The organism is Campylobacter sp. CNRCH_2014_2452, assembly GCF_025772865.1.
Classification (GTDB): domain Bacteria; phylum Campylobacterota; class Campylobacteria; order Campylobacterales; family Campylobacteraceae; genus Campylobacter_D; species Campylobacter_D lari_D.
In genome coordinates, this window is record NZ_JAKMSX010000006.1 from 1 (window position 1) to 57,671 (window position 57,671).

Annotated in this window: 54 protein-coding genes; 13 read left to right on the forward strand and 41 right to left on the reverse strand. The window is 30.0% G+C overall.

The features are described from left to right. On the reverse strand, positions 1–585 hold a 585-nt coding region (locus L8X38_RS05060; RefSeq protein WP_263661465.1), incomplete at its 3' end, for a cache domain-containing protein. 245 nt (positions 586–830) lie between these two features. Further along, a complete protein-coding gene (locus L8X38_RS05065) occupies positions 831–1,427 on the reverse strand; it encodes a peroxiredoxin (RefSeq protein WP_133319569.1) in 597 nt (198 codons plus the stop codon). Positions 1,428–1,613: 186 nt separating this feature from the next. Here L8X38_RS05065 and L8X38_RS05070 point away from each other — a divergent pair, with 186 nt between their 5' ends. The 6 genes from L8X38_RS05070 (at position 1,614) to L8X38_RS05095 (ending at position 4,947) form a co-directional block, all read left to right on the forward strand. Further along, positions 1,614–1,898 (forward strand): ferredoxin, 4Fe-4S, encoded by a 285-nt coding sequence (locus L8X38_RS05070; protein ID WP_039619165.1) that lies wholly within the window; start codon positions 1,614–1,616, stop codon positions 1,896–1,898. A 156-nt stretch (positions 1,899–2,054) separates the two neighbouring features. Next, positions 2,055–2,468: a nucleoside-diphosphate kinase gene (ndk, locus tag L8X38_RS05075; RefSeq protein WP_039642239.1), complete on the forward strand. Its 414-nt coding sequence runs from the start codon at positions 2,055–2,057 to the stop codon at positions 2,466–2,468. Further along, complete coding sequence (locus tag L8X38_RS05080; RefSeq protein ID WP_087699608.1) at positions 2,468–2,821, forward strand: hypothetical protein; 354 nt, start codon at positions 2,468–2,470, stop codon at positions 2,819–2,821. Before ndk ends, L8X38_RS05080 begins: the two co-directional genes overlap by 1 nt. A 14-nt stretch (positions 2,822–2,835) precedes the next feature. Then, positions 2,836–2,982 (forward strand): 50S ribosomal protein L32, encoded by a 147-nt coding sequence (gene rpmF / locus L8X38_RS05085; protein ID WP_012662034.1) that lies wholly within the window; start codon positions 2,836–2,838, stop codon positions 2,980–2,982. A 5-nt stretch (positions 2,983–2,987) separates the two neighbouring features. Next, on the forward strand, positions 2,988–3,977 hold the full coding sequence (gene plsX / locus L8X38_RS05090; RefSeq protein ID WP_220566604.1) for a phosphate acyltransferase PlsX: 990 nt from the start codon (positions 2,988–2,990) through the stop codon (positions 3,975–3,977). Beyond that, positions 3,964–4,947, forward strand: a complete 984-nt coding sequence (locus L8X38_RS05095; RefSeq protein WP_263661466.1) for a beta-ketoacyl-ACP synthase III — start codon at positions 3,964–3,966, stop codon at positions 4,945–4,947. The genes plsX and L8X38_RS05095 overlap by 14 nt, the downstream gene beginning before the upstream one ends. Before the next feature lie 18 nt (positions 4,948–4,965). On the opposite strand, the gene motB is transcribed toward L8X38_RS05095, so the two are convergent. The 3 genes from motB to polA are packed head-to-tail and all read right to left on the reverse strand — an operon-like array spanning position 4,966 to position 9,135. Next, positions 4,966–5,700: a flagellar motor protein MotB gene (gene motB / locus L8X38_RS05100; RefSeq protein WP_220566602.1), complete on the reverse strand. Its 735-nt coding sequence runs from the start codon at positions 5,698–5,700 to the stop codon at positions 4,966–4,968. Between the two features lie 9 nt (positions 5,701–5,709). Then, positions 5,710–6,483, reverse strand: coding sequence for a flagellar motor stator protein MotA (motA, locus tag L8X38_RS05105; protein WP_133319563.1), 774 nt, complete (start codon positions 6,481–6,483; stop codon positions 5,710–5,712). Between the two features lie 12 nt (positions 6,484–6,495). After that, on the reverse strand, positions 6,496–9,135 hold the full coding sequence (gene polA / locus L8X38_RS05110) for a DNA polymerase I (RefSeq protein WP_263661467.1): 2,640 nt from the start codon (positions 9,133–9,135) through the stop codon (positions 6,496–6,498). Positions 9,136–9,262: 127 nt separating this feature from the next. On the opposite strand from polA, the gene L8X38_RS05115 reads away from it, so the two are divergent. Beyond that, positions 9,263–10,618 (forward strand): MFS transporter, encoded by a 1,356-nt coding sequence (locus L8X38_RS05115; protein WP_263661527.1) that lies wholly within the window; start codon positions 9,263–9,265, stop codon positions 10,616–10,618. Further along, positions 10,618–11,622, forward strand: coding sequence for a nucleoside hydrolase (locus tag L8X38_RS05120; protein WP_263660492.1), 1,005 nt, complete (start codon positions 10,618–10,620; stop codon positions 11,620–11,622). The genes L8X38_RS05115 and L8X38_RS05120 overlap by 1 nt, the downstream gene beginning before the upstream one ends. On the opposite strand, the gene L8X38_RS05125 is transcribed toward L8X38_RS05120, so the two are convergent. Then, complete coding sequence (locus tag L8X38_RS05125; RefSeq protein WP_263661468.1) at positions 11,578–12,021, reverse strand: YqaA family protein; 444 nt, start codon at positions 12,019–12,021, stop codon at positions 11,578–11,580. The two genes, L8X38_RS05120 and L8X38_RS05125, sit on opposite strands and share 45 nt — an antisense overlap. 275 nt (positions 12,022–12,296) lie before the next feature. On the opposite strand from L8X38_RS05125, the gene trpB reads away from it, so the two are divergent. Continuing rightward, entirely contained in the window at positions 12,297–13,472 is a 1,176-nt protein-coding gene (gene trpB / locus L8X38_RS05130) for a tryptophan synthase subunit beta (protein ID WP_263661469.1), read from the forward strand. Between the two features lie 18 nt (positions 13,473–13,490). Here the strand turns inward: trpB and uvrA are convergent, their stop codons facing one another. Then, positions 13,491–16,313 carry an excinuclease ABC subunit UvrA gene (gene uvrA / locus L8X38_RS05135; protein ID WP_220566598.1) on the reverse strand — a complete coding sequence of 941 codons (2,823 nt, stop codon included), beginning with the start codon at positions 16,311–16,313 and terminating at the stop codon, positions 13,491–13,493. Positions 16,314–16,471: 158 nt separating this feature from the next. Between uvrA and L8X38_RS05140 the strand changes: the two genes are divergently transcribed. The 3 genes from L8X38_RS05140 (at position 16,472) to kcuS (ending at position 19,627) form a co-directional block, all read left to right on the forward strand. Beyond that, entirely contained in the window at positions 16,472–17,185 is a 714-nt protein-coding gene (locus L8X38_RS05140) for a DUF4198 domain-containing protein (protein ID WP_263661470.1), read from the forward strand. 148 nt (positions 17,186–17,333) lie between these two features. Then, positions 17,334–19,439, forward strand: coding sequence for a carbon starvation CstA family protein (locus L8X38_RS05145; RefSeq protein WP_263661471.1), 2,106 nt, complete (start codon positions 17,334–17,336; stop codon positions 19,437–19,439). Continuing rightward, entirely contained in the window at positions 19,436–19,627 is a 192-nt protein-coding gene (gene kcuS / locus L8X38_RS05150; protein WP_263661472.1) for a KCU-star family selenoprotein, read from the forward strand. Before L8X38_RS05145 ends, kcuS begins: the two co-directional genes overlap by 4 nt. A 60-nt stretch (positions 19,628–19,687) precedes the next feature. Here kcuS and serC read toward each other — a convergent pair whose 3' ends face one another. The 32 genes from serC to L8X38_RS05310 all read right to left on the reverse strand — a co-directional run bounded on the left by serC (position 19,688) and on the right by L8X38_RS05310 (position 54,184). Then, on the reverse strand, positions 19,688–20,764 hold the full coding sequence (gene serC / locus L8X38_RS05155) for a phosphoserine transaminase (protein ID WP_263661473.1): 1,077 nt from the start codon (positions 20,762–20,764) through the stop codon (positions 19,688–19,690). Between the two features lie 12 nt (positions 20,765–20,776). After that, positions 20,777–21,940 (reverse strand): exodeoxyribonuclease VII large subunit, encoded by a 1,164-nt coding sequence (xseA, locus tag L8X38_RS05160; protein WP_263661474.1) that lies wholly within the window; start codon positions 21,938–21,940, stop codon positions 20,777–20,779. Then, the gene (gene ubiE / locus L8X38_RS05165) at positions 21,937–22,638 is read right to left on the reverse strand and encodes a bifunctional demethylmenaquinone methyltransferase/2-methoxy-6-polyprenyl-1,4-benzoquinol methylase UbiE (protein ID WP_133319552.1); all 702 of its coding nucleotides are present in this window, start codon (positions 22,636–22,638) and stop codon (positions 21,937–21,939) included. The genes xseA and ubiE overlap by 4 nt, the downstream gene beginning before the upstream one ends. A gap of 7 nt (positions 22,639–22,645) precedes the next feature. After that, positions 22,646–23,830 carry a hypothetical protein gene (locus L8X38_RS05170; RefSeq protein WP_263661475.1) on the reverse strand — a complete coding sequence of 395 codons (1,185 nt, stop codon included), beginning with the start codon at positions 23,828–23,830 and terminating at the stop codon, positions 22,646–22,648. 1 nt (position 23,831) lies between these two features. Next, positions 23,832–24,245 carry a peroxide-responsive transcriptional repressor PerR gene (perR, locus tag L8X38_RS05175; protein WP_133319550.1) on the reverse strand — a complete coding sequence of 138 codons (414 nt, stop codon included), beginning with the start codon at positions 24,243–24,245 and terminating at the stop codon, positions 23,832–23,834. Between the two features lie 81 nt (positions 24,246–24,326). Continuing rightward, positions 24,327–26,156 (reverse strand): 1-deoxy-D-xylulose-5-phosphate synthase, encoded by a 1,830-nt coding sequence (dxs, locus tag L8X38_RS05180; protein WP_133319549.1) that lies wholly within the window; start codon positions 26,154–26,156, stop codon positions 24,327–24,329. Further along, a complete protein-coding gene (gene fliH, locus L8X38_RS05185; protein ID WP_263661476.1) occupies positions 26,153–26,965 on the reverse strand; it encodes a flagellar assembly protein FliH in 813 nt (270 codons plus the stop codon). Before fliH ends, dxs begins: the two co-directional genes overlap by 4 nt. Before the next feature lie 4 nt (positions 26,966–26,969). Then, positions 26,970–27,998, reverse strand: a complete 1,029-nt coding sequence (fliG, locus tag L8X38_RS05190) for a flagellar motor switch protein FliG (protein WP_039619192.1) — start codon at positions 27,996–27,998, stop codon at positions 26,970–26,972. Further along, a complete protein-coding gene (fliF, locus tag L8X38_RS05195; protein WP_263661477.1) occupies positions 27,998–29,683 on the reverse strand; it encodes a flagellar basal-body MS-ring/collar protein FliF in 1,686 nt (561 codons plus the stop codon). Before fliF ends, fliG begins: the two co-directional genes overlap by 1 nt. A gap of 14 nt (positions 29,684–29,697) precedes the next feature. Further along, complete coding sequence (gene hisC / locus L8X38_RS05200; protein WP_263661478.1) at positions 29,698–30,789, reverse strand: histidinol-phosphate transaminase; 1,092 nt, start codon at positions 30,787–30,789, stop codon at positions 29,698–29,700. After that, positions 30,779–31,852, reverse strand: coding sequence for a prephenate dehydratase (pheA, locus tag L8X38_RS05205; protein WP_263661479.1), 1,074 nt, complete (start codon positions 31,850–31,852; stop codon positions 30,779–30,781). The genes hisC and pheA overlap by 11 nt, the downstream gene beginning before the upstream one ends. Beyond that, a complete protein-coding gene (locus L8X38_RS05210) occupies positions 31,849–32,610 on the reverse strand; it encodes an HAD-IIA family hydrolase (RefSeq protein WP_263661480.1) in 762 nt (253 codons plus the stop codon). The genes pheA and L8X38_RS05210 overlap by 4 nt, the downstream gene beginning before the upstream one ends. Before the next feature lies 1 nt (position 32,611). After that, entirely contained in the window at positions 32,612–33,817 is a 1,206-nt protein-coding gene (gene lysA / locus L8X38_RS05215; RefSeq protein ID WP_263661481.1) for a diaminopimelate decarboxylase, read from the reverse strand. Between the two features lie 17 nt (positions 33,818–33,834). Continuing rightward, positions 33,835–34,896: an LptF/LptG family permease gene (locus tag L8X38_RS05220; RefSeq protein WP_220566586.1), complete on the reverse strand. Its 1,062-nt coding sequence runs from the start codon at positions 34,894–34,896 to the stop codon at positions 33,835–33,837. 3 nt (positions 34,897–34,899) lie between these two features. After that, positions 34,900–35,439, reverse strand: coding sequence for an aminoacyl-tRNA hydrolase (gene pth / locus L8X38_RS05225; protein ID WP_263659767.1), 540 nt, complete (start codon positions 35,437–35,439; stop codon positions 34,900–34,902). A gap of 1 nt (position 35,440) precedes the next feature. Continuing rightward, positions 35,441–35,977, reverse strand: a complete 537-nt coding sequence (locus tag L8X38_RS05230; RefSeq protein WP_133319540.1) for a 50S ribosomal protein L25/general stress protein Ctc — start codon at positions 35,975–35,977, stop codon at positions 35,441–35,443. A gap of 46 nt (positions 35,978–36,023) precedes the next feature. Beyond that, positions 36,024–36,995 (reverse strand): transaldolase, encoded by a 972-nt coding sequence (locus tag L8X38_RS05235; RefSeq protein WP_263659766.1) that lies wholly within the window; start codon positions 36,993–36,995, stop codon positions 36,024–36,026. Next, entirely contained in the window at positions 36,992–37,618 is a 627-nt protein-coding gene (gene serB / locus L8X38_RS05240; protein WP_133319538.1) for a phosphoserine phosphatase SerB, read from the reverse strand. Before serB ends, L8X38_RS05235 begins: the two co-directional genes overlap by 4 nt. After that, positions 37,618–38,136: a chemotaxis protein CheW gene (locus L8X38_RS05245; protein ID WP_133319537.1), complete on the reverse strand. Its 519-nt coding sequence runs from the start codon at positions 38,134–38,136 to the stop codon at positions 37,618–37,620. The genes serB and L8X38_RS05245 overlap by 1 nt, the downstream gene beginning before the upstream one ends. A 4-nt stretch (positions 38,137–38,140) precedes the next feature. Then, positions 38,141–40,447 carry a chemotaxis protein CheW gene (locus L8X38_RS05250; protein ID WP_220566582.1) on the reverse strand — a complete coding sequence of 769 codons (2,307 nt, stop codon included), beginning with the start codon at positions 40,445–40,447 and terminating at the stop codon, positions 38,141–38,143. 2 nt (positions 40,448–40,449) lie between these two features. Next, a complete protein-coding gene (locus L8X38_RS05255) occupies positions 40,450–41,403 on the reverse strand; it encodes a chemotaxis protein (protein ID WP_133319535.1) in 954 nt (317 codons plus the stop codon). After that, positions 41,403–42,131 carry a UDP-2,3-diacylglucosamine diphosphatase gene (locus L8X38_RS05260; protein ID WP_263661482.1) on the reverse strand — a complete coding sequence of 243 codons (729 nt, stop codon included), beginning with the start codon at positions 42,129–42,131 and terminating at the stop codon, positions 41,403–41,405. The genes L8X38_RS05255 and L8X38_RS05260 overlap by 1 nt, the downstream gene beginning before the upstream one ends. Before the next feature lie 3 nt (positions 42,132–42,134). Continuing rightward, positions 42,135–42,620 carry a transcription elongation factor GreA gene (gene greA, locus L8X38_RS05265; protein WP_039619215.1) on the reverse strand — a complete coding sequence of 162 codons (486 nt, stop codon included), beginning with the start codon at positions 42,618–42,620 and terminating at the stop codon, positions 42,135–42,137. A gap of 9 nt (positions 42,621–42,629) precedes the next feature. After that, positions 42,630–43,727, reverse strand: coding sequence for a lipid-A-disaccharide synthase (gene lpxB / locus L8X38_RS05270; protein WP_263661483.1), 1,098 nt, complete (start codon positions 43,725–43,727; stop codon positions 42,630–42,632). Beyond that, entirely contained in the window at positions 43,724–46,567 is a 2,844-nt protein-coding gene (locus L8X38_RS05275; protein ID WP_263661484.1) for a DEAD/DEAH box helicase family protein, read from the reverse strand. Before L8X38_RS05275 ends, lpxB begins: the two co-directional genes overlap by 4 nt. A gap of 123 nt (positions 46,568–46,690) precedes the next feature. Further along, positions 46,691–48,361, reverse strand: coding sequence for a DUF2326 domain-containing protein (locus L8X38_RS05280; protein WP_052797874.1), 1,671 nt, complete (start codon positions 48,359–48,361; stop codon positions 46,691–46,693). Next, positions 48,358–48,594, reverse strand: a complete 237-nt coding sequence (locus L8X38_RS05285) for an ABC-three component system middle component 6 (protein WP_052797873.1) — start codon at positions 48,592–48,594, stop codon at positions 48,358–48,360. The genes L8X38_RS05280 and L8X38_RS05285 overlap by 4 nt, the downstream gene beginning before the upstream one ends. Then, entirely contained in the window at positions 48,575–49,501 is a 927-nt protein-coding gene (locus L8X38_RS05290; RefSeq protein WP_263661485.1) for a hypothetical protein, read from the reverse strand. The genes L8X38_RS05285 and L8X38_RS05290 overlap by 20 nt, the downstream gene beginning before the upstream one ends. Before the next feature lie 4 nt (positions 49,502–49,505). Continuing rightward, on the reverse strand, positions 49,506–51,881 hold the full coding sequence (locus L8X38_RS05295) for a site-specific DNA-methyltransferase (RefSeq protein WP_263661486.1): 2,376 nt from the start codon (positions 51,879–51,881) through the stop codon (positions 49,506–49,508). Positions 51,882–51,989: 108 nt separating this feature from the next. Next, positions 51,990–52,562, reverse strand: coding sequence for a cytolethal distending toxin subunit A (locus L8X38_RS05300; protein ID WP_263661487.1), 573 nt, complete (start codon positions 52,560–52,562; stop codon positions 51,990–51,992). Positions 52,563–52,571: 9 nt separating this feature from the next. After that, the gene (locus tag L8X38_RS05305; RefSeq protein ID WP_133319572.1) at positions 52,572–53,375 is read right to left on the reverse strand and encodes a cytolethal distending toxin subunit B family protein; all 804 of its coding nucleotides are present in this window, start codon (positions 53,373–53,375) and stop codon (positions 52,572–52,574) included. 2 nt (positions 53,376–53,377) lie between these two features. After that, positions 53,378–54,184: a cytolethal distending toxin subunit A/C gene (locus L8X38_RS05310; protein WP_133319529.1), complete on the reverse strand. Its 807-nt coding sequence runs from the start codon at positions 54,182–54,184 to the stop codon at positions 53,378–53,380. A gap of 156 nt (positions 54,185–54,340) precedes the next feature. On the opposite strand from L8X38_RS05310, the gene pepT reads away from it, so the two are divergent. Then, complete coding sequence (gene pepT / locus L8X38_RS05315) at positions 54,341–55,567, forward strand: peptidase T (RefSeq protein ID WP_133319528.1); 1,227 nt, start codon at positions 54,341–54,343, stop codon at positions 55,565–55,567. 24 nt (positions 55,568–55,591) lie between these two features. On the opposite strand, the gene dcuC is transcribed toward pepT, so the two are convergent. Together dcuC and pepE are read right to left on the reverse strand one after the other, a co-directional pair. Continuing rightward, positions 55,592–56,884: a C4-dicarboxylate transporter DcuC gene (dcuC, locus tag L8X38_RS05320; protein ID WP_263661488.1), complete on the reverse strand. Its 1,293-nt coding sequence runs from the start codon at positions 56,882–56,884 to the stop codon at positions 55,592–55,594. Between the two features lie 9 nt (positions 56,885–56,893). Then, positions 56,894–57,598: a dipeptidase PepE gene (gene pepE / locus L8X38_RS05325; protein ID WP_263661489.1), complete on the reverse strand. Its 705-nt coding sequence runs from the start codon at positions 57,596–57,598 to the stop codon at positions 56,894–56,896. Positions 57,599–57,671: the final 73 nt, after the last annotated feature.

Sequence of the window (57,671 nt, forward strand, 5' to 3'; positions counted from 1 at the left end):
ATGCCCTATAGCTAAAACATCTTTAGAAAAAGTATGTAAATTATAGTCACCTCCAACTACCGCTAAGAGTTTTCCATTAGCATAAACAGGAATGGCATAAGTAATTCCTATTTCTCCTGTTGTTACAGATTTATATGGATCAGTTGTTATAAATTTTCTAGCTGCTTTAGCTTCTTTATACCAACCTCTATTTTTAGTATCATAACCCTTTGATAAATCAAGTACTTGACCATCTGATTGATAATTTTTGCCACTATCTTCAAAACCAACATAAACTAGCTCAAAACCAGAAGTTTTTGCGGCTAGTTTGAGATTTTGCATAATTTGTTCTGAAGGCATATTTAAATTACTAGAAAATTGTTCTGCTAAAGATTCTATAGCTAATCTTTTAGTTGTTCCATAAAAATCATACAGAGCATTTGTATCCATCATATTGTTTATTTGCATTTCTGTTAGTAAATCAAAAGTACTATTTTTTGAATTAAAATAACTGACTAAGTTAATCAGTATTACAATAGAAACTACACCTACACACATTATCCATATAAGCTTTGAAGATAAGCTCTTAGAAAATGAAAAAACCATAACAGCTCCTTAAAATTTTGTAGTAAATTTTTATACAACGATTATCATGCTATTAATACAATAAAATAACAACAAAATAATAAATATATAAAATAAAAAGTAAATTATTTATTACAATGATGTCCTAGTTATAATATTTTAAAAGCATTTATCAAAAATGTATATTAATCAGTATATTTTGAGAGTATTGTAACTTTATAACACAATTTATACTAAGCTGAAAGAAAAACTTTCAGCTTAAAAAATTATAATTTATTTTCGTTTTTACTTAGATAATCAGCAACACCTTTAGGGTCAGCCTTCATACCTTCATCGCCTTTATTCCAACCAGCTGGGCAAACTTCACCATGTTCATTAGTAAATAGCATAGTATCAACCATTCTAATCATTTCATCAATGTTTCTTCCAAGTGGTAAGTCATTTATAACTGCATGGCGGATTGTTCCATCAGCATCAAGCAAGAAAGAACCTCTTAAAGCAACTGCTTCTTCAAATAAAACATCAAAATTTCTAGCAATTTGTTTTGTTAAGTCAGCTACTAAAGGAAATTTAACTTGACCTATACCACCTTGATTTACAGGCATATTTTTCCAAGCAAAGTGAGAGAATTCGTTATCGCAAGATACACCAATTACTTCAATACCTCTATCTTTAAAATCTTGATATCTTTTATCAAAAGCAATAATTTCAGAAGGGCAAACAAAAGTAAAATCTTTTGGATAGAAAAATACTACTGCACCTTTTGGTCCTATATTTTTATAAAGATTAAAATCTCCAACTATTTCATTATTACCTAATACAGCAGGTGCTGTAAAATCAATAGCTTTTTTAGTTACTATCATCGTTTATCTCCTAATTAATAAATTTTATTTGTAACAAAATAATATCATTTGTAAATTTAAAAATTTATTAATTGTGTAAATTTGTATGTAAATTAATTTTATTATCAAAATTAAAAGATTTTAAGAATAAAATTAAGACAATTTTGATAATCTTATATTAAACTTTTAATATTTAAGGAGTAAAAAATGGCAGTTAAAATTACTGATATTTGTATAGCATGTGGTTCTTGTATAGATGAATGCCCAGTAAGTGCAATCGTAGATGATGCAAATAACCCTGAGGGCGAAGATAGATATTATGTTTACGCTGATAAATGTGTTGAATGTGTAGGACATAATGATCAGCCAGCATGTGCAAGTGCATGTCCAACCGATGGCTGTATTGTATGGAGCGATGTAGTTAGTGGTCAACCAAGTCGTGATAATATCGGAAGCGATTTAAGAGATGGCTCAACTCCGGTATTTGCTTAATTAATACCCAATACAAGCATCTTTCTAGTATTTAAGATGCTTGTAGCTTCTTCATTTTATAACTCAAAATTACAATTTTTATATAATTTTAAAGCATTTTTTGATATAATTAGCTCTTTTATAAATATAAAACTTATCTAAATTAAGGGGACGATTTTGGAAAAAACACTTTCTATTATTAAACCTGATGCAGTAAAAAAAGGCGTTATTGGTCAAATTTTAACACGCTTTGAAAGCAATGGTCTAAGAATAGCGGCTACAAAAAAAATACAGCTTTCAGAAAAAGAAGCACAAGAATTTTATGCTGTACACAAAGATAGACCATTTTTTAAAGACTTAGTTGAATTTATGATCAGTGGTCCGGTTGTGGTTTCTGTTTTAGAAGGCGAAAATGCTGTGTTAAAAAACAGAGAATTAATGGGTGCTACAAATCCAAAAGAAGCGGCTCCTGGTACTATCAGAGCAGATTTTGCAGATAGTATTGATGCAAACGCGGTTCATGGAAGCGATAGCTTGGAAAATGCAAAAATTGAAATAGAATTTTTCTTTTCAAAAACTGAAATTTTATAATGAAAATTGCCTTTGCAAAACTTAGCTCTGTAGCTTATCCTTTTAAACTAGATCTTGATAATATAGTTTTTGAAGGAACTATTACAAAAGTTAATCCAAAATTAGCTAAAATAACAGCTAATTTTAAAGGATTTACTTATAGAAATTGCGATCGATGTGGTGATGAAATGGAACTTGAAATCGATCAAAATATAGAGCTTTTTGCAAGCGATGGAATTTTTAAAGATGAAAATAATACTTTAAGTGATACTATGGAGTTTTTTGACTCTCATATTGACTTAATAGAGCTTGCTACAAGTGAATTACAATCTTACTTAAGTGATTATTTTTATTGTAATAAATGTTTAAATTAATAAAGGAGTAAAAAATGGCAGTACCTAAGAGAAGAGTGAGCAAAACTCGCGCAGCAAAACGCAGAACTCATTACAAAGTTACCCTACCTATGCCTATTAAGGATAAAGATGGTAGCTACAAAATGCCTCATCGTGTAAATCCTGTAACTAAGGAATATTAAGAACAATGACGAGCATTGCTATTGATGCAATGGGTGGTGATTTTGGGGAAAAGCCTATTATAGAAGGTGTAATTCAAGCTCTAAAAGAGCGAAAATTTAAAGCCATCTTAGTAGGAGATCCTCAAAAGCTTAAAACCTTAATCCCTCAAGAATTAAACTCATATATAGAATATGAAGAGGCTTTTGATGTATTTGCTATGGAAGAAAATTCTACAGATGCATTAAAACGAAAAGATAGTACAATCTACAAAGCCATAGATTTAGTAAGAAATCAAAAAGCAAAAGCTGTTGTGTCAGCTGGACATAGTGGAGCTACTATGAGTTTGGCTACTTTAAGACTTGGAAGATTAGCCAATATCGCTAGACCTGCAATAGCCACTTTAATGCCAAATATCCATTCAAGAACATTAGTGCTAGATGTTGGTGCAAATGTTGATTGCAAAAGTGAACATTTGTTTCAATTTGCCATTATGGGTGAAGCCTATGCTAAAGAAATTTTAAAAATTGCTAAGCCTAGAGTTGCTTTGCTTTCAAATGGTGAAGAAGAATGCAAAGGAAATGAGCTTACTAAAGAAACCCATCAACTTTTAAAGCAACTTCCAAATTTTGTCGGAAATGCTGAAGGAAGAGATATATTTAATGGCACGATAGATGTATTAGTATGCGATGGTTTTAATGGAAATATCTTACTTAAAACCGGCGAAGGCGTAGCAAGTGTTATTACAAAACTTTTAAAACAAGAAATTCAAAAATCTTTTTTATCAAAACTTGGCTATCTTTTAGCAAAACCTGCTTTTAATGAATTAAAAACCCACATTGATTATGAAGAATATGGAGGGGCTCCACTTCTAGGTGTGAAAGAATGTGTCATTATAAGTCATGGTAAAAGCGGTCCAAAAGCTATTAAAAATGCTATTTTTCAAGCATTAAATTTTACACAATCAAATATAAATCAAACTATAGAAAAAGAACTTGCCAATTATGAAATCAACTAAAGCTTCATTAAAAAGTATAGCTTCTTACATTCCCGAAAAAATACTTAGCAATAAAGAATTAGAATCTATGGTGCAAACTAGTGATGAGTGGATATTAAGAAGAACAGGAATAGAACAAAGACGCATAGCAAATGATGATGAAAACACAAGTGATCTTGGTACTAAAGCAGCTATCAAAGCTATACAAAGAGCGAATTTAAAACCTCAAGACATAGATGCTATTATTGTTGCTACTTTAAGTCCTGATTGCTTTACTATGCCATCAACTGCATGTAAAATTGCTCATAATCTTGGATTAAAAAACATCACTGCTTTTGACATTTCTGCAGCATGTTCAGGGTTTATTTATCTTTTAGAACTTGCTAAATCTATGGTTGAAAGCAAAACAAAGAAAAATGTTTTAATTATTGGAGCTGAAAAAATTAGCTCTATTATAGACTATACAGATAGAAGTATTTGTGTTTTATTTGGCGATGGAGCTGGTGCTGGAATTGTATCTTTAGATGATAATTATCCGATTATAGATACTCATACAGCAAGTGATGGGGAGTTTGGAGATTTATTAATAACTCAAAGATCTCAAAAAAGTAGCATTTGCTCTCCTCTTTCTATGCAAATGAAAGGAAATGAAGTATTTAAAATTGCAGTAAATACTCTAAGTAATGATGTTGTTGATATTCTTGCAAAAAATAATATAAAAAGTGAAGAAATTGATCTTTTTATACCTCATCAGGCTAATTTAAGAATTATTAAAGCCGTGCAAGAAAAATTAAATTTTGCAGATGAACAATGCGTGGTTACAGTGCAAAAATACGGCAATACTTCAGCAGCCTCAATACCTATGGCAATGAATGATGCTTATGAACAAGGTCGTTTAAAACAAGGCTCACTAATATTGCTTGATGCTTTTGGTGGTGGATTTACTTGGGGTTCAGCATTGCTTCGTTTTGGCGGAGAAAATAACAAATAAGTTTATAAAGCTTATTTGTTATTTAAAAGTTTCTATTTGATCTAATACTGACTTTCTAACTTGATTGTCTGAAGAATCTACACGAATATAAAACTCTACCCTATTATTTATTTCATCTTCTTTATTTGCACTTAAAGGATAATTATCACCAAAACTTACAACTATAAGTTGAGTTGGATCGATTCCTTTAGCTATTAAATAATCAGCTACAACTTGAGATCTTTTACTAGCTAAATCAAAATTTCTCTTAGGATCCCGATCGCTTGCATCAGTATAACCTCTAAGTTCTATTTGAGCTTGTTTTGGCATTTTCTTAAGCACTTCACTAATACGCTTTAAAAAATCTTGTACATCAGCAGAATCAATCTGAATACTACCCCTAGCAAATTCAACTCTAGCTGGTAAATTTAAAACTATATTATTTTCTCTTTGATCTAATGCTGCTTTTAATTTTTCTATATTTTCTTGTTGAGTAATACTTAATTTCTTAAGTTTTTCAAGCTCTTCTACATTTGCATTTGAAGGTGCGCTATATTTATTATGCACTTCACTTTCTTTTTCTAAAGGACTAGAAGCAGTGAATTCAAAAATTTTAACAAATTCAGTTTTCAAGGCTTCAGTTTTTGCAGGATTACTTTCAGAAATCGCCCAAAGAGCAATAAAAAGTGCCAAAAGCAAACTTAAAAAGTCTGCATAAGGCACTGCCCATTTTTCACCTGCTGGACATTCTGGACATTTATGTTTTTTTCCCATTTTTAACTCTTATTTATCAAATTGAGAAATTCTAGGCTCATCATGACTTAAATAGTTAAATAACTTTGCCTCCAAATCTCTTGGATTAGCTCCTTCTGCAATGCTTACAATAGCGTGAGAAATAACTATTCTTTCCTTAATTAAATCATGTGAATTAGCTTTCATTTTATTACCCCAAGGCCCAAATAAAGCATAAGCACCAAAAATTCCCGTAACAGTTGCTGTAAAAGCTCCTGAAATACCCGCTGCCATAGCCTGTGGATCATCAAGTAGTTTAAGTGCCAAAATCAATCCAAAAACAGCGCCAACAAGCCCCATAGTAGGACAAGTTTCACCAAAGCGTATCCAATATTCTGCACATTCTTTATAATATTCTTCCATTTCTTCTACTTGAATTTCCATACTTTCTTTAATTTCTTCTACGCTCTTACCATCTACCATCATCATCATAGCTTCTTTTAAGAACTCATTGTCAATTTCATTAGTTTTTGACTCTAAAGCCAAAAGTCCATCTCTTCTTGCTATAACAGAGTATTCTACAAGCTCAGCTATTCTTTGACTTAAATTTACCCCCGAACCTTTAAAAACTACCTTTAATTCCTTATATGCACCTTTAACAATTTTTTTATGTGTAGAAGTCATTGCGCAAAAAGCTGCTGTAGGCACCACGATAATAAAAGACGCTAAGTGTAAAACATGCAAAGGGTTACCACCCTCTAAAATATCCCCTACAGAAATACTAACAACAGCTAATACCATCCCAAGTATGGTTGAAAGATCCATTAAACATTCTCCTTATTTTAATATACCCCAATTTTTGGCAATACTTGATGAAGTTTTTAATTTAACTTTTAATTTTACAATATTTTCCATAATATCACTAGCTTTTTTTGCAAAATCCTCACAAAGTTCATCTTTTACTTCAAAAATAAGCTCATCATGAATTTGTAAAATTAAGCGTTTATTTTCATCCAAATTTCTACTTATTTCTATCATTGCCAATTTTATTATATCGGCAGCTGAACCTTGAAGTATAGAGTTAATACTCTCTCTTTCATGCATTGCAATTTGCATAGGCTTTGCATTTTCAAAATCAAAATAACGCTTACGACCTAGCAAAGTACTTATAAAGCCATTTTGCTTAGCTTCATTTTTTACCTTTTCAAAATAAGTTTTAATACTAGTAAAATTCTCAAAATATTTTTCAATATATTCTTTAGCCAACTTTGCTTCTATTTTTAAATTTTGACTCAAAGTCTTATAACCCATACCATAAATAAGACCAAAATTTATACTTTTAGCAATACTTCTTGTCTCATAATCACTATGGCCAAAAATCATAATAGCAGTTTTTGCATGAATATCCTCATCGTTTGAAAACGCTTCTAATAATTTCTCATCTTCACTAAAATGTGCTAGCATTCTAAGCTCAATTTGTGAATAATCAAGTGAGATAAAACTAAATCCTTCTTTTGCAATAAAGCAAGATTTATAATCTTTAGCATATTGACCATGTGCAGGGATATTTTGCAAATTTGGATCTTTTGATGAAAGGCGTCCAGTAGCTGTTCCTGTTTGCAAAAAACTTGAATAAATTCTTGAATTTTCATCTTTTTTAGCTAATTTTAACAAAGGTTCACAATAAGTAGAAACTAATTTTGCAAGCTCTCTATAAGCTAAAATTTCTTTTACAATCAAATGTTCATCTAAAATAGTATTTAAAACCTTTTCATCAGTAGAATAACCTGTCTTACCTTTTTTACCACTTGGTAGTTTTAATTTTTCAAATAAAATATCCCCTACTTGTTTAGGAGAGTTAATATTAAATTTTTCACCCGCTAAATCATATATTTTTTCACTTAGTATTTTAATATCTTGATTAAAACTTTGCATTAAGTTTTCAAGCTTTTGAGTGTCGAGTTTAATGCCATTATTTTCCATCATAATAAGCACTTTGATAAATTCAAACTCACTTTTTTGTGCAAGTTCAAATAAAGGCTTTTCTAAATTTTTTAAAAAATACAAATAAAATCTTAAAGTAATATAAGCATCTTCAGCAGCATATTTACAAGCTTTTTCTACATCCACTCCTGTAAAGTTTTCTCCTTTTTTTACCAAGTCTTCAAAATGTAAAGTCTCATAAGCAAACAATCTTTTTGCCAAATCATCCATATTTACACGCAAACTTGGCTCTTTAAGCCATGCAAGTATCATAGTATCAGCATAGTTTTTTGGAGGAAGTAAATTAAAATTATTTTTTATAATTTCAAAGTCATATTTAAGATTATGGCCTATAACCGTGCTTTGATATATTTTTTCTATACCCTTTTTAGCTACTTGCATAGAAATTTGCTTACAAACTCCTAAATAATCATGTGCAAGTGGCACATAAAAGGCTTCACTTTCATGAAAACAAAAACTAAACCCTACTATCTTAGCTTCTTTAGTATCTAAGCCCGTAGTTTCGGTGTCAAAAGCAACAATACTTTGATCATCAATTTTTTCTAAAATTTCAAATAATTCTTTCTCATCTAAAATTAATCTTGCATTAAATCCTAAATTTTTATCTTTATTAGTAGGATTAGTGCGTAGTTTTTTTAACAAAGCATTTAATTCATAATGCTCTAAAATATCCATAATCTTAAGCAAAGGCTCATCTTTTGGATACTCACAATTTAAAAGCATATCTTTTACATCTAAATCCTCATACAAAGAAGCAAGTTTTTTGCTTAAAAAGGCATTTTCTTTGCCTTCAAGCAACAAATTACGACTTCTCTCATTACGCACTAGTGTTAAGTTTTCATAAATTCCCTCAATACTTTCAAACTCATCAAGTAAATTCTTAGCACCCTTAGCACCAATTCCTTTTACCCCTGGGATATTATCTGAACTATCTCCGCATAGAGCTAAAAAATCTCTTATTTGGCTAGGTTTTACCCCATATTTTTCCAAACACCCTGCTTCATTATAATCATTTTTTGAAATAGGACTATAAATACTAACTTTATCATCTTTTATAAGTTGATATAAATCTTTATCTTGAGTGATAATTCTTATAAAAATATCCTTACTTTCACACTCTTTAACTAAAGATGCGATGATATCATCAGCCTCATATCCTTCGCAAGAAAAACTTGAAAAACCCATTTTTTCTATCATTTGAATGCAAATTGGAATTTGAGCTAATAAATCAGGTGGAGGTGGAGTGCGGTTGATTTTATAATTTGGATCAATTTCACTTCTAAAAGTTTTTCCTTTACTATCAAGAGCAAAAATAATCATATCACTAGGATGTTCATTTTTCAAACTATAAATAAAATTAGCAAAACCACTAATCATATTACTAGGCTCACCTTTTGAATTTTTCAAACCCTTTAAAGCATAAAAAAGTCTAAAGAAAAAGCCAAAAGTATCAATTATTGTTAAAGTTTTCATTTTTTTCCTATATTAAAAAATAATAATAATTATCGCCCAAAATTATTTAAAAGTCGGTAAAAAGTATTAAATTTCCATTTTAAGCATTTTAGTTACAATTATATTTTAAATTTAAAACAAAGGTTTAATCTTGCAAACAAAATCAATCGCGGATGAAAATTTTCAAACTCCACAAGGAAAAAAGGTATTTAAAAAGGCTGTGTTTTCATGCTGGCTAGGAACTGCCATGGAATATGCAGATTTTGCACTTTATGGCTTAGCTGTAGCTACTGTTTTTTCAGAAGTTTTCTTTCCTGAACAAACTCCTGTTATAGCATTATTGCTTAGTTTTGTTACTTATGGTATAGGTTTTATTGCTAGACCTATTGGAGCTTTATTTTTTGGATATTTAGGAGATAAATACGGAAGAAAAAATGTATTAATGAGCACCATTGCATTAATGGGTATTTCAACTACTTTAATTGGTTTTATACCAAGTTATGCAGTAATTGGAATTTGGGCTCCTATATGTTTGGTTATCTTGCGTTTTATGCAAGGCTTTGGAGCAGGTGCTGAGCTTTCAGGTGGGACTGTCATGCTTGGAGAATATGCTCCTAGCAAACATAGAGGTTTAATCTCTTCTGTTATAGCACTTGGATCAAACAGCGGAACCTTACTTGCAGCTTTCGTGTGGCTTTTAGTTACAAGTATGGATGATGCTAGTTTTAAAGAATGGGGATGGAGAATTCCTTTTATAGGAAGTATTTTTATAGCACTTTTTGCTGTTTATATGCGTTTAAATGTAAAAGAAACTCCTGTTTTTGAAAAACAAAAAGAATTAATGCTAAAAATTCGTCATGAAAATGAAGCACATATGAAAAAAGATGAAAGAACTTTTTGGCAGAAAAGTCGTGCATTTTGGACTATGGTGGGCATAAGAATAGGGGAAAATGGACCATCTTATCTTGCACAAGGCTTTATAGTAGGTTATGTAACTAAAATTTTACTTCTTGATAAATCAGTAGCCACAACTGCTGTCGTTATCGCTTCTTTGGTGGGATTTTTGGTTATACCTTTAGCAGGATATTTAAGCGATAAATTTGGAAGGCGTATTACTTATAGAACCTTTTGCTTGCTTTTAATGCTTTATGCTTTCCCTGCTTTTATGCTACTTGATAGTAAAAATGAAATTATTGTAATTTTAACTATCATCGTAGGTATGTCTTTGGCATCTTTAGGAATTTTTGGCGTACAAGCTGCGTGGGGTGTGGAGCTTTTTGGAGCAAAAAATCGCTATACCAAAATGGCACTAGCAAAAGAATTTGGCTCTATACTTTCAGGAGGAACCGCTCCTATGATAGCTTCAGCTTTGCTTGCTTATTATGACACTTGGTGGCCAATAGCCTTGTATTTTGTTATCACTGCAGGAATTGGTTTTATCACAACTTTCTTTGCACCAGAAACTAGAGGCAGGGATTTAAATTTAATAGAAGATGCGATATGATACGCCTTATTTTAGATACTGATATAGGCAATGGAATAGCAGGGGCTAATACTGATGATGGTTTAGCCCTTGGACTTATTTTAGCCTCCAAAGAAATCAAACTTGAAATGATTAGCACTTTAAGTGGTAATGTGCAAGCTTTAACCGCTTATAGTGTTGCTAAAGATTTATTAAATAAGCTTAATCTAGATATACCTTTGTATTTAGGTGCTCATGAAGCTTTATGTGAAGATAGTCATTTTTGGAGACAAAGACTAGATAAAGGCGTAGAAGAGTTTAAGCTTACTCATCTTTGGGATCATATAAAACCTATAAAAATCCTAGAAAACATAAACCCAAATGCTTGTATGAAAATGGGTGAGCTTATTATGCAAAACCCAGGTGAAATTTCAATTTGCGCTATAGGGCCTTTAACAAATATAGCCATAGCGATGAAACTTTTTAAAGATTTTGATAAAAATGTAAAAGAAATTTTTATCATGGGTGGAAGTTTTGATATGCCTTATCATATCAAAGATACAAATTTTGGCTTTGATCCTGAAGCTGCTAGTATAGTTTTAAACTCAAGAGCTAAAATCACACTTGTTCCTTATAATGCAACAATGCAAACTATGCTCACGCATGAAGATTTAAATACTTTAGAAAATCAAAATCCACTTTGTGATTTTTTAGTGCAGACTTTAAGAGTTTGGATTGATTATGCAAGCAAAACAAGAGGCACAAATGGCACATGGATACACGATGCATTAACTATTGCTTATATGCTTGATCCAAATTTAGCAAATTTTGATGAGTATTTAGTAGATGTCATTTGTGATAGTACTTTTGCTAGAGGAAGCACGATAAGGTGTTTTAAAGATGCAAAAATGCCTATGAAAAATCATGAATTAAAAAACACCATAAAAGTTTTAAAAGATGTTGATAATGCTAGACTTTTAAATCTTTTAAAATCAAGGCTTTTAAATGGAATTTGCTATGAAAATTACAAAAGCATAACGACTTAATTTACCCAAGGCTATAAAAATACTTGCTTTTAAAAAAGAATACTTAGCAAATCCAAGCCCTAGTGCAAAAAGATCTCCCACTATGGGTAAAAAAGTAAAAAAAGCATACAAAGAGCCAAATTTTTTAAAGTTTGCATTGATTTTTTCTAATTTACATAAAGAGTTTTTAAAATATTTTTCCAAAATTTGACTCTCTCCAAAATAAGCTAACGCATAGGTACTTAAACTACCCAAAGTATTCCCCAAGCTTGCTATAAATAAAACCATATAAGCATTAAAATCTAATTTCACAAAAACAAGCACAAAAGCCTCGCTAGCCATAGGCAAAAGAGTGCTAGAGAGAAAACATACTACAAAAAGCCCTATATAGCTTATATCATTATATAAAAAATCAAACATTATAAATTTTCTTAGTATTTATTTTCTAAACTATCATTTTAAAGAATTTTTAATAATAATTATCTTAGAATGTAAAGCAATTTGGCAATTTTTTAAAAGGAAAAATTATGGAAAGGAAAAAATTTTCTAAACTAAATTTAGAATACTCATTTAACAGAGCTTCTTTTTCTTGGCGTTAAGCCTGCTACTACATTTTCAATCATTTTTTATTTTACATTTTTAGTTTTAGTTGATCATTTTTGATTTTAAATTATTAATCATTTTAAGGAAATACTATGAAAAAATATTATGGAAAATTTGGTGGGCAATTTGTGCCAAATGAAGTAAAAATAGCATTAGATGAAGTAGAAAAAGCTTTTTTAAAACTCAAAAAAGATAAAGATTTTAACACAGAATTAAAAGAACTCTTAGCTAATTATGTGGGAAGACCCACACCTTTATACCATGCTAAAAATTTAAGCAAGCTTTATAATCATGAAATTTATTTAAAAAGAGAAGACTTAACTCACACAGGAGCTCATAAGATCAACAATGCCATAGCTCAAGCCTTAATGGCAAAGAAAATGAATAAGAAAAAAATTATTGCAGAAACCGGAGCAGGACAACACGGACTTGCAACAGCTACTGCAGCAGCACTTTTGGGACTTGAATGTGAGATATTTATGGGAGCTATTGATGTAAAAAGACAAGCCTTAAATGTCTATAAAATGGAGCTTTTAGGAGCAAAAGTTCATGCGGTAGAAAGTGGAAGTAAAACTTTAAGTGATGCGGTAGATGAGGCTTTAAAGTTTTGGGTTAAAAATACCAAAGAAGTATTTTATGTAGTAGGAAGTGCAGTGGGGCCTTATCCTTATCCACAAATTGTTACGCATTTTCAAAGTATTATAGGTAAAGAATGCAAAATGCAACTTAGAAAATTAAATAAAAAAGTAGATTACATCATAGCAGCAGCTGGAGGTGGTAGCAATGCTGCTGGAATTTTTCATGCATTTTTAAAAGATGAAAAAGTTAAGCTTATAGGTGTTGAAGCAGCAGGTTTAGGCAAAGATACACCTTATCATGCAGCCACACTTACTAAAGGCGAAGAAGGTATTATCCATGGTATGAAAACTAAAGTTTTACAAGATGATAAAGGCAACATTGCTCATACTTTTAGTATTTCTGCTGGGCTTGATTACCCTGGCATAGGGCCTTTGCACGCATATTTGCAAGAAAGTAAAAGAGCAAGTTATCATGCTATTAGTGATGATGAGTGTATTAATGCTTTAAAATTATTATGTAAAGAAGAAGGTATTATACCCGCTATTGAAAGCTCACATGCATTAGCTTATTTAGAAAAACTTTGTCCGACTTTAAAGAAAAAAAGTGTGATAGTTGTAAATCTTTCAGGAAGAGGCGATAAAGATATGCAAAGTATTTATGAGTATAAAAAAGGTGAAATTTATGGTTGAAGGATAACTTCAACCAATTTATTTTTTTATGCTTTTTAGCTCTAAATTTAGATAATACCCTGTATAAGAACCACTTTTTTTATGATTTTTAGCAAGCTCTTCAACGCTACCTTTAGCTATAACCTTACCACCTTTAACTCCACCTTCAGGTCCCATATCGATGATATAATCAGCATTTTTAATCACATCTAAATTATGCTCTATCACAAACACACTATTTCCAAGATCAACTAAATGTTGCAAAACTACAATAAGTTTATTAACATCTTCAAAATGAAGTCCTGTTGTAGGTTCATCTAAAATATAAAGAGTTTTTCCTGTATCGCTTCTGCTTAATTCTTTAGCTAGCTTAATACGCTGAGCCTCCCCGCCACTTAAAGTAGTTGCATTTTGTCCTAAGGTAAGATAATCAAGCCCAACTTTTACCAAAGTATCAAGCTTTTGTTTTATCTTTGGTACAGAAGTAAAAAACTCGCTTGCTTCAATAATACTCATATTTAAAACATCAGCTATGCTTTTACCTTTATATTTAATCTCTAAAGTTGCATCATTATATCTTTTACCATTACAAACATCACAAGTTACCATCACATCAGGCAAAAAGTGCATTTCTATTTTAATTTCACCATCTCCACTACACTTTTCACATCTTCCACCTTTAACATTAAAAGAAAAACGCCCTGCTTTATAACCTCGCATTTTAGCTTCTTTGGTAGCTGCAAAAAGATTACGAATTTCATCCATAGCACCTGTATAAGTAGCGGGATTTGAACGAGGAGTCCTTCCTATAGGACTTTGATCAAGATAAATTACCTTATCAAGTTTTTCCAAACCTTCTATCTTAGCCCCACTTAGTTTTTTAACTTTTTTAGCACGGTTAAGCTCTTCTTTTGCAAATGGAAGCAAAGTTTGCAAGATTAGCGAGCTTTTACCACTTCCTGAAACACCTGTAATTGCTACTAAATTATGCAATGGAAAATCTACACTTAAATTTTGAATATTATTAATACTCACATCTTTTAAACTAATAAAATCTTTTTGTTCTCTGTGTTTTTGATGGGCAATTTGCTTTTTACCACTCATATAAAGGGCAGTTTGGCTTTTACTTTTTAATAATTCTTTATAAGTTCCACTAAATACAACTTCACCACCAAATTTACCAGCATTTGGACCAATATCTACGATAAAATCTGCTTCTTCTATTGTCATTTTATCATGCTCAACCACGATTAAAGTATTACCCTTTTGCTGAAGATTTCTTAAAGTTTTAATGAGTTTTGCTGTATCTCGCTCATGCAAACCAATGCTAGGCTCATCTAAAACATACATCACCCCACTTAAACCACTACCAATTTGAGATGCTATACGAATTCTTTGAGCTTCACCTCCACTAATTGTTCTTGCATCACGCCCTAAGGATAAATACCCAAGTCCTACATCATAAAGAAAAAACAATCTTTCATTAATTTCTTTAAAAATAGGCTTAGCTATCAATCTTTCTTGCTCACTCAAATATGCAAAATTAGCTTCTTTTGAAAAAAATGCAGTGGTATTTTCTATGCTCATATCTAAAATTTCACCCAAATTTTTCTCAGCTACTTTTACAGCTAAACTTTCAGCTCTTAAACGATGACCATTGCAATCTTTACAAGTTTTTTCGCTCATATACTCGCTTAAATCTTTTTCATCTTTTAGCATTTCATAAGCATATTTAACTGCACCTTCAAATTTGCGATTTAAGCGATGTCTTTTCCATAAAAAGTTAATTTCCTTGGCATTACCATAAAGTACTAGACGCTTTTCTTCTTCGCTTAGCTCATTATATGGAATTTTTACCCTTATATCATTTTGCTCGCAAAAGGCCATTAAAAACTTATAGTAATAACTTTTATTAAACCCATATAATAGCTTTACAGCTCCTGCTTCTAAGCTTAATTCTTCATTGATAAGCTTTTTCATATCTAGCGTATATCTTATACCAAGACCATCACAACTTGGACAAGCACCTTTTGGAGAATTAAAAGAAAAACTCAAAGGCTCAAGCAAAGGAAAAGAAATTTTACAATCAAAACAAGCATTATGCTCACTATAATGAAAATGTTTTGCTATGTTTAATTCTTCATTATTTAAAACTTCAATTTCCACTTCACCAAAGCTCTCACTAAGACCTTTTTCTATATCGCTTGCAAGTCTTGCCAACATATCATCTTGCACTTGGAGTCTATCTATCACAAGCTTTATTGTATGTTTTTTAGTTTTAGCAAGCTCAATATCCTCATCAAGACGCGTTAAAACCCCATCAATTTGCGCTCTAACATAACCTTTTGCGACTAAATTTTCCAAAAGATCTGCAAAAGCTCCCTTCTTTTCTTTGATCAAAGGAGCATAAATGATGATTTTTGCCCCTTTTGGAAGCTTTAAGATTTCACCTACGATATCTGCTGCACTCATAGATGAGATTTTTTGGCCACATTGATGACAATGTTGTGAGCCAATCCTTGCGTATAAAAGTCTTAGATAATCATAAATTTCAGTAATAGTTCCAACGGTTGATCGAGGATTTTTAGAAGTTGTTTTTTGATCAATAGCAATAGCAGGAGTTAAACCTTCTATTTTATCAACATTTGGCTTACCCACTTTATCTAAAAACTGCCTTGCATAAGCACTTAAACTCTCAATATAGCGGCGTTGTCCTTCTGCATAAAGTGTACCAAAAGCCAAGGTGGATTTACCACTTCCACTAAGTCCTGTAAAAACTATAAGCTTATTTTTAGGAATTTCTAGGTTGATATTTTTAAGATTATTCTCTTTAGCACCAATTATATTAATAGTATCATTCATAACTTTTCCTAAATATTTAAAAATAAATTTATGATTTTAACATAAGAAAAATTAAAATATTTTTCTTTTTTATAAAGGAAAAATTAAAATACATCCTTAAGTTTTATATAAATAAAAATATATATAATGATTATCAAAATTATTTTAAAGGAGAAAAAATGAAATTTTCAAAAATGGTGTTTTTGAGTTTTTTTATAGCAAGTTCTGCTTTAGCTCATCAATTCTTTCCTATGCAAACTAGCAATGGATATGAAGTAGGTTTTTGGGCTGATGATCACTGGGGACAATATCAACCTGATAGGGTTTTTGGTATAAGTGCAAAAGATTCTCAAGGAAAAAATTTAAAAGCTGGCTATGACTACGAAAATAACAAAATATTTATTGAAGGAAAACCTGCTGTTGCAAGTGTTAATTATGATTTTGGATATTACACATTTACAAAAGATGGAAAACATTATGCACAAAAAAGATCTGATATTACAGATATTACTGGTGCAAATGAAGTCACTCAAACAAGAAAAATTTTCAAAATGGGAAAAAGTATTTTTTCTTGGGATGAAGGTTCAAAAAAACCATTAGGATTAAAATTTGAAATAGTTCCTTTACAAAATCCTTTAACACTACATGAAGGAGATAAATTAAAACTCCAAGTTTTACTAGATGGAAGACCCGTAAAAGGAGTTGAATTTGAAGATCAAAATGATGATATCGACAACATAGCAACAAATGAAAAAGGTATAGCAACAATCACACTCACAAAACCAAAAGATGGTTTACAAATAATAGCTGCAAACATCAAACTACCATACAATCTAGACAGATATGGCGATACTTTACAATTGACAGCGACACTAAGTTTTAAATCTAAATAATTTCAAATTCTTAGTCAATAAAATTAATTTTTAATTGACTAAGAAATATGTTACATTTTGTAATATATTAATTTTTTATTTATCCTATATAGCAATAAAATATAATTCTACGATACACTAAATAAATTCACTAAAGCAAAGGAATTAAATGAATATTACTAACAAAATATTATGGTTTTTTGTTACCATTGTCGGTGCTGTTTGTTTTGGCATATTAGCACTCCAAAATGGCGAAAGTATTTCAGCGATTTATCTTGTTATTGCTGCTTTATGTATTTATATCATAGGGTATAGATTTTATGGTAGATATATTGCCTATAAGGTGCTAGAGCTAGATAAAAACAGAGCAACTCCTGCTGTAGTTAAAAATGACGGATGTGATTTTGTCCCTACAAACAAAATTGTACTTTTTGGACATCATTTTGCCGCTATCGCAGGAGCTGGTCCTTTGGTAGGTCCTATACTTGCTGCACAAATGGGTTATTTACCCTCTATGCTTTGGATATTAATAGGCGGTGTTTTAGCAGGTGCGGTACATGATTTTGTAGTTTTATTTATATCTACGCGTCGTAATGGAAAATCTTTAGGAGAGATGATAAAAGATGAATTAGGACAATTTATCGGCGCAATAGCAATGATTGCTATATTTGGAATTATGCTTATAATTATTGCGATTTTAGCTATGGTTGTTGTAAAAGCTTTAGCAGAATCTCCATGGGGATTATTTACCATCGCAATGACCATTCCTATTGCTGTTTTTATGGGAATTTATATGAGATTTTTAAGACCTGGTAGGGTTGGTGAAGCTTCTATTATAGGTTTTATACTGCTCGTATTAGCCATACATTATGGAAGTGAAATAGCTGCTGATCCTTATTGGGCGAAAATATTTACCTTTGATGCACCAACTTTAGCGCTTATTATGATGGCTTATGGTTTTATAGCTGCAATTTTACCTGTTTGGTTTTTACTTGCTCCAAGAGATTATTTATCAACTTTTTTAAAAATCGGTGTTATTGTGGTTATGGCTTTAGCTATTGTATTTGTAGCACCTGATCTTCAAATGCCAAAAATTAATTCTCAATATTTAGATGGAAGTGGGCCTGTATTTGCTGGAGCAATTTTTCCATTTTTATTTATTACCATTGCATGCGGAGCTATTAGTGGTTTTCATGCATTAATTTCAAGTGGCACAACTCCTAAAATGCTTGAAAATGAAACTCATGCATTAGCTGTTGGATATGGCTCTATGCTTATGGAAAGTGCTGTAGCTATCATGGCTTTAATTTGTGCTTGTATTTTACACCCTGGTCTTTACTTTGCCATCAATGCGCCTGCTGCTACTATAGGTGTAGATGTTGCAAATGCAGCTGCTGCTATTTCTAGCTGGGGTTTTAAAATAACTCCTGAAGAAATCACTACTTTAACTACAAATATAGGCGAACAAAGCATATTATCAAGAACTGGTGGGGCACCAACATTTGCTGTAGGTGTTGCTTTAATTTTACATGAATTATTTGGTGGAGTGAATTTAATGGGCTTTTGGTATCACTTTGCTATTTTATTTGAAGCCTTATTTATTTTAACTGCAGTTGATGCTGGGACAAGAGCTTGTAGATTTATGGCTCAAGATATATTGGGTAATGTTTATAAACCTTTAGGAAATATCAATAATACCTTAGCAGGAATTTTTGCAACAGCTTTAAGTGTTGGTGGATGGGGGTATTTTCTCTATCAAGGAGCGATAGATCCAAAAGGCGGAATTTACTCATTATGGCCACTTTTTGGAGTGAGTAATCAAATGCTTGCTGGTATGGCATTGCTTTTAGCAAGTGCGATTTTATTTAAAATGGGGAAAGCAAGATATACTTGGATTACTCTCATACCTGCTTGTTTTGTTTTAATCGCAACACTTTATGGAGGTATTCAAAAAATTCTTCCTTACAAAGAAGGAGATCCAATCCATAATGCTATAAGTCATGTTGCTGCTGTACAAATAAATACACAAAAAATACAAGAATTTAATTTAAAACTTTCTCAAACACAAGATGAAGCAATAATCGAGCAAATCAAAAAAGATATAAAATTAGCATCTCAAGCTAAAAATTCCAATTTAATAAATGCAATTTTATGTGTGTTTTTCATGATTACCACTTTGCTTGTTATACTTTCTTGTTTTGGAATTTTTATCAAAAAATTAAACATTCCTTTAAAAGAAAGCCCTTATATAGCATTAAAAAAGGAAAAAACATGATAAAAAAACTTAAATTATGGTATGAAAGATCCGAAAGGTTTTTTCATCCCTTAGTTGGAGTTGCAAGCTATGATAAATATCTTGAACATATGAGAGAAAAACATCCTAAAGCACCTTGTAAAAGTAGAAAAGAATTTTTCAAAGATTTTCTTGAAAAAAAATACAATAGTGGCTTAGGAAAATGCTGATAAATATTAAAGAGTAAAGTTTTTACTATACAAATGATTTTTGGTGAAAATCACCAAAAATCAAGCATGTTTTTTTGTAAAAGCTTTCATAAATTCACTTAACTTTTGAACCTTTTCAATGCTGATAGAATTATAAATACTAGCACGAATTCCACCTAAAATTTTATGTCCTTTAAGACCTATCATACCATTTTCTTCAGCTTCTTTTACGAAAACTGGCTCTAAGTTTTTATCATAAGCTATATTAAAACTAACATTCATTAATGATCTATCCTCTTTTTTGGCATGACCTTTATAAAAACCATTACTCTCATCAATCACATCGTATAAAATTTTGGCTTTTTGTATATTTTGCTCATTGATTTTGTCTAATCCACCTTGATTTAAAAGCCATTTCATTTCAAGATTAAACATATATATAGCAAAGGTTGCTGGAGTATTAAATAAAGAATTATTTTCAGCATAAACGCTATATTTTAACATACTAGGTATATTTTTGTTTTTACTACGCTCTATCATATCTTTACGCACAAAAGCACAAGCAAGCCCTGAAATTCCTGCATTTTTTTGCACCCCACCAAAAAGCATAGCAATATTAGAAAAATCTATCTTTTTAGAGAAAAAATCACTAGAAGCATCAATTATCAAAGGACTTTTAGTCTTTGGATAGCTTTTATATTGGGTTCCATAAATGGTATTATTAGAGCATATATAAGCATAATCTGCATTATCGCTAAATTCAAATTGTGGAATATGATCAAACTCACTTTCTTGGCTACTTGCTACTATTTTTGTATTTACTCCTAAAATTTCAGCTTCTTTAATAGCCTTTTTAGTCCAAACTCCTGTATTAGCAAATTCACAAACTCCACCTATATATAAATTCATAGGTATCATAGCAAATTGCAAACTAGCCCCACCTTGCATTAAAAGCACTTCATAATCATCATTTACACCATAAAGCTCTTTTGCCATTTTAATAGCTTCAAAATGCACTTCTTCAAAAACCTTTCCACGATGAGAAACTTCCATAATAGAAAAGCCTTTGCCATGATAATCAAACAAATACTCCTGTGCTTCTTTTAAAACCTCATCAGGCAGATTTGAAGGACCTGCACTAAAATTCATCACTCTCATTTTATCTCCTTTTTATAGTATTTGAGCTTCTTTACTCTCATTTATTGAGCAAAGCTTTATAATATCCCCTTTTTTTAGCTTTTCAAGAGAGATATTTTTGCCATCTTTTTGTAAATTTATCAAATTTTTACTTTTATCAAAGAAATTTTTATGCTGAGTTAAAAGTTCCTCAAAATTATCAAGCTTATTTTCATAATTTAATAATTTTAAATTTAAAACACTCTTTAGTTGGCTTTGTAAAAAATCAAGCTTTTGTTTTCTAAGAAAAAAAGCATTTTCTAAAGACTTAGCTTTGGCTAAATTTTGCAAGTGATCGATTTTGTTTTGATAAAACTTAAGATGATTTAACATTTGGTTTTTAAAACGCATAGCAAGCTCATCAAGTCCTTGTTCTAAGCTTAGTTTATTTGGAAAAATCATATCAATAGCTGCACTTGGAGTTGGTGCTCTTAAATCTGCTACAAAATCACTAATAACATAATCAATCTCATGTCCAATAGCAGAAACAATAGGCGTTTTTAAAGAAAAAATACATCTTGCAAGTTCTTCATCGTTAAAACAAAACAAATCTTCTCTGCTTCCACCACCTCTTGCCAAAATAATCGCATCTAAATTATACTCATTGGCTTTTTTTAAAGCATGTATTAAAGAATTTGGGGCACTTTGTCCTTGGGTAAGGGCATTAAAAATAGTTATTTTGCAAAGATTGTATTCTTTTTGTGAAATTAGCTTTAACATATCTTGCAAAGCAGCTGAAGTAAAAGAAGTAACTATGCCTATTTTTTTAGGAAATTTAATAATGCTTTTTTTAACATTTGTATCAAACAAACCTTCTTTTTCAAGCTTTTCTTTTAGAGCTAAAAATTTAGCTTCTAAATCTCCAAGACTTGTTTTTTGCATACTTTTGGTGATAAATTGATACCTGCCACTTGCTTCATATAAACTTACATAACCTCTAAGTTCAAGCATATCGCCAACTTTAGGTTTAGCTTGGACAAACTGATTAAAACCTTTAAACATCACACAAGCTATACTTGATTTTTCATCTTTTAAATCAAAATACCAATGTCCTGAACTATGAATGGTAATTTTAGAAATTTCTCCACTAAGCTCTATATCATCAAGATGAAATTCTAATAAACTTTTAGCTTTTAAATTAAGTTCTGAAACTTTCATTTTTTTCTTGCAATAAACATAGAACAAACACCAAAACTAAAGCTTTTATACTCTAGCATTTCAAAATACTCACTCAATTCTTTAATAAATTCTTCTTTGCTTAAAAAATCTTCTATCGAATTTGGTAAATACTCATAAGCACTATAATTTTTACTGATAAATCCACCCACTTTTGGTAAAATATTTTTTAAGTAAAAATCTCTACAAGCAGCTATAAAACCACCCTGCTCTCTTTTAGTAAATTCAAGCACAAGTAAAATCCCATCCTTTTTTAACACTCTTGCAAATTCTTTTATAGCTTCTTTCCTATCTACCACATTGCGTATGCCATAACTTATACTTATGATATTTGCACTTTCACTTTCAAGTGGAAGTTCTTGTGCTTTTGCTTGCACAAAAGTCGCATCAGGAATTTTTTTCTTAGCCACTTCAAGCATGCCCGCACTTGGATCAACCCCTTTTATACTAATGATATTTTTATTTGTCCTTAAGGCTTGATTTTGCCATTCTATAATCATATCGCCTGTACCACAAGCCACATCGATAATATCAAGTTCATTGTTAGAAAATTTAAAAACATCTAAACAAGCTTTTTTTCTCCAACTCACATCACTTCCAAAACTTAAAATTCTATTAGCCTTATCATAAGTTGGTGCTATATCATCAAACATTTTGACTATTTTTTCTTGTTTTTGCATGTTTTTCCTAACTATATATTTTTAATTTTTTAATGCTTTTTTCAATTTGTTTTACTGCATTTTCATCATACGAAATTTGTTCTAAATGATTATGTTCAAAATAATTTTTTAGTTTTTCAATACTTTTTTCTTCAAACATAGTTGCAAAATAGCATAATAAAAATTTTATTCTTTCTAATTCTTCTTCATGATTTGTTTGAGATTTTACAATTTTTTTCTTTAAAAAAACTAATTCTTTTCTTAGTTTAAAAGCCACTAAAGACTTTAAAATTTGATTTTTCTCTCCTTGATAAAAACTACAATCATTCTTTAAAATAAAATCCATATCAAGAAAAATATCATTGATTTTTTCATCACTTAAAATAAAAATATACTTTTCTAATTCAAATTTACAAATTTTATCATTACAAATTTGTTTTTCCAAATTCAAAATATAATCTTGAAGTTTATTTTGAATACTCTTTTCAAAAAGAGTGCTAAAAAGCTCAAAGAAAATGCATATTTGCCTAAGACTTGCAAAAAATTGCTCAAAACTTTCAAAATTTAATTTTTGTAAAAAATTCAATCTGTCATTTTTTAATCTTTTTAAAAGCACAAAAAGTAAAATTTTACCCGCTTCAAAACTTTGAATTTGATTTGGAAAATGTAAGCTAATATCTTCTTGCTTATCTAAAATTTTAATACATCTAGCACTATCAAAAATTTTAGAAAAATCTCCATATAATGCTAAATTTTTGCTGTAGAAATTTTCATCATCTGAAATCTCTTTATAGCTTTTAAAAAAGTGAGGTAAATTAAATTGCTTTGCTTTTTCAAAAGTAGGAAAAACAACTTTCAAAATGACCAAATCTTGCAGATTATTTTTAAACTTATAAAGTAAAAATCGAGCACTATTAATCTCAAAACTAATTCTAGTTTTCTTAATAACACTTCCTATAAGTTTTTTACTTTGCTGTTTAAATTCTTTTTTAGAAAGTTTATGATTTTTTTTATCTAAAATATCATGTAGTTTATAAAGTGAAAATCGATAATAATTTTTATTAATTTTTTTATATTTAACATCACAAAAAGGACTTATACGCGTAAAGAAAACGCGTATTTTATCCTTAGAATATATAATTTTTTCTTCTTTTAAAATTTTTATAAAGTCATCATTTTTGAGTAAAAAGCGTCTTTGGACTTCACAAACCATTTTATTTTTTACAAGCTTTACAACCATTCACATAAGCAAATACGCCAAGATAATCAATGATATTGCCAATTTTTTTCTCAAGATCTTCTTGGTATTTATTTATCCCACTATCTTCATAACATACATCTTCTATATGATTGCATTTGCTACAAATTACATGTATATGAGGATATTCATAAATATCATAACAAGTTTTTTGATTTGGAGTGTTGATTTCTACAACCAAACCTTGTTCTTTTAAAGTATTTAAATTTTTATACACTGTAGCTAAAGAGATAGAAGGATATTCTTCCTTAATGCTTTCGTATAAAGATTCTATATTAGGATGTTCATGGCGTTTTAAAATTTTTAAAATACAAAGTCTTTGAGGAGTAGCTTTTAAATCACAATTTTTAAGCAATTGAATAAGTTCCATTATTAATTCTCCGATATTTTTTATATAGTATAACGCTTTTTTTATAAAAAAATGATTATATTAAAGGATATTTTTTATCTTTTAATAAATTTTAATCTTTTTACACAAAGATTCAACATCAATTTCTAGAAATTTTTCTACTTCATTTGTTTTACCATGAGTTATAAATTGATCTTCAAATTCAAAACTTACTAGTTTTATATGATAAAGATTTTCTTTTTGCAAGAAAGTTGCAATCAAACTTCCCACTCCACCTATCTTAGCACTATCTGAAAAAACAAACCAAGTTTTTGTATCTTTTGCCAATTCTTTTAAAAGCTCTTCATCTAAAGGTTTTGCAAAAATCAAATCTATTAAGCTTGCATAATCTAAACCAAGTTTATCTAAAGCTAGTTTTGCCTTAGCCACACCCTGACCAAAACCTAAAAATACTTTATCGCTTTGCACTTTAGATAAAATTTGAGCTTTTGCAAGTTTTATCTCACATGGATTAAAATTTTCATCTAATAAAAAATTACCTCTAGGATAACGAAAAGCAAAAACACCTTGATGAAAATAAGCATACTCCATAATTTTTTCCATCATAGCCTCATCTCTTGGAGCCGCTAAAGTAATATTTGGTATAGCACTTAAAAAACTAACATCAAAAGCACCTTGATGAGTTTCCCCATCTTCTCCTACTATGCCAGCTCTATCCATAGCAATAACTACATTTAAATTCATAATAGCACAATCATGGATAACTTGATCATAAGCTCTTTGCATAAAAGTGCTATAAATTGCTATAAAAGGCTTAAAACCTTCTTTAGCCATAGCTGCCATAGAAGTAACTGCATGTTGTTCTGCAATTGCTACATCCCAAAAACGCTCAGGATATTTTTCCATTAGCTTATCTATTCCAGTTCCACTTGGCATAGCAGCAGTTACACCTACTATATTTTCATATTTTTGAGCTAAATTTAAAAGTGTATTTGAAAAAATTTCTGTCGCACTTTTTTTGTTCATATTAGCCTTTAAACTCTCTCCGCTACTTCTATCAAAAGCACCTACTCCATGCCATTTGGCATTTTTACCTTCAGCTAATGTATAACCTTTGCCTTTGATAGTTTGCGCATGCACTACACAAGGTTTATTCATAGCTTTAGCTTGATTTAGCGCATTTATAACTTCATTTAAATTATGTCCATCAATAGGCCCTATATATTCAAGTCCTAATTCTTCAAATAAAAGTCCAGGTGTAATAAGTCTTAAACCCTCTTCAAAACGCTTTGCCATATAAGATGCGCCTTGAGGAAAATACTCTAAAAGATTTTCTATGCGTTTTTTAAACTTTTGATAAAACTGCGTTGCCATTGCTTGAGAAAGGTATTTTGAAATAGCTCCAATTGGCCTTGAAATACTCATTTCATTATCATTTAAAATAATCACACAAGGATATTCTCTATCGCCAAGCTCATTTAAAGCTTCATAAGCCATACCTGCACTTAACGCTCCATCACCTATTAATACAACAGGTAAGCGATCTTCTTTTTTTAATCTTATAGCCTTACAAGCTCCAACTGCTAAAGATATAGAAGTGCTTGAATGTCCTGCTACAAAATAATCCCCCTCATCAGGCTTTGTATATCCACTCAAGCCATTAAATTGTCTTAAAGTATGAAAATTATCTATCTTACCACTTAAAAGCTTATGTGGATAAGATTGGTGTGAAACATCAAAAATAAAAGGATCTTTTCGCACATCAAAAACATAATGCATTCCTATACTAAGTTCAACTACACCTAAATTTGAACTTAAATGTCCACCATTTTTACTCACTGTATCTATGATAACTTCACGCAAATTACTAGCTAAATTTTCCAGTTCTTTAATTTGCATATTTTTAATATTTAAGTTATTTAAATCTATCATTCATTAACCATGTTTTTGATTTTTTGCAAACGATTGTTAAGGTTTGACTCTATATTACCCGCATCACTTAATATTAAAATACTTCCCTTATTAATCGCATCATCAAGACTAAATTTAATATTGCTTTGTTCTTGCAAGTGTGCTTTTACATATTCAAAATCATCAGGACTTAACTTTAATTCTATCTTAGTAGCATTTTTAAGTTCACTCATAAGTTCTTTTGCTAAATTTAATGCTATAAGTGATGAATTTTCTTCGAGCTCTTTTGCAATCACTTCCTTTGCAATAATTACAGCTGTATCGGCTAATTCTTTTTCATTTTTAGATAAAAACTCATTTAAATTTTGCACTGTATTTTCAAGCTTTTCTACGCTTTTTAAGTATTTTTCCTTCAAGGCTTCTAATTCACTTTCAAAATTCTTTTGTGCTTGTTCATAACCTTCTTTAGTAAATTTTTCCTTTGCATGTTCTAATTCTGTATTTAAACGATTGTTAAATTCAGCCTCTTGGCTTTCTATCTGCATTTGCAACTTAATGATATTTCCTGACATTTCATCAGTTTTTTTAAGTAAATCTTCAACAAAATCAGGTTGAATTTGTGGTTGTGGGGTTTGTGGAGTAGCTTCTATTGTTTGATTTTCTACTGCTTGTTGTGTGTTTTGGACAGGAGAGACTTGATTTATAGTTTGAATTTCTTCTTGTTTTTGTTCTTCACTAGAGGGCATTTCACTCATAACTTTAAAATGATAACCCTCAACTACATGAGCAGAAATATTTTCAGGTGAAATTACATTGGTTAATTTTGCCATAATCTTACTCTATCATCTCATCAGCCTCACCCACTTGGATAAGACCTTGTTCTGCAAGTTTTTGCACCACTTCTACAACTTTTCTTTGTGCTTCTTCTACATCTTTAACACGCACAGCACCCAAAAAGCCCATTTCTTCTACAAAAGCTTCAGCAGCACGCGTAGACATATTGGACATAAATTTTTGTTTTAAATCCTCGCTTGCGCCCTTTAAACCTATCATCAAATCACGCTTGTCAGCAGCTTTTAAAACTTCTCTAATCGCATTAGTACTAAGTTGAGAAATATCATCAAAGGTAAACATTAAATCTTTAATGGTTGTAGCAAGTTTTTCATCACTTTGCTCAATATAAGAAAGTGTTGTTTTAGAGGCTTTTTGACCCAAGCGATTAAGCACTTCAGCAACTGCTCTTGGACCACCCACTTCAACTTTATAAGAAGTAAGACTTTCAAGCTTACTTTCAAGCACAGCAGATACTCTTTTGATAATTGAAGGAGATATATCTCCAAGATTTGCCATTCTTATTACAACTTCAGCTCTTAATTCATCGCTAAAATATTCCAAAGTTTCAGCAGCTTGAGTAGTATCCATATGAGCTAAAATCAAAGCTATAGTTTGCGGGTGTTCTTTAATAATAAAGTCTGCAAGTTGTTGTGGTTTAATTTGTGAAAGATAAGCAAAATTTTGATTATTTTCCATACTTTTGGTAAGTTTTTCCAAAATTTTATTGGCAATTTCAGGACCAAAAGTTCTAAATAAAATTTCTTTTGCATATTCCAAACCACCACTTTTTAAGTATTGATTTGATTGTAATAAAGTATAAAATTCCTCAAGCACTGCAGTAGCAACTGGCTTATCAACATTTTTTGCTAAAGCAATATAGCGAGAAATTTCGGTAATAACATTAATATCCATATGAGAAAATAAAACTGTCGTTACATCTTCTCCAAGTTGGATTAAAAATATGGCAACCTTTTCTGGCATAGAAAGGTCATCATAGACCATTTTTTGTTCTTCGCTAAGCTTTATCACTAGATATCCTTCTCACCAAATTCAGCTTCATTTTCAACAAGTTTTTGCAACAATAATGCCACTTCTTCGCCTTTTTCATTAGCTACTGCTCTTAATTTTTCAAGTAAAACATCATATTGTAATGCATCCTCATCAAAACTATCTCCAAAACCAAGCTGTTCTTCAACTTTTCTACGAGCAGCATTGAATTTTTCAATAGCATCTTCAGCCTCATCAATAATCTGCCCATCCTTACCTTCCATCTCTTCTTCAAGTCTAATATCTGCAAGCATTTTTTGAGAAAATGGCACAATAATTTTTTTGTAAAAGATAAAAAGCAAAATCGCGGCAAATACATACTTAACAGGTGGAATAAAAGGCTCAACAAATCTTGAATAAAAAGTTTGAACCTTATTTTCAACTTTAGCTGTTCTATGAAATTCCAAATTATTTACTTCAACCGCATCACCTCTAGCAAGATTAAATCCTATGGCACCTTTAGTAAGATTTTCAATCGCTTTAATTTCTTTATCACTCAAAGGAATATATTCATTAGTAATATTTCCCTGATCATCAGTAATTACTTTATACTTTCCATCTACCACAACAGCTGCAGAAATTCTTTTAATGGTTGCAAATTGCTTAGTGGTGTTGGTAATTTTTTTAGAAATTTCATTATTGGTTGTAGTTTGATTTTTAGTATAAACCTCGCGCGCACCTTTATCATCCAAACCTTCCACAGGACCGATGTTTGAAACAGCACCTGGTACACCTTGAATTTCTTTATCTTTATAACCTTCTCTATGCTCTTCCAAGGTTTGCTCACTACGCACAACAGTATTTGGATCATATACTTCACTTTGTGATTCTTCTTTAGAAAAATCATAATCAATACTAACCTTTGCTACTACCCTATCATAGCCACCTGCAAATGGAGCAATAGAAGCAACAATTTTTTGCTCTAATTCATATTCTTGATCTCTTTTATATTTAATTTGAGCAGCAATTAAATCACTTTCAAAAGCACCCTCATCATCTAAAGGAATACCTTTTTGATCCATAATTTTTACATTTTCTGGAGTAAGTTTTGTTACTGAAGAAGCGATTAAGTTTTTAATCCCCATAATTTGCTTTTTATTAAGCTTTAAACCTTCTTTTATAGTCAAAGCTACTGAAGCAGTTGGTGGAACTTGTTGTTGGGTAAAAAGTGTATCTTTAGCAAAAGCAATATGAACCGTAGCACTATGAATAGGCTCTAAACTTTCAATCGTTCTAGCAAGCTCACCTTCTAATGCTCTTTGGTATTTTACCTTTTGCTCAGCTTCTGTGGCTCCAAATTCTTGTTTATCAAAAAGCTCAAAGCCTACTTTATTATCTTTTGGCAATAATCCTGCAGAAGCAATAGCTAAACGCTGTTTATATACTTGTTCATTAGGAACCAAAATCGTTCCTTCATTACGCAAAATATAAGGAACTCCACTTTTTTCAAGTTGAGTTACTATCATCGCTGAATCACTAGTATTAGCATTTTCAAATAATACTGAATATCCAGCTTCGCTAGCTACTGTAGAGCCACTTCTAAAAAGGGTTAAAAATACTAAAAATCCAACTACAACAACAATAGAAGCAGCAATAATAATACGCTGTCTTAAACTTAAATTTTGATAAAGCTGACCTACTTGGTGCAGTATAGTTTTATAATCCATTTATTTCCTACAAACTAAAAATTTTTAGAAAACTCTTCAAAAAACCTTGAATTTTCATACTCTGTACCTATACTTATACGCACAGCATTTAAACCATAACTTTGTAAATTTCTTATTATTATACCGTTTTTAAGCAGTTTTTCAGATAAATCTGTGCTATTTTTTTCATCAAAAAAATAGGTAATAAAATTTGTATAGCTTGGAATGTATCGAATTTTATAATTTTTAGCAAAATCTTCATAAAGTTTCATTTGTGAAAAATTATTTTCTAAGGTTTTTTGCACAAACTCATCATCATCTAATGCAGCAACAGCAGCTTTTAAACTCAAATTAGTCACATTAAAAGGTGCTCGTAATTTATAAAATGCATTGATAATTTCCTTGCAAGCTATACCATAACCCACTCTCATACCGCCCAAACCATAAAGCTTAGAAAAGGTTCCTAGATATACTGCATTTTGAAATTTATGGATTAATTCTTTAGGATTAATATGCTTTTTGCTATCTTTAAATGAAGCAAATTCATTATAAGCTCCATCAATGGCCACCAAACAATCTTCATCAATTTTCTCTAAAAACTCAAAAACCTCACTTGCGTCTAAACACTCACCCAAAGGATTGTTAGGTAAGCATAAAAAAATTACTTTGATTTCATTTTTATGCTTTTGATATAACTCATATAACTCATTTAAATCATGGGTTAAACTTGGAGTTTTATAAATCTTAACTCCTAGTTGTTTTGCATAAATTTCATACATAGCAAAACTAACCCCACATTGCAAATAAGCCTTAGAATGATCAAGTTTTGCATGTACTATATATTCTATGATTTGATCACTCCCACTACCTATGATGAGATTTTCTTTTAAAATATCATATTTTTGTGCTAGAGCTTGTTTTAATTCACTCATAGTATCATCAGGATATAAATGAGCTAAATGTGCATTATTTATGATGGCTTCTTTAGCTTTTTTGCTTGTGCCATAAGGATTTTCATTACTTGCTAGTTTAATAACTTCTTTTAAACCATATTCTTTAGCAACTAAATCCATATCCTTGCCACTTTCATAAGTTTTAATAGCTTCTAAAAAAGGATTAAATTTCATTGCTTTCTCCTGATAAATATGATCCAAGCCATTTTATATGCTCAGCTTTTTTTAATACTCTTTGGACATTTTCATCATCAATATGTCCTTCAAAATCTATATAAAAACTATGCACAAATTCTCTTGTTTTTATAGGGCGTGATTCAAGTTTTGTTAAATTTATCCCCTCTTTTTTAAACTCATACAACAAATCGCTAAGCCCACCTGGTTTGTGTGCAGCAAGTGCTAAGATAGAAGTTTTACAATGAGGCATTTGAGGTATTTTTATATCACTTAAAATCAAAAACCTAGTGCGATTTGCCAAATTATCCTCAATCGTTTCAAATAATATAGGTATATTATAAAGTTTTGCTGCAATTTTAGAGCAAATCGCAGCTGAAGTAACATCTTGAGAAGCTAAGTAAGCCGCATGAGCTGTGGATTTGCTTGCTACAAATTCTACTTCACTTAAATCATGACTTTCTAAAAAATTTCTACATTGATTATAGCCTTGTGGATGAGAATATATGCGTTTAATATCTTTTAAATTTTCACTCATACTTACAAAAGAATGATGAATGTCCATATAAATTTCAGCAAAAATCTTTACATCTTCATATTTTCCAAGACAATCAAGCGTCACACCCACTGCACCTGCTGTATTATTTTCTATAGGTACTACTCCATATTTTGCTTCTTTGTGAGCTAATTCTTTAAAAACATCTTCTATATTTGCAAGTGGAGTATAACGACTCATAGCACCAAAACGCGTTCTTGCTACTTGATGCGTATAACTTCCTTCAGGCCCTAAATAAGCTATGCTTTGAGGCATTTCTAAATTTCTTGATACAGCAAAAATTTCTTGATAAATTGCTTCGATTGCATTTTGATCTAATAAACCATGATTATAATTTTTAAGTCTATTTATAATAGCTCTTTCACGCTCAGGTCTATAAATACTTCCACCTAAATTTTGTTTAATAACTCCTATATCTTTAACATGAAGCATTCTTTCATTAAGCAAAGCCAAAATTTTATCATCGATAGTATCGATTTTATTGCGTAATTTTTCTATATCTTTCATTTAAACCTCGATATGTAGTAATCCTTAATACTATCATATACAAAATTAAGTTTAGTTGTATCAAGACCTTGAGTGTTAGAAATTTTACCACTTAAAACTAAGCCTGTTTGCATACCAAGCTCATAAGCACCAAGCAAATCGCCTTTAAAATCATCACTAATAATCAAAGTCTTTTTAAAACTCACATTACAATCTTGCTGTTTTAATAATTTTAAAGCACTTTCATAAAAAGCCTTACTAGGTTTTCCTATCACTTTATAATCAAACTCGCATACATTTTTAAGCATAGACATGATGCTTCCAACGCCTGGATAAAGCCTTGAGTTTTTCTTATAAATACTACCCTCATGCATTGCTATAGCTTGCACGCCATCTTTAATATACTCTATCATATTAGCAAAATCTTGAAATTTAAAATCATCATAACTTGCTAGTAAAAATGCTTTTGGATTTTTATAATCAAGCTCATAACCTAACTCTTGAAGTGAATCTAAAAATTCTTTTGCCCCAAAAGCTGCTATTTTACAAGGTTTTAAATAATCTTTTAAAACACAAAAAGGATCAATATAAACCTTTTCATTAATTTCAAAACCCAAATTTTGCAAGTAATTTAAAAAATCTAATTTTTTGGTATTATTAGTAATAATTACATAAGGAATTTTTTCTTTATTTAAAGATTTAATGAGTTCTAAAGCACCATTTATAGGACTTTTATCATGATCTGAAATCAAAGTTCCTTGCACATCTAAAAACAACATTTTAATCCTTTAAAAAATCAAGCTCTAAAGCAATTTGATCCTCATAACTTTCTCTTTTTCTAATCATTCTTACCTTGCCATTTTCACAAGCTAGCTCACATACTCTATTACGAGTATTGTAATTACTACTCATGCTAAAACCATATGCACCTGCACTTTTAACTATGATCAAATCTCCTGCTTTTGTTTTAGCTAGTTTTCTATCTTTAGCTAAAAAATCTCCACTCTCACAAACCCCACCAACAATATCACAAAGGCTTTCTTCTTTATTTTCACTCAAAAGCTTGATTTCATGATAAGCACTATATAAACTTGGACGCAATAAATCATTCATCGCCCCATCAATAATCACAAAACGCTTTTTATCATTAAATTTTTCATATAAAACTTTAGTAACAAACTCACCTGCATTTGCTACCAAAAACCTGCCAGGTTCCATACCTATACACACATCAAGACCTTGCAAACTTGCTAAAATTCCTTGAGCATAATCATATAAATTTGGCTCTTGTTCATCTTTATAACAAACCCCTAAACCCCCGCCTATATCAAAGAATTTAATATTAATTTTCAAAGCTAAAAGTTCTTTTACTAATTTTGCAACAATCGCTGAGGCCTCATGGATACTACTTATATCAAGAATTTGTGAACCTATGTGAAAATGCACTCCAACTGGCTCTAAAAATTGTGAGTTTTTAGCATAAAGATACATTTTTTTAGCACTTTCTATATCTACACCAAATTTATTTTCATGCAAACCTGTAGAAATATAAGGATGTGTTTTAGCATCTACATTTGGATTTACCCTTATGCTTATACGAGCTATCTTTTGACTTTCTTTAGCAATTTGCTCCAAAAGAAGCATTTCTTCATAACTTTCTAAATTTACATAAAGTATGTTTTGCTCTAAAGCATATTTTAATTCATCAGTACTTTTACCTACCCCGCTAAAAATAATTTTATAATTTTTAGCCCCTGCTTTTAAAGCTCTATAAATCTCACCCGCACTAACACAATCAAACCCACTATCTAAAGAAGCTAAAAGCTTTAAAACACTTAAATTAGAATTTGCTTTGACTGCATAAAAAATTTGTGATTTTCTTGCCTTAAAAGCATCTTTTAACATTGTAAAACGCTCTTTAATTTTATCAAAATCATAAATATAAAATGGTGTGTTGTATTCTTTTGCTAGTTTTAAATAATCCATAAAAACCTCACTTGTAGTTATTTGTGTTTAAAATAATAAAAACTTCCTATACTTATTAAAATAAATACTGGTAGCATTATACCAAGCTCTGGAAGTAAAATTTCATTTTCACTCAATCTTGTTAATAAAAACAACAAACCCCAAACTAAAAGTATGCACACAAAAAACACAAAAGCTAAAAGTGCGAGATTAAAAAATCTTGCTGTTAAAGGAAAATAATAATACACAATAAGCATTAAAAATGGCGCAAAAAATGGTGTAAGAACTAAAGAATATAAACTTGTTCTAAGTGTATTAGTAGAAATATTTTGTTTTGCGAAAATTGCCATACTTTCTAGCGCGTCTAAAATAGAATAAGAAGGATTGCTCTCTACCAAAGAAATTCTTTCTAAGATTTTTGGAGAAAAATCTTCTAAGCCTTTGATATTTTTAAATTCTTCTACGCTTAAACCCTCTTTTGAAACAATCAAATTTTGTGGTACATTAGTAGCTTTAGCGTCATTTAAGTTCCAAGAATCTCCATCAAATTTAGCAGTTTTTGCATGGATTGTGCTTTGAATGTCTAAATTTTTTACATCAAAGATTTTTATATTATATAAGGTTTGAGAACTTGTTTTTTGTATATAAATAAATTTATCATTATATTTAATCAAAACTTCCCCACCCTCTCTATCTACAACGCCACGCTTGAGAATATTACTTTTATATTCATCTGCATAAGCAAAGGCACTAAAATTAAGTCCTACATAAACACAACAAAAAAACATAGCCCATAAAAAAGGATAAAAAATCACTTGATTTTTACTTAAACCCAAAGCATATAAGCTAACAAATTCATTCGAGCGTATCATATTAAAAATACATAAAACCAAAGCAAGGACTATAGCTAAAGGTAGTATATAAGAAGCTGCTGAACATGTTAAGAAAAATATATATAAAAGCTCTAAATTTGCACTTTTTGGCAGTCTATTGAAATTGAGTAAAAAATCAATCGCTACGAAGAAAAAAGTCAAAGAAAAAAATAAAATAAAAAATGATTTTAAATACAAAGATGAAATATAGCGAAAAAATATACTCATCGTTTAACTTTTTAAAGAATATTTTGAAGCGATTTTTTCTATATCAGAATTTAAAAGCTCAAGTAAGGCTTTTTTACTATGTTCTAAAACCTTAGTTAAGCTTTCTTGTTCTTCTTGTTTAAATTTTCCCAAAACATGAGAAATTACATCTTGTCCTTTTCCTACTCCTATCCGTACCCTCTCATAAGCATTGCCACAAAGATTATCTATACTTTTAAGCCCATTATGTCCACCGCTTGATCCACCCATTTTAAATTTCAATGCACCCAAATTTAAATCTATATCATCATGGATTACAATGATTCTATCACATTTATAATATTCACTAACAGCTTTTACACTTTCTCCTGATAAATTCATATAAGTGGAAGGTTTTAAAAAAAGAGTAGAAGAGCCTTTAAAAAGCTCTCCTTTAAATTTGGCATTTGAAAGCTTTGCTGTTTGCAAATCTTTCAAAATTAAGTCAATTAGCATAAACCCTACATTGTGACGGGTTTGGGCGTATTGTTCTCCTATATTACCAAGTCCTACGACTAAGGTCATTTTATCTTGCTTTTTCTACGCCAACTACAGCTACTCTATCAGCATCAACCATAGTTACACCCTCAGGTACAACTACATCGCGGATTAAAAGTGCATCACCAACATCAAGTTTAGTTACATCTAATTCAAAATAATTTGGTAAGTTTTCAGCTGCACATTTTACTTTCAATCTTCTTTTTGATTGGATTAAAACACCTTTATTTTTAAGACCCATAGCTGTTCCTACAATCTTTACAGGAACCATATATTTAGAAATAACACCTTTTTGTGCTACTTTTAAATCTACGTGTTTTAATTCTGCAGTTACAGGATCTTTTTGATAATCAACTACCACAACATTTAATACTTTATCTGCTACTTTTACATCAAAAGCTAAAGTAGTTTTTTTGCGTACTTCTTTAATAAATTCATTTACTTTAAAAGCAGCATTGATGTTTTCTAATCCTTTTCCGTAGATGTTTGCGATTAGATAACCATCTCTTTTTAAAGCTTTAGCAGCTTTTCTACCGATACTCTCTCTAACGATACCTTCTAACATCTGTTTCCTTTCTAAAAAAATAAACGCTAATTATAGCCAAATAAGTTTATAAAGATTTTAAAATATCTTCATAAGCTATGCAAAATTGCTCCAAACCATCATCAAGCAAATCTTTACAAGCTTTACTTAAAGCATCTTTTGAAATATTTGCATTTAATTTTTTCTCTATACATTCATCTTTCAAAGGCTCTTTAAATATAATTTGCTTACCTTTAAAAGCCTTAATAGCATCTAGTGGTGCAGTATTAATAGCTTTATCATAGAGTAATTCTTTAATATAATAATCTTTTTCTAAATCATCACCCTTAACACCTGTACTTGCAAATAAAGCTCTAATATTTGTTTCATTTTGTTTAATGATATAATTATAAGCCTTTGTTGCAGTAAGAATTCCTATATAATTTTTATCTAAAACTTGATTATTTAATAATCTATCAAAACGGCTTACAAAAATACTAATAACTGCTCGAGGCTCTTTTTTAGCTGCGGTATTATTTTTTCTAAATTCTTTTAAACCTAAATTTAAAGCTTCAAAGCATTTTTTAGTTTGCTCAAAATCAAAAATCAAAGTAGCGTTAACATTAATACCATTTTTCATTAATTCTTGCATTACTTCATAAGAAGCTTCTGTAGCAGGAATTTTCATCATCACATTTTCTTTTGCAATTTGCATGTATAATCTTTTTGCTTCGGCCAAAGATAGGCTAGTATTATCTTTTAATCTTGGGTCAATTTCAATACTAATAAAACCATCATTATTTTCATAATAATTAATAGCTAATTTATCCGCAGCCTTAGCTATATCTTCTATCGCAAGATACTCATATAAAGCTTTTTTATCTTTAAGATTTGATTTTTTGATTTTTTCTTTATAAATAGCTGAGTTTAAAATCGCATTTTTAAAAATAGCAGGATTTGAGGTAGCACCATTGATTGTTTTTGAGTAAATTAAATCTAAAAATTCATGATCTAAAAATTCATTTTCTATAAAATCACACCATAGCGAAAATTTTTTCATTGTATTACCTTTATTATTTCTTTTAAATCTTTCTTATCTATACAAATATCTGCATGAGATTTTAAAATTTCTTTGGCACAAAAAGCTATTTTTAATCCACATTCTTTAAACATAGAAATATCATTAGCTCCATCGCCTACACACATAATTTCTTCTGTTTTTAAATTTAAAAATTTCTTAAGTCTTTGTAGTATAATACCTTTTGAGTTATTAAACATAATTTCTCCGCCAACTTTTCCTGTTAAAAAACCATTTTTACTATGTAAAAAGTTAGCAAAACCAAAATCAAAATGAAGTTTATTTTGTATTAAATCAATTCCTTCATGAAATCCGCCACTAAAAACGATTATTTTTATATTCTTACTTTTTAAATATTCACATAATTCTTTAGCGCCATTCATCAAAGGTAAATTTTCACAGCATTTCTTTACCTGCTCTATAGGCATACCTTCAAGCAAAGCTACTCTAGCACTTAAGCTTTCAAAAAAATCAAGCTCACCATTCATTGCTTTGTTGGTGATTGCTTTTACAGCATCACCAACATTATATTCTTGCGCTAAAATATCGATAGTTTCCCCATCCATTAGCGTAGAATCAAAGTCAAAGGCACAAAGCTTTATCATTAAAACTCACGCTTTAATAAAGCTTCAGCTTTTAATATAGTCAAGATATTTTCTTCTCTTTTGCCTATACCAAAAATCATACCTTTTTCTTTTAGTAAAGTTTCAGGTGGTGGATCAATCCTGCTTCTGTGAATTTTAATAGCTTCTGTTAATCTATCTATCACAAAGCCTGCATTACCTGCAGGAGTTTGATTGCCATTTGCTATACCTTTTAAAACAATATATCTTGTTTGAGGAGTCATTTTAGAACTACCTTGATTAAATCTTTTAGCAAGATCAATCAAAGGCATAACATTACCCCTCATATTAAACACACCTAAAACATAATCAGGTACACTTGGAACCCTAGTATATTCTATAGGTTTAATAATTTCTTGGATATTAAGAATTGGAATAGCGTATTCCTCATCTCCTACCACAAAGCCAACAAGCTGAATAATATCCTCTTCTTTATCTACATCAGGTTCTGCAATTTGCGCTTGTTGTTTTTGCAAAACCTGGTTTAATTTATCATTCATCTTCTTATCCTAGTTTTAAATTTTTTCTAACTACATTTTCTAAGTACTCTGGAGAGTAAGGCTTAGTAATATACTCAGTCATTCCTACTTCCACACCTCTTAAGCGGTCTGATTTACTAGTTCTTGAAGTTACTGCAACAAGTGGGAGGTTTTTATATTTAGAATATTTTCTAATTTCACCTGCTAAGGTATAACCATCCATTCTTGGCATTTCAATATCAATCAACACAGCATCAATATCATGCTCGCCTGATTTAATTGTATTTAATGCTTCAACACCATTAGTTGCTTCTATAATACTTACACCTAGTGGCTCTAATGATTTTTGCATGATATTTCTATCCATTTTAGAATCATCCACTATAAGCACTGTATAATCACTTGGTTTTTCTTTAGTTGTTTTTTTAGATTGCGATTCAATTTGTGCTTTAATATCAACTTTAATTTCTTTAGCTATATCCATCATAGCAGCAACATCAATAATCAAAGTTACTCTACCATCACCACGGATAGTTGCTCCTGCTATACCTTGGATATTTTGCAAATACTCACCCATAGACTTGATAACAATTTCTTCTTGACCTACTAAAGTATCTACTATAATACCAAGCTTACTTTCTGCCACACCTATAACAACTACATAAGTTTGATCAGTATTTTCAAGCACTTGTTTTACGCCAAATACATCTGAAAGTCTTACTAAAGATAAAACCTCATCTCTTAAGCGAAGTACATTTTTACCTTCAATGGTATAAATATCATCAATTGGCACTCTAACTGTTTCAAGAACACTTGCAAGTGGAATAGCATAAAATTCTTCTTGAGTTCCCACAAGTAAAGATTGAATAATCGCCAAAGTAAGTGGAATTTTAAGCTTCATCACAGTGCCTTTTCCAAGCTCACTATCGATTTCAATCACACCATTTAATTTTTCAATATTAGTTTTAACAACATCCATTCCAACACCACGCCCTGAAACATTGGTGATTTTTGCAGCGGTTGAAAAACCTGGTTTGAAAATCAATGCAAATGCTTCTTTATCACTCATTTGATCAGCTTCACGCTCTGTGATTAAGTTTTTCTCTATTGCTTTTGATTTTAACACATCAGCATCTAAACCTTTACCATCATCGGCAATTTCAACAACGATATGATTTCCTTCATTATATGCTTTAAGATTAACCGTTCCTTTTTCTGGTTTACCATTAGCTATACGCGTTGCTGGATCTTCTATACCATGATCACAAGAATTTCTAATCATATGCATAATAGGATCGCCAATTTCTTCTACAATAGACTTATCAAGTTCAGTTTCTTCCCCTGAAATTTCAAGCTCCATTTGTTTACCAAGTTCACGGCCTAAATCACGCACAACTCTTGGGAATTTATTAAATACTTTCGCAATAGGTTGCATTCTTGTTTTCATAACCGCAAGTTGAATATCTGTAGTGACAATGCTAAGTTGAGAAACAACTTGATTTAATTCTTCTAAGAATTTTTCTCCATCATATCTTTCTTCAACATCATCATAAATTTTTAACAAGCGGTTTTTACCTAATACAAGCTCGCCAATTAAGTTCATTAAATGATCAAGTCTTTTAACTTCAACCCTAATTGTTTGATCCATATTTGCACCGCTGCTTCCACCACCTGCTGCAGGGACCTTTTTCTCAGCTGCTGCATTTTGTGCTTGTGGAGCTGGTTTACTTGGAGTTGGAGTTGATTCTTGAGTTTTTTTCTTTTCAGCGCGTCTTGCTTGATCTTCAGCTTTTCTTACTTTTAAAAGTCTTTCAATTTCAGCTTCAACCTCATCATCACTAAGTTTATTTACATCAACTTCAGGTTCTTCAGCTTTTGGCTCTTCTTTAACTTCTTCTTTTGGCTCTTCAGCCTTAGCCGGAGTAATTGATTCTAAACTTTCTCCTTCTGAAATTGCGGTTAATCTTGCACAAATTGGAGCTATATCAAGTCCGATTGCTGTATCATTTCCATTATCTCTAATAGAATTTAATAAAGTCTTCATCATATCAATAGATTCTAAAACTACATCCATTACTTCAGGAGTAATTTTAAGCTCATTATGTCTTGCTTTATTTAAAACATCTTCCATATGATGAGTAAGTTTTGTTAAAACATCAAAATTTAAAAAGCTTGATGATCCTTTAACAGTATGCGCAACGCGGAAAATTCTATTTAATAATTCTAAATCTTCAGGATTTGCTTCTAATTCAACCAAATCATGATCAATTTGCTCGACTAATTCAAAGGCTTCAACTAAAAAATCCTCAAGTATTTCTTGAATATCTTCCATTTTTACTCCTCACCTTTTTCATGTTTTGCTATGATACGAGAAATTTCAGCAAAGAAATCACTTGCATTAAATTTAACTAAATACCCATCTCCACCTGCTTCTTTAACACCTTTATCACTCATAAATTCATTTGATAAAGAAGAGTTAAATACGATAGGAATATTTTTAAATCTCTCATCATCTCTAACTTTTGCTGCAAAATGGAATCCATCCATTTGTGGCATTTCAACATCACTTACAATAATTTTTAAATGTTTATTTAAATCACTGCCATAAGTACTATAAAGCTCTTCTAGTTTATGTAAACCTTCAACACCATCTTTAGCTTCAATTACTTTAAGACCAATTTTATTTAGTAAATCTTTAACAAGTTTTCTTGCAGTTGAACTATCATCAAGTGCTAAAGCCATACCTTCGATTTTTTGAATTTTATCATCGTCAATATCAGTTTGCGGGGTATAAATTCCAAGTTCTTGTACTATACTTTCTAAATCTAGGATAAGTAAAACCTCATCTCCTTCGATCTTAGTTACACCAGTAATTTTACCCTTATCTAAACTACCCGCACTTGTTGCAAAAGTAGCTGGCTCAATATTTTTCCAGTTAATTCTACGAATTCTTTTCGCCTCATGGACAATAAAACCGATTAAAACATTACTAAATTCAGTAATGATAACTCTAGGTTTTATATTTGTCATTTCTGGTTCTTGAATTTGCATCCATTTTGCTAGGTTGATTACAGGAATCACCACGCCACGAAGATCAAAAATACCTTCTACATATTCAGGTACTCCTGGAATTTCAGTCAAAAAAGGAATTTTAATGATTTCTCTAACCTTAGAAACATTTACACCATAAATTCCCTCATAGACTTTATCGTGGCCTTGCTTAAAGATGCGAAAATCAACAAGTTCCATTTCATTTGAACCTGTTTTAACGACATTCTCATCAAACATTATGCCTCCTTAAGTTCTATTTTGTGAAATCTGATTTCTAGCTCATATTTTACTATAAAAAAACTTTCCTTGTATGCAAAAGTAGCTAAATTTAGATATTTTATATCTTCATTTTTTAAAAATACATCTTGATGATAATGACCTTCTATTACAAAGCCTATATTATAGTGCTTTAAACGCTCTTTTACTAAAGCAGAAAAATGGGGAATTTTTCTAATAAGTTGTTTTTTGTTTTGATTTTTTAGAATTTTTTGAGTAATTCTTTCTTTACTAATAACATTTAAAAAATTTAAAAAAAGTAGCAAATAATGATTTCTCAAACTCTTTAAGCAAAACTGCAAAAAAGGTTTTAAAAAAATATCCCCATGGGCTAATTTTACTAAGGTTTTATCTTGAAATTCGCAAAGCAAGGGTTGTTGTTTTATACTAAAAACTTTCACTTTTTTAAAAAATTTAGCTAAATTAAAATCATGATTGCCTTCTAAATAAATGATTTCAATTTCATACGCAAGTTCTTCAAGTAAGTCTATATAAGCTTTTGCAAAATCATGCGTGGCCTTTACTTCATAAATTAAAAGATCAAATATATCACCCATTAAAAAAAGCTGTGGAGTTTGAATTTTTTTATTTTTTAAGGCTTGCAAAAACTCCCAAAAACCATGCCTATTTTTATTTTCATGCGCATCGGCAATAAAAATAGCATTTTCTTTTATAATTATTTTTTGCAAAAATTAAAATTCCAAAGCTTTGTATTCTATAGAAATGATTTCAAATTCACTCTCGCCTTTTGGCAAACGCACTTTAAAATCATCCCCTTCTTTTTTACCAAGCATTGCTTTAGCAATAGGTGAGCTAATGGAAATATAGCCTTTTTCTAAATTTCCTTCATTTACCCCTACCAAAGTATAAGTGCTTTGTTTTTCACTTTCTAAATCCTCTACAACAACAGTTGAGCCAAATTTCACACTATCATGCTCATAAGAAGATGGATCGATGATTTGTGCTCTTGAGATCAAATCTCCAAGTTCAGCAATCTTTCCTTCTATAAAAGCTTGTTTTTCTCTAGCCGCGTGATATTCTGCATTTTCTTTTAAATCTCCATGGCTTCTTGCTATGTCTATTTCTTCTACTACTTTTGGGCGTTCAACTTTTTTTAAATGCTCTAATTCTTTTTCTAATTTCTCATAGCCGTATTTACTCATAGGTTCTTTTTGCATGATTTATCCTTATTTGATTTCATAAAGTATTTTAGCTAAATTTTTTGCACTTGCAAATTGCAAATATTCTTTTAAAAAATCTACTTTATCAAAAAATGCCTTATAATCGTATTTAAGATAAGCTTGATATAAATTTTCCACATTCACTTGCTCTTGTAAAAATTCAGGATTAAGCTCGCTTTTTCCTGCAAAATCCAAAAAGATATTTGCAAGGCCTATATGTTTGAGTTTTACAAAACATCTTGCGATAAATACGTCAATAGCTTTAGCCTTATAAGCAAGCACAAAAGGCGTGCCAACCAAAGCTGCTTCAAGTGTAGCTGTGCCACTACAAATAAAAGCAAAATCAGCATTTTTTAGCACCTTTGGGGTATTAGTTTGAATTTCAAAATTACTCATTTCTCCGTAAATTTCTAATCTTTTTAAATTAAACTCGGGTACGCAAAGGATTTTTTTACCTTTAAATTTAGCGCTTAGCTCTCTAAAAATAGGCATCAAACGCTTTATTTCACTTTTTCTTGAGCCCGGTAAGAAAGCGATGATTTTTTCATCATCTTTTTTTGAAAGTATAGAATTTATATCTTCTTGATTTTTAAATTCTTTTATCTCATCTAAAAGCGGATGTCCCACATAAGTGCTTTTACTAAAAAACTCACTATCAAAAGGTAAAATAGAAGCTAACACATCAAAATGACTTTCTATGATAGGAATGCGTCCTTTTTTCCATGCCCAAACTTGAGGTAAAATATAATAAATTCTTTTTACTTTGGAATTTGCTTTTTTTAAAGCCTTTGCAAAAGGTAAGTTAAAGGCAGGAGAATCTATACATAAAATCGCATCAATTTTTTGAGCAAAACTTAAACTCGCTAGCTCTTTTATGGCTCTTTTAGCTTTTAAAATGAGCGGCAAAACCTCTATAAAACCCATAGCACTAAACTCATGTGAGCTATAAAGTGGCTTGGAATTTAAACTAAATTCTTCACATAAATTCTCATCATAAATTCCCATTAAATCAAATTCTTTATACTCATTTTTATAAGCTTTTAAAACTTCTTTTAAATGTAAATTTGCTGAAGGCTCTAAGGCGCAAACTAAAAAGGTTTTCATTTGAAAATATCCTCTATTGTAGATTTAACAAAGTCTTTTAATTCGTCTGAAAAAGTATAATTTTTATTATAAAAAAACAAATTAACTTTTATACTTTTATCTTCATAACTTAAATTTTTATTTTCAAATATTGCTTTAAAGCCTTTTAATTTAAATCTAGGATTATCTTCTATTTTTAAGCCTTTTGGATCTATAAAATATATAAAAAAATCTCCACTTTGTTTATTTTTTAACCAAAATATAAAATCAGGATAAAATTTTCTTTCTTTTTGTTGTTCTTCATCAAAATAAGGGATATAAATTTCATCTTGATTTTCTACCAATTTAGAAAAATACCATTCATATTGTTCAAAAAAAGATGATTTTAAATTACTTTCTAAATCTTCTAAAAATTCTTTTTCACTTTTATTAGAAATGGCAAAATTAATCTTATTTTCTTTATCATTTTTATTGTAAATGATTAAAGGGCTATAATAATGCTTGCTAAGTTTTGCACTAATTATATAGTTTTGCACCTCCTTGCTTTTTTGACTTTCTTTTATACCTTGCATTAGCTCATCTAAATTTATTTTTTTATTTTCAAAATCTGCTTTTAATTCATCTTCACTTTTTGCATTCAAAACATCTTTTATAGTCTTATTGATTTTTTTAACTGTTTCAAAATCTAACTTTGCTTGTATATTTTTATGGTGCGTTATTTCTTCCTTTAACTTTACAAATTTATCCAAAACTTTGGCATTAGAATTTAACACGCTATTGATTGTTTTTAATGTTGTTTTTTCATTAAATTCTACATTGCCTCCTGATTGTATTTTACTTTCTTTGTCATCGCTAAATTTATAAAATTCTTCTAATGTGGAATATTTAAAATTTTTATACAAACACTGCTCTAAAATCAAAACATCCTCATCGTAAGATTTTATAAATTCTTTTAAAGATTTTGCTTCTTTTTCTGAAATTCTATAGATACTATTTAGTTTATTTTCATTTTTATATTTTGGCACAGGTAAATTAAACGACAATTTTGAATTAATATCTTTAAATCCTTTTAAATGCCTACTTTCCATAAATTCGCATTCTATACCCTCTATGATAGCTTTTATGGCTTCATTATCACTTGCCATTACAAAAAGAGTTTCTAAACCGCATGCTAAATTTACACATCGCTCATCGATTTTAAACATCTCTTTTAAAGCATTTAATCTCTTTCTTATATTTAAAAAAGGTTCTATTCTGACACCTCTTCCTATAGTTTGCAAAACATATTTTTTAGCATTAATGCTTCCTATATTGATAAAAGAAATTAAATTTACGCGGTTGCTATCCCAACCTTCTGAAAAAACCTTACTTCCTAACATTATATTGATAGAAGATTGTGAGCTATTGATGTTTTCAAAATGACTTTGTGATATATCACTTATGCTTTCTACCCCAAGCTCAAGTAAAAAATCTTTTTCCCATTCTTTTGCATTTGAAATATTTAAAAGCATGAAAGGTTTGTTTGAATTTTTACTCTTAAAAGCTAATTCTTTATCATTTCCTTTAATGCTATAACATTCTAATTTTGCATTTGCATTTGCATAAAAAATATTTTCTCTAAGTTCATCGTTATTTGCATTTTTTATATATTTTAAAAAATCATCGCTTAGTGTATTTATACCAAAATACAAATTTTGATTTTGAAGTTTTTCATAAAGCTCTAAAGCTATATTGCCTACATCTACTTTATTTTTTAATACATTATACACTGCCTTAAAATACGCTTTTATACCCGCATCTTGAGTATTTACTTTATCAGAAACTGCTATGATTAAAGGATTGTGATATATAAAATCTTGTCTTTTTAAAAATAATTCTTCTTTTGATTTTACAATAGCATTGAATATTATAAAACTTTCTAAAATCGTTTTAATTTTTGCTTCTTCGTTATTTTCACTTTTAAAATCTAAATTCTCATTTAAAACTGCTATATTTTTACCATATCCTTCTTGATTGAATTTTTGAAGATTATAATTATAAGCACAAGTTATAAAATCTATTTCATCTTCAAAAGTAGCAGAAAAATTAAAAACAAAGCCTTTTGGAAATTCATCTTCTTTGATAAAACCTCTAGCAAGCTCATGATAATAGTTTTTTCTTAGTGATGTTTTACTATCGCCTCTATGAGCTTCATCTAACAATATATACCAACCATCTTTATTAAGATAATTTTTATAGTTTAATCTTTTTGCTTTTTTATCTTTGCCTACATTTTCTTCACTCTCAAGTAAATCACTTCTTGCAAAATACACCACCGCTTCATTTAACAAACTAGCTTCTTTTTCTATGCTTTCAAAATCTTTTAAATCTTTTATTTTGATAAAATTGCTGTGATGATTGTTGTATTTAGCTATATTTGCTTTGAATTGATTTAAAATCTTATCATTTGGTGCTAAAAGCATGATAGGCTTTTTAGGTAATTGATTATTTTTAATAAATTCATGTATCAAAGCTATAAGTTTAATCATAACTATAGTTTTACCACTTCCTGTAGCCATCCAAAATGAAGCTCTTGCGATATGTTCTTTTTGTAATTTTAAATTCTCGCTTTCATCTTGATAAAATTCTAAAAGCTTTCTACGTTCTTGATTGTATTCATGTGAATTTAATTCATCTTTCATATAAAAAGAAAGTATGGCTAAAGCATTTTTAACACTTTCTTGCTGATAAAATTGTAAATTTATAGCTTGAGAAAAATTACTAAAATCATAACTTTCATCAAGCTTTTGCACTAGTGATTTATCATGGATAAATTTATTTAACAATAAATGTGTTCTTGTGTTTTGTTTTGCTTTAGCCATTATTTTCCTTTAAAGCTTTAATTGTTTTTATCATTTTCAGTATGTAAGAATTTTTTACATACTGAAAATTCTTGCAACCGCTTATCTTGCAAGTGATATAAAGGATGATGTTATTTTGCACTTTCATTCACCATGTTTACCAAAATCAAATCCAAAGAGTTTGTGTTTTTCACTAAGCTTAACACAAACATGCTCTTCCAAATTAAAATTATTTTCAATTGCATATTTATTTGCTTCGTTAAATTTTGTATCATGTATGGAACAAATATATTGATCTAAATTATCGTTTACATATTTTAAAGCTATGGCAATCTGCCTTTCATCTATAGAATCAAACAAAAGATTATCATGACCCACAAATCCAATCAATTTTGGATTCAACTTATAAATTAACATATCATAAATAAATACTTTCATATTGTTAACACCATTGCTTTTATCTGCATCTATCCTTGCATTAATATCATACAAACGCTCTGTTTTAAAACTATTATTAATTTTAATATCTAAATATCCTTTATTATTTGTATAAAAATTAGATGAAATTTCTCTAAATAAAAGTCCTAGTTTATTTATCTGAATATCAATTTCATTTTCAAAATTTAAAAGCTCTCTCTTAAAAATATCTATTTCCAACTTGATGTCCGCTTGCTTTTGTTTTAAATCAACTACCAACTTTTTAATTCTTTGAGTTTTTTCTAGTTGCTCTATAATTTTTTCCTTTTCTTTTAATAAAGATTGATATTCATTTAAAGCACCTTTGTTTTCCAATTCTTTATAAAGAATAGATCTTTCATCGTCCATTTTTTTAATATCTTCCGCTAAAATACTAATTTCAATTTGCAAAGCCTTTTTATCTCGTTCAGCTTTTGCTCTCCTATTATAAAAAAGCTCATCGTGAAATTTTTTAACAGCTTCAATATGCTCTATGGTTGATTTTTCAAAGAAAAACTGAACCTCTCTATAAACATTACTAATTCTATCAATATCAATATCAAACTGCTTATTTAAATCAATAATTTTTTGTTTATTTTTTAATTGCCTTTCTTTAAATAGTTTTTCGTTTCGCATTTGTTCAATGGTATAAGTAATGTCATTGAGTTTTTTCTCTAGATCATAATAATTTTCTGCAATCTTAAAATTTGACAAGTTGCTAGTTAACTCTTTAAGTCTCTCTTGTAACTCCAATTCATTTTCTTTATTATTCTCTTGTTCATATTCATTTAATTGCTGAATAATCTTATTATTTTCCTCTTGCTTTATCTTCAATTTGGATTTCTGATTTAAATAATCCAAATTTAACTTTAATAAAAAAGCATTTACATAATTATTTTGAAAAACTTTTTCTTTTTCTATTTGTTCTATAGGGTTTTTAAAAGATTGTATTCTGAAAAACCTTGAAAATATATTCCTAAAACTCAAAATAGAATCACTACTTGGTATTATATTTTGCAAATTTAATTTATAAAGTATTTCTGTATACTCTTTCAGGCTAATTTCTTTTTCATCAAAAAAAATCTTATCATAACTTCTTTCTACAAAATGTATTTTTTCATTTTGCGAAAACGATAAATTTAAAACTATATCTTTTTGCTGTAAAATATTTTTTATTTCGTCAACATTTTTATCTTTACCAAATAAAAAATCTATACATCGCAATGAAAGACTTTTCCCGACACCATTGCTTGTTTCTTTATTATTTTTTGTTTTCTCTCCAACTATAATATTCAAACCATCTTTAAAGTCAATAGGTTGAAATGTACTACAATTGCTACTAAGTCTTAAAAGTTTCATATAATAATCTCCAAAATATCTTCTTTGATTATTCTTAATTTTTTAATCATATATAAAAAATCTATTGCATACATAAAGGTTTCAAAACTAATTTTTTTAGGATAAATACGACTAAACTCACTATATAAATCATCTATAGCTTTTTTTTCTTGCAAAAGAATTTCTAAAATATATCCCCCAATTACAAATAAAGAATCTTCTATTTTAGTTAATTTATTTCCCATTACATTCATATTTATCTCCTATGTCACAAATATCAAAGAAATAAGCAATTACAATCCATAAAGCCAACCTAGAATTTTGATCAATTTTACAATTATTATCGCAAAAATAGTCGATAGTTTTTTTCAAAGATTCTTCTGCATCATATTTCTCTCTAAAAAACATAAATTTTTCCTTTATAATTCTTCCAGTTTCTTCAAAATTATCGATTTTATTTTTATATTCTTCGATAATTTCATGTGATTTTCCTATACAAGTACCAAATAATTTTATAAAATCAGCATTTTTTATATTAATTTTTATTTTTTCTTGCACATTTGTATTAAATTTTTCCAATGCAAAATTCATATACGCATCATTAGCATCAAATTTCCGTAACTTAGTATTTTGTACTATAAAATCAACTGCTTTAAACAATGCATCTAAATTATTAAAATTAACAACATCATACTCATAATACAAAAGATTATAAACCTTATGCTTATCAGTATTAGAGATGTTCAAAACTTGATTCAAAAGCATTTTTGTATCTATTAGTTTTATTTCTATTTGCTGATTTTGTGCATTTAACTTATCAATAGCTTGCGATATTTCTGGAAAAATACCTTTAAAATCATCATTGACAACAAAATGCCATTCTTTAAAATTCCAATTAGAATTTTTAGCTCTTTCAAAATTAGTTTGGATTTTTGCAATCGTAGTTTTGGCATTAATATTTTCTGGTGCATAGCATTGTAAAACCAACTCACCAGGAACATATCCATCATTGCCACCATCTCCTTTTTGCCCCTGCGGTTTAATATCTTGAATATATGGATATCTCATTCTATAAATTTCAATAACAAATTTTTCAAATTCGGTAGTTTTTTTATAATGTACTGCTAATTTAAATCTATTTTCTATATCTAAATTAGTCATATTGCTACTTCTCCCACCAAATTAGATTTTTTAGTTTTGGATATTTAATTAAGTCTATATTTTCTAAATTTATAATCTCATCGTTTTCAAATTTGCAAGATTTTATGCCATTTTCATCTATAAAAATATTTTTGATTTGAAGTCCTAAAAGATTTGACGTCGTTAAAAATATATCAAATTCTTTGTCATAAGCTTTCATATCAAGACATATATTTTCGCCTTTTTTGAGTGCTTTTATGAGCTTGCGTGATTTTCTGTAATCTATAAGTGAGTTTTTATCAAGCTCATACTCACAATTTTCCAAGCTCTCTTCATAGCTTTCAAGTTCATAGTATCTAAAAGCGCCACCACCTTTAAATTCTGCTTCTTTGCTTATACCACAAACAAAACCATTTAAAACTTTTTTCATTCTTGGGATGATGACTTTGTAAAAATGCTCTCCCATTTCCACTCCAAGCCATTTGCGTTTTAGCTTATGTGCAGTAGCTATTGTCGTGCCACTTCCTAAATGATAATCAAAAACTATAGAATTTTCATTACTGCTTGCTTTTATTATTCTTTGAAGTAAAGCTTCAGGTTTTTGAGTTAGATTAAAATCTGATTTGATAATTTCACTTAAATGGGCTTGATCTGCCTTATAAGCTCTTGGATCAGCATATACCTGCTTTATATCACTCCATACGCTTGATAAAGGTATTCCTTTGCTTTCGTCTAAATATTGTTTTTCCCATATTATATTTCCATTTTCATCTTTACCTCTCATTCTTCGCTGATATTGTCTTCCGTTATCATCAACAAATTTAAACCAATCTTTGATATATTTTTCGCTGTATGGAATATATATTTTATTTTGCAATCTACTTTCATAGTTAAAGGTATAATGAAAAATATTATCATGTATTCCTACAGGCTTTGCACTTGCAGAACGCCCACCACTTGGAGAGCCATAAGCCCATATCAGTTCATTTATAAAATTCTCTTCTCCAAAAACTTCATTTAAAAGTTCTCTACCACGATAATTTGCATTGTGATCCAAATGTAAATAAAAACTTCCTTTATCGCTTAAAAATTCTTTTGCCAATTCCAAGCGATTATGCATCAAAGAAAGCCAAGTGCTATCTTGAAATTTATCTTTGTAATCAAAGTCACTTCCTGTGTTAAATGGTGGATCTATGTAAATTAAATCTATTTTGCCTTGGTATTTTGGCATTAGAGAATTAAGTGCTTGAAAATTATCTGCTTTTACAAGCTCTCCGTTTAAAATTTCATCTAAATTTTCAAAACTTTGCAAAAGTTTATAATAATTTTCCTCGCTTAAATACTTTGTATCAAGCGGTAAGAATTTGTATTTTTCATCATTTATAGCCTTTATATCAAACTCATCATTTATGAAATTTAATTCTTTCCATTCTGTGATTTGCTTATTAAATTTTACATCTTTGCAGATGGATTTTAAAATTTCATCAGCGTTGTTTGAATGTGATTTAATAGTATCTAAGCTAAATACATAGTGAGCATTTTTAGCAAATTTTGGCTTTAACCATATAGCTTTTAACTCATTTTCAAAGTCAGCTATCAAGTCGATAATAGCAAAAGCAATTTGTTTTAAAGTGTTGATCTCATCTATCTTTTCTTTAGTCCAATCAGTAATGCTATCATTCACATAAGAAAACAACCACAAATCAAATTGTTCTTTTAAAAATTCTTTCGCATTTTTATGGATAAAAAAATCTACTTCATTTTGTTTTTTATAAGTTTTAAAAAGCTTTTTTAGCTCTTCTTCTCTTATGTTTATTTGTGCATTTTTTAAAGTCTTTAAAAAAACATCGCTAAATTCACTTGAGTTTTGTTTAAAAACATTTGCGCCATCATTATTTTTAGAATTTATCACTTTTATATTTATATTATCATCTTGTATATTTTGCAAATAAAAATTGATTTTACTTTTATTATTATCAGCATTTTGCTCATACTCATCGGTAAGAAAATTTAAAGTATATTTTTTATCTTCACTTTGCAAGCTTAAAGGATTGTAAATAGTATCTGATTTTACATAGTATAAATTTTGTGTTTTATAAAAAAGACTTGTATCTTTTGAATTTGAATATACCCTTGCATAGATATTTTTATACATAGGTGTATCGTAAAAAAACGGCGTTCCTGTTTCGTTTAAATAAGTGCTAAAAAAATTATAAAGTTTATTATAAGTATCTGTATAAAGATTTTGTGTGTCTAAATAGTCTTTGATTTTTTGAAAATATTTTTCTTTTATAACGAGTAAATTTGTAAAACCATTTTTAGCTTGATTTTGCGAGTTTTTGATTTTCGCACCTAAATAACAATCCTCTAACTTTGAATAAAATGCTTTTTTATAATCCATACTTTACCTTTAAATTTATAAGTTAAAATAATATCTTTTTTTGACTTAAAAAAATGAATAGATATTGCGTAGAAAAGTAAAATTTACTTGCTAAAATAGCAAGTAAATTTAATAAATCGGAGTTGCTTCAACAATAGCAGGAGCAAAGAAAAATAACTCTTTTAACTCTATCGGCACAGAAGGATTTACAGTGCAATCATCTAAGCCAAAACGATTTTCTATAGGCACGCGCGCTTCATAAAAGGTACTCATGCATTTTACCCCGCCATGAGTTAAAGATCTAATTTGCACAGCTGAACTTGTAGTAGGCATGATAGAAAAAACCGTTTGCATTTGCCCATCTTGCAAATCTTGCTTGCAAGATTTCACTCCAAAAGATTTTTCACTTAAGACAGCTAAACATACATCAGCACCTCTAGGGTTTATAAACTGCACATAGCCAAAAGGGCGTTGCACGGCATATCTATCTTTTTGTTTCAATTCTTTGCTAAGTATTATTTCCCTTAAAAACCAATTTTGCTCTTCTAATTTTTCAGAGCTATATCTAAAAGGACTAAGTGAAATTCCCGTTTCTAAAGATCTTATCGCGAACATAGGTGTAAAATCTTCTAAATCATCAAATAAAACTTCAGCTTTTAAAAAACTTAAAATAAAGCAAAATAAAATACAAATTTTTCTCATCATCTTCTCCTAAGGTCTTCTAAAATTTACAGGAAAATGATCCGAAGCTAAAAAAGTCCTAAGTCCTGCTACAGCTAAGATTGCAAGAATTCTAGGCGGACTATATAAAGATGTAGTGCTTGAATTTCCCGTAATCGCATAATCAATTGTATTGCCACCTGTTTGTGTAAAAGAAGGAGGTGCGACTATATTAATGCGAGATCTTAAATCCGGATCAATTAAATTTACAATAGTCCCAGGAGGTCTGTTAAAATCCCCTAAAATCATCCAATTAACCTGTGGCATATTCCTAAAGTGCATATCCACAGCACTTATAATAGCCCCTGCATCATTACCACCTCTTGATAAAGCGTGTATGCTAAAAAACGCATCATTTCCTATACGAATTCCTATAATAGGCCTTGAAGCAACGGTTGGAGGTGGTAAAACTATCACCTCATCAGCTCGCGTTCTACTCACAATAGCCATATTTACGCGATTTGCCCCAACATCAACTCTTGAGTAGTATATATAAACTGAATTTGGACGACTTGATGAGCCCAAATTCCACTCATACTCATGAATAGGAATGCCAACTCCCACGGGTTGAACTTGTCTTGGCGTCATTATAGCAGTACTTGGTAAAACTCCTGCTTCTTGAACAGCCAAAATATCCATAGGATTAGCACCGGTTACAAGCTGTCTTATACTAATATTCCACTTACTTTCAGTAGAAGCTGATGCACCTTGTAAATTCCAAGTACCACTATTATAATTTTCCAAAGCAGCAAATAATAAATTAAAACTAAAAATCAAAAATACTATCTTTTTCATCATCACTCTCCCGTATAAGCATAAGGCGATCTTGTTTGAAAAGCAGGCGCACTAATGCTCCATTGTCTATCTAAATTTTTTTCTTTTGATTTCAAACAAGGTGTCAAATAAATACTATAATAGTCAAAATAAAATTCCTCCATTACATTTCCAACTGTCGTTTGTATACATTGTTGTGTTGCAAAATTTTGAATTTGATAAGCACCATTACTCATAGGATATAATCTCCAAAATTGTGCAAAATTTGTCTGATCGCAAGGATAATGTACTATACCATTACCATAAGCATTTAAGCAAGTTAAAGTTTTTGCATTTTTAATCATCACAGTATTATTTGGAAATTCAATGAGTTGCCACACTCTTGCATCACCAAAAGATTTACTATCAAATAAATTATACCCCCATATCCAATTGCCTGGATTTAAAGCCCAAACCGTTAATGCAGCTCCATTTGGGTTCATAATAGTTACAAAATCGCTTACAAATCCTATATTTTCATACAAAGCATTTGAAGTAAATCCATTGCTTGATGTAAGCCTTGGTAATGGTCCTTTTACAGCATTATCTCCTTTAAAAGTATTGACTTTCATAAGAGGTGGCTCAAGTGGTATAGCTGGGATTTTCTTACCTTCCACTAAAGTTGGTGTTTTTTGTTTAGCCGGTGGAGTTGGATTTTTACCTATTTTCAAAGGATCTCCATCGCTAAATTCCCCAAAAGAACGCCCTAAAGGATTGATTTCTTTAGAAGAACATCCAACAAAAAAAGTTATAAATACACTCAATATCATCATAAATCTAAGTTTTTGCATATTCTCTCCTTAAAAAATATAAATTTAAATATATTATCATAATTTTAAATAAATTTTGATAGAAAATATCATTTAATAAAATCTTCTTAGATTAATCAAATATTTTAAAAATGAATTGTTATAATTTTATTAATTTTAATCTAAAAAGGAAAAATTATGGATATTGTACAAAGATTTATAAATTACACTAAGATTAATACCACTACAAGTAGAGAAAATGGCGCCAAAGGCATTATGCCATCAAGTCCTAATCAAATGGAGCTTGCAAAATTACTTGAAAAAGAATTACAAGAACTAGGTTTAAAAGACATCAAAAGAAGAGAAAACACCATCACCACAGCTCTTTTACCAGCAAACACTCCAAATGCTCCTAAAATAGCCTTTTTTGCGCATTTAGATACAAGTATGGAACAAACTAATGACACCAAAGCACAAATCACTAAGTATCAAGGTGGAGATATATGCTTAAATAAAAACTTAGATCTTTATTTGAAAGAAAGTGAATTTAAAGAGCTTAAAAACTACATAGGAGATGATATTATCCACACTGATGGCACAAGCTTGCTTGGAGCTGATGATAAAGCAGCTATTGCAGCTATTATGGATATGCTTGAATTTTTTGTTAAAAATCCTGATATTAAGCATGGTGATATTTATGCTTGCTTTTTACCTGATGAAGAACAAGGTTTAAGAGGGGCAAAAGCTTTTGATATAAAAGAAATTAATGCTGACTTTGGATATTGTTTAGATTGTTGTGAGATAGGAGAGTTTATTTATGAAAATTGGAATGCAGGAGATTGTGAAGTAGAATTTATAGGAAAATCTGCTCATCCTATGAGTGCTAAAGGAAAATTAGTTAATTCTTTACTTTTAGCACATAAATTTATCTCTATGCTTCCAAATGGCGAAGCACCTGAATACACAGAAAATAAAGAAGGATATTTTTGGGTTAAAGAACTCAAAGGAAATAGCGCTAAAACTATTTTAAAAATAGATATTAGAGAATTTGATGATGAAAAATACAAACAAAGAATGCAATTTTTACAAGATTTAAACGATAGTTTTAAAAAGCTATATGGAGAAGAAAGAATTAACATTAAGCTTAACGATCGTTATAAAAATGTCTTTAATAGTCTAAAAACAACCAAATCTTTGCCTATTAAACTTGCTTTACAAGCTTATGAAAATTTAAATATCAAAACTAAAATCATTCCTATGCGTGGAGGATACGATGGAGCGGTGCTTTCGGAAAAAGGCCTGCCTTGTCCAAATATCTTTACTGGAGCACATAATTTTCACTCTATTTATGAGTATTTACCTGTTAAATCTTTAAAAGCGGCAAGCAAAGTTATACAAGAAATCATCATCCTAGCCGCGAAATAAATTTAAGCCTTTTAAGGCTTAAAATTATAATAACACAAAAGCAATTACAACCACCGAAACAACACAACCTAAAGCAGTTCTTTTAACAATTTCTAAAGGACTAACCCCGGCTATAGCTGAAACGATGATACAAGCTCCTAAAATAGGCGAAAGGTATCTTCCAAGCACTGCTGACATTGCCACTGCAGTACCAAGTTTAACTTGATCAAAACCAAGATCTTGAGCATGAATAGTTACAGCCTTGTTAAATGCCATAGCAGCAGCATCACCGCTACCTGTAATCATAGCCATTAAAAATGGTATAAAAGTTCCACCAAAACGCACATAATGCTGTTCATTTTTAAGCCATTCTATGATAATATCAATTACACCACATGCTTTTAAACCCGCAACAAAAACACTAGCAGCTATGATAATCCCTATAATCTCTGCATAAGATTTTCCCATGCCATTGAAAAACTCTTTAAAAATATTATCAGGCTTACTCATAGTTACTACCAAAGCTATAATCGCCCCTAAAAGCATGGCTTCAGCAACCCCAACTTGTTTTGTCCATGTTAAAAACTCATAATCATTTAAAGGACTTGCGCCTATGATTAGTACAATCAAAGGCACTAAAGGCATAAGCGCATAAAATGCATTTACTTTTTCAATATTATCTTCAGTCTTGTTTTGATTAGCCACTTCAAAAACTTGCCCTTTTTGATAATCTTTAAAAATCACTGCCATAATCATCAAAGAAATCATCACTATCACTCCTGCTGTTAATGCATTTGGAGTTTGAGTTAAAACAATTTCTTGTATATTTTTCCCTGAAATTTCAGAAATCAAAGCCGTATGAGAAACACCTGGACTTAAAATTCCTCCTATAGTTCCACAAAGCACTGTTGCTGCTGCCATGGCAGGTTTTATACCCGAAGCCATTAAAAGTGGTATTAAAGTCGCACCAACTGCAGCTGAACATCCTGCCGCTGAAGGTATAGCTATAGCAATAAAAAAAGTCACCATAAAAGCAAGTGGGATTAAGAAAAATCCTACATTTTTCAAAGGTGTTGTAAGTAATCTAACCAAATGTTTATCGCATTTAGTCACTTTCATCACAAAAGCAAAACCCATACTCGCACAAATTGCCTTAATCAAGGCAGGTTGCACCATAGCATGCGTAAAAGCACTCAAAGCTTCAATGGGCTTAAGTGAAATCAAACATAAAATAAAACCAACACTAATTAAAGCTGTTTTTGTTTCCACTTTTTTAATAAGCAAATAAACCACAGCCACAATACCAAAAATCGCAGCTAAAAGATAAAAAGTTTGCATTTTTCTCCTTTAGATTTTAGTTGTTTGATTGACTTTTAAATATTCCACATTAAAAGGATGACTTAGCTTTAACACATCATGATGACCTATGATTTTTAAGCTATCATCTTGCACTTTTAATGCAGAACCCTCCGGTATAGCATAAACAATGTCTTTTGGATTAGTTAATAAAAACTCTTCCAAACGTTCCTCTCTACTTTCTCCATTATGGCCAGGAATTTTCCCGCCAATAAAATGTGGGTTGATTTGATAAGGAAAAACCCCTAAACTATCAAAACTTTTTGGCATAACAATAGGCATATCATTAGTTGTTTTTATGCTAAGGCCTGCTATGTTTGAGCCTGCACTCCAACCTATATAACAAGCCCCTTTTTCAATACACTCTTTTAACACTTCAAGCAAATCGTTTTCATATAATTTATGCAAAAGCATAAAACTATTGCCACCACCTACTAAAAAAACCCTTGCATTTAAAATCGCTTCTTTTAAATTTTCAAAATGGTGTAATGATTTGATATTATCTTTTTTCAAGCCTTCTTTTACTCTAGCTTCATAAGCATCATAAGTCCTTCTAACACCCGCATAAGGTATAAAAAGAATTTCTTCATCTTTCATGGAATTTTCTTTTAAAAAATCATCTATAAATTCTCTAGTATGACTTAAATAAGCGCTATCTTTATAGCCAGAAGCACTAAAAAGTAAAAGTTTTGACATCATTCTTTCCTTTAAAAAATTAATCAAAACTATAATTTTAATATTTAAAAAATGAAAAAACAATTTAGTAATA

Bases quoted from the DNA above. Each gene is read 5' to 3' on its own strand.
- polA (WP_263661467.1), bottom strand. From the start codon at position 9,135: ATGAAAACTTTAACAATAATTGATACTTTTGGCTTTTTCTTTAGACTT.
- L8X38_RS05280 (WP_052797874.1), bottom strand. From the start codon at position 48,361: ATGAAACTTTTAAGACTTAGTAGCAATTGTAGTACATTTCAACCTATT.
- perR (WP_133319550.1), bottom strand. From the start codon at position 24,245: ATGGAACTTATTCAATTGCTTAAAAATTGTGATTTAAAAGCTACTCCT.
- pepT (WP_133319528.1), top strand. From the start codon at position 54,341: ATGGATATTGTACAAAGATTTATAAATTACACTAAGATTAATACCACT.
- motB (WP_220566602.1), bottom strand. From the start codon at position 5,700: ATGGGAAAAAAACATAAATGTCCAGAATGTCCAGCAGGTGAAAAATGG.
- motA (WP_133319563.1), bottom strand. From the start codon at position 6,483: ATGGATCTTTCAACCATACTTGGGATGGTATTAGCTGTTGTTAGTATT.
- L8X38_RS05145 (WP_263661471.1), top strand. From the start codon at position 17,334: ATGAATATTACTAACAAAATATTATGGTTTTTTGTTACCATTGTCGGT.
- L8X38_RS05065 (WP_133319569.1), bottom strand. From the start codon at position 1,427: ATGATAGTAACTAAAAAAGCTATTGATTTTACAGCACCTGCTGTATTA.
- L8X38_RS05245 (WP_133319537.1), bottom strand. From the start codon at position 38,136: ATGAATGATAAATTAAACCAGGTTTTGCAAAAACAACAAGCGCAAATT.
- pth (WP_263659767.1), bottom strand. From the start codon at position 35,439: ATGACCTTAGTCGTAGGACTTGGTAATATAGGAGAACAATACGCCCAA.
- dxs (WP_133319549.1), bottom strand. From the start codon at position 26,156: ATGATAGATTTAAATAACTTAAATATTAAAAATATGCAAATTAAAGAA.
- plsX (WP_220566604.1), top strand. From the start codon at position 2,988: ATGACGAGCATTGCTATTGATGCAATGGGTGGTGATTTTGGGGAAAAG.
- greA (WP_039619215.1), bottom strand. From the start codon at position 42,620: ATGCAAAAAGAACCTATGAGTAAATACGGCTATGAGAAATTAGAAAAA.
- L8X38_RS05140 (WP_263661470.1), top strand. From the start codon at position 16,472: ATGAAATTTTCAAAAATGGTGTTTTTGAGTTTTTTTATAGCAAGTTCT.
- L8X38_RS05275 (WP_263661484.1), bottom strand. From the start codon at position 46,567: ATGGCTAAAGCAAAACAAAACACAAGAACACATTTATTGTTAAATAAA.
- hisC (WP_263661478.1), bottom strand. From the start codon at position 30,789: ATGAAATTTAATCCTTTTTTAGAAGCTATTAAAACTTATGAAAGTGGC.
- lysA (WP_263661481.1), bottom strand. From the start codon at position 33,817: ATGGATTATTTAAAACTAGCAAAAGAATACAACACACCATTTTATATT.
- L8X38_RS05220 (WP_220566586.1), bottom strand. From the start codon at position 34,896: ATGAGTATATTTTTTCGCTATATTTCATCTTTGTATTTAAAATCATTT.
- L8X38_RS05295 (WP_263661486.1), bottom strand. From the start codon at position 51,881: ATGGATTATAAAAAAGCATTTTATTCAAAGTTAGAGGATTGTTATTTA.
- fliF (WP_263661477.1), bottom strand. From the start codon at position 29,683: ATGGATTATAAAACTATACTGCACCAAGTAGGTCAGCTTTATCAAAAT.
- L8X38_RS05290 (WP_263661485.1), bottom strand. From the start codon at position 49,501: ATGACTAATTTAGATATAGAAAATAGATTTAAATTAGCAGTACATTAT.
- L8X38_RS05230 (WP_133319540.1), bottom strand. From the start codon at position 35,977: ATGTTAGAAGGTATCGTTAGAGAGAGTATCGGTAGAAAAGCTGCTAAA.
- xseA (WP_263661474.1), bottom strand. From the start codon at position 21,940: ATGAAAGTTTCAGAACTTAATTTAAAAGCTAAAAGTTTATTAGAATTT.
- L8X38_RS05235 (WP_263659766.1), bottom strand. From the start codon at position 36,995: ATGAAAAAATTTTCGCTATGGTGTGATTTTATAGAAAATGAATTTTTA.
- rpmF (WP_012662034.1), top strand. From the start codon at position 2,836: ATGGCAGTACCTAAGAGAAGAGTGAGCAAAACTCGCGCAGCAAAACGC.
- kcuS (WP_263661472.1), top strand. From the start codon at position 19,436: ATGATAAAAAAACTTAAATTATGGTATGAAAGATCCGAAAGGTTTTTT.
- ubiE (WP_133319552.1), bottom strand. From the start codon at position 22,638: ATGCAAAAACAAGAAAAAATAGTCAAAATGTTTGATGATATAGCACCA.
- L8X38_RS05250 (WP_220566582.1), bottom strand. From the start codon at position 40,447: ATGGAAGATATTCAAGAAATACTTGAGGATTTTTTAGTTGAAGCCTTT.
- pheA (WP_263661479.1), bottom strand. From the start codon at position 31,852: ATGAAAGATATAGAAAAATTACGCAATAAAATCGATACTATCGATGAT.
- trpB (WP_263661469.1), top strand. From the start codon at position 12,297: ATGAAAAAATATTATGGAAAATTTGGTGGGCAATTTGTGCCAAATGAA.
- lpxB (WP_263661483.1), bottom strand. From the start codon at position 43,727: ATGAAAACCTTTTTAGTTTGCGCCTTAGAGCCTTCAGCAAATTTACAT.
- serB (WP_133319538.1), bottom strand. From the start codon at position 37,618: ATGATAAAGCTTTGTGCCTTTGACTTTGATTCTACGCTAATGGATGGG.
- L8X38_RS05210 (WP_263661480.1), bottom strand. From the start codon at position 32,610: ATGTTGTTTTTAGATGTGCAAGGAACTTTGATTTCAGATCATGATAAA.
- L8X38_RS05170 (WP_263661475.1), bottom strand. From the start codon at position 23,830: ATGGTTTGTGAAGTCCAAAGACGCTTTTTACTCAAAAATGATGACTTT.
- L8X38_RS05300 (WP_263661487.1), bottom strand. From the start codon at position 52,562: ATGAGAAAAATTTGTATTTTATTTTGCTTTATTTTAAGTTTTTTAAAA.
- L8X38_RS05080 (WP_087699608.1), top strand. From the start codon at position 2,468: ATGAAAATTGCCTTTGCAAAACTTAGCTCTGTAGCTTATCCTTTTAAA.
- L8X38_RS05310 (WP_133319529.1), bottom strand. From the start codon at position 54,184: ATGCAAAAACTTAGATTTATGATGATATTGAGTGTATTTATAACTTTT.
- dcuC (WP_263661488.1), bottom strand. From the start codon at position 56,884: ATGCAAACTTTTTATCTTTTAGCTGCGATTTTTGGTATTGTGGCTGTG.
- uvrA (WP_220566598.1), bottom strand. From the start codon at position 16,313: ATGAATGATACTATTAATATAATTGGTGCTAAAGAGAATAATCTTAAA.
- serC (WP_263661473.1), bottom strand. From the start codon at position 20,764: ATGAGAGTGATGAATTTTAGTGCAGGTCCTTCAAATCTGCCTGATGAG.
- L8X38_RS05305 (WP_133319572.1), bottom strand. From the start codon at position 53,375: ATGAAAAAGATAGTATTTTTGATTTTTAGTTTTAATTTATTATTTGCT.
- L8X38_RS05285 (WP_052797873.1), bottom strand. From the start codon at position 48,594: ATGAATGTAATGGGAAATAAATTAACTAAAATAGAAGATTCTTTATTT.
- L8X38_RS05125 (WP_263661468.1), bottom strand. From the start codon at position 12,021: ATGTTTGATTTTTTATATAATGATATAAGCTATATAGGGCTTTTTGTA.
- pepE (WP_263661489.1), bottom strand. From the start codon at position 57,598: ATGTCAAAACTTTTACTTTTTAGTGCTTCTGGCTATAAAGATAGCGCT.
- L8X38_RS05095 (WP_263661466.1), top strand. From the start codon at position 3,964: ATGAAATCAACTAAAGCTTCATTAAAAAGTATAGCTTCTTACATTCCC.
- L8X38_RS05070 (WP_039619165.1), top strand. From the start codon at position 1,614: ATGGCAGTTAAAATTACTGATATTTGTATAGCATGTGGTTCTTGTATA.
- L8X38_RS05255 (WP_133319535.1), bottom strand. From the start codon at position 41,403: ATGTTTGATGAGAATGTCGTTAAAACAGGTTCAAATGAAATGGAACTT.
- fliH (WP_263661476.1), bottom strand. From the start codon at position 26,965: ATGGCAAAATTAACCAATGTAATTTCACCTGAAAATATTTCTGCTCAT.